The following is a 55,529-nucleotide window of genomic DNA, read 5'->3' on the forward strand; positions in this document are numbered from 1 at the left end:
TTGCGCTGGTTGATGCTATCAACTACATGCTGGACAAAGGGCTGATCAAGAAAAGCCCGCTCAAAGGCATGGTGGCGGCTGTGTCTGTCGGGATCTACAACGGCGAGCCGATTTGCGATCTGGAGTACCTCGAGGACTCGGCGGCAGAAACCGATATGAATGTGGTGATGACCGAGGATGGCAAGATGATTGAAATCCAAGGTACGGCAGAAGGCGAGGCCTTCAGCCACGAAGAGCTGTTGGCGATGCTGGCATTGGCCAAGAGCGGCATTGACGACATCATCGGCGTTCAGAAGCGAGCGTTGGAAAATTGATTTTTGAAAGCGGTTCCTGTTGGAGCCGCTTTTTTTTGGCCTGCACCCGGGCCTATCCGCGGTGTAGGCAGCGTCACCGTTAATTACGTAACACTATGCAATCGAATAAGGAGAAACCATGAAAGCATATCAGCGTCAGTTCATCGAATTTGCCTTGGAAAAGGGCGTACTGAAGTTTGGTGAGTTTACCCTGAAATCTGGCCGCAAGAGCCCGTACTTCTTCAATGCGGGGCTGTTTAATACGGGGCGTGATCTGGCACGTCTGGGCCGTTTTTACGCTGAGGCTTTGGTGGATGCCAAGATAGAGTTCGATGTGCTGTTCGGCCCTGCCTACAAGGGGATTCCGATCGCGACCACCACGGCAGTGGCGTTGGCGGACCAGCACGATGTCGATACGCCTTATTGTTTCAACCGCAAGGAAGCCAAGGATCATGGCGAGGGCGGCAACTTGGTCGGCAGCCCGCTGGAAGGCCGTATCATGCTGGTGGATGACGTGATCACTGCCGGCACGGCGATTCGCGAGTCGATGGAGATTATCCAGGCCAACGGCGCGGATCTGGCCGGTGTGCTGGTGGCGATTGACCGTCAGGAAAAGGGCAAGGGCGAGCTCTCTGCGATTCAGGAAGTGGAGCGAGACTTCGGCTGCGCGGTGATTTCCATTGTTTGCTTGGGGGATGTGGTGAGCTACCTCGAGGAGCAGGAGGGCATGGCCGAGCACCTAGAGGCGGTGAAAGCCTACCGCGCCCAGTACGGGGTGTAAGACCGTTCGTACGTAATCGGGCGAAGGGAAGTCCAAGGGCTTAGACAACAAAGCGGGAGTCGTTGACTTCCGCTTTTGTTTTTGGCGCTGCTTGGCGTACGGGGCGATTACCCCAGTTCGGCACTGAGCAGGCGCCAGTAGTCGTCGAAGCTGGCCGTTGGCTTGTATTTGAAGTTGGAGCGGACGAAGCGGTTGAGGCTGCCTTCTACCTGGCCTAGGAGCTGGGCGGCGAGGATAGACTCGTCGACCGGGAACCCCTTGCCTTCACGCAGCTTGCGCTCGCGCAGGATTTGGCGCAGTTGGGTTTCGATACGCTCGAACAGCTGGTTGATCCGGGCCTGGAGGCGGTCTTGTTCAAACATCAGGGCGTGGCCGGTCATGATACGGCTCAGGCCCGGGTTGCGCTCGGCAAAGCCCAGTATGAGCTGCATCACCATCCGCAGGCGGTTTAGGGTATCTTTCTCGTCGTCCAGAATGCGGTTGATCCGCGTGGTAATCGTATCTTCGATGAACTCGATGAGCCCCTCAAACATTCTTGCCTTGCTCGGGAAGTGGCGATAGAGGGCGGCTTCGGAGACACCGACCTGAGCAGCCAGCTTGGCAGTGGTAATACGCTGGCTGCCTTGGGCTGATTCCAGCATGTGTGCCAGTGCTTGCAATATTTCTTCGCGGCGGTTGTTTTTCTTGTTGCCAGCCATGAATAACCGTTCCTTTTCAAAATGAGACTGTCAGCGGACAGCGTAAAGCCCGCATATCTTAGCGGCGGAGCCGGACGGAGAAAAGCACCTCAGACCGATACTGATCGCTTTATCGGCAAAAAGATGCCCAGCTTTACACTGGGCATGGGAATTGTTCTGAGGTTGGTGGGAATGCCGGTACGCTAGCCGCGGTAACGGGCGACCACTTCGGCCATCAGCTGTTGGCCAAGCTCGGCCTTGCTGCACAGCGGCAGTGCCTTGTCGCCATCGGCCCAGTAAAGGTGAAGGGCATTGCTGTCACTGTTGAAGCCGATATCTTGCTGCGACACATCATTGGCGCAGATCAGATCAAGCCCCTTGCGGTCCAGCTTGTCGCGGGCATAGTGCTCGACGTTCTGGGTTTCGGCTGCGAACCCCACGGTAAACGGGCGTTGTTTGGTAAGACCTGCGACGGCGGCGATAATATCGGGGTTCTTCACCAGGCGCAGTACCATCTCGTCCTCGCCATCTTGCTTCTTGAGCTTGTGGGCGGCGATATCGGCCGGGCGGAAATCAGCCACGGCGGCGCAGCCGATGAAAATATCGCTCTGGACGGCATGCGCAAGGGCGGCATCGTGCATCTGGCTGGCGCTGTCGATATCGACGCGCGTGACCCCTACTGGTGTCGGCAAGTTGGTCGGGCCGCTGATCAAGGTGACGTCGGCACCGCGCTTGGCTGCAGCCTCGGCAATGGCATAGCCCATTTTTCCGGAGCTCTGGTTGGTCAGGTAACGAACCGGGTCGATGGCCTCGCGGGTGGGGCCTGCTGTCACCGTGACGCGCAGGCCGTCCCAATCGGCTGGGCGGAAGTGCTCTTCTACCAACCCGACAAGTTGCATCGGCTCAAGCATGCGGCCAGGGCCGACATCGCCACAGGCCTGTTCGCCGCTGGCCGGTCCCCAGATCTGGCAGCCACGGCGGGCGAGGGTGGCAATGTTTTCTTGGGTGGCGACATGGCGGTACATCTGCTGGTTCATCGCCGGGGCGACCGCGATCGGCGAGTCGGTAGCCAGACACAGGGTCGATAGCAGATCGTTGCCCATGCCCGCCGCCATCCGGGCGATAAGGTCGGCGGTAGCCGGGGCCAATAAGACAAGATCGGCCCACTTGGCCAGTTCGATATGGCCCATCGATGCCTCGGCGCCAGGATCCAGCAGGCTGTCGGAGACTGGTCGGCCCGATACGGCCTGCATGGTCAGCGGGGTGATGAACTCCTTGGCGGCCTTGGTCATGACGATCTGGACCTGCGCGCCCCGCTCGATAAGACGGCGGGTGAGCTCGGCACATTTATAGGCGGCAATGCCGCCGCTGATCCCGAGAAGTATTTTTTTTCCAGCCAAGGTTTGCATGTTGTTGCCTGTAATATCTGGTTGCCTAAACAATGCGCACACATTACCACCAAATTTTGCCCGCCCGCAAAAAAAGCATATTTTTTTGCGGATGATCAAATTCCCTCGAGGGCAGGCTCTGTAGCACAGGTAACGGGCAGTTTTTTGTTGGCGTTTCATTGGCGGGTTGGCAAAAACACTACCTGCGTCGAGAAAAACGCTTCTATTCCTTGCCGGTATGCAAGTGGCGGGCTCTGCTGGGGAGAGGAGGAGAGTATGTCATTAAAACAACTACCAGCGCAGTCACGACCTCGCGAGAAGTTACTGGCAAGGGGGCCGTCGGCACTGAGTGATGCTGAATTGCTGGCGATTTTCCTGCGTACCGGGATCAGCGGCTGTAATGCCATCGAGCTGGCCGACGATCTGCTGGGGCGGTTTGGCTCACTGCGGGCGTTGTTGTCGGCCGACCAGAAGGCGTTCTGCCAGCACAAGGGGCTGGGGCCCGCCAAGTATGCCCAGTTGCAGGCGGTACTGGAGATGAACCAGCGCCACCTGGAGGAGACGCTCAAGCAGGGGGATGCGCTGACCAGCCCTGATCATACCCGTCGTTACCTAAGCCATATATTGCGTGATCGCCAGCGTGAGGCATTCTATGTTTTGTTCCTCGACAACCAGCATCGGGTGCTTTCCGGGGAGGTATTATTTGAGGGAACTATCGACGCTGCGAGCGTTTATCCGAGAGAAGTGGTAAAAAGATCGCTAGAACTTAATGCAGCAGCGTTGATTTTAGCGCATAATCACCCATCGGGCGTAGCAGAGCCAAGTCAGGCAGATCGTCGGTTAACCCGCCGCTTATGCGATGCATTAGCGTTGGTGGATATCCGTATTCTGGATCACTTTGTTGTTGGAGACGGCGAAATTACTTCTTTTGCGGAACGAGGTTGGCTATAAAATAGGCAATATTTGTTCAAAATGATGCGAAAGGATCTGCTCGGGACTTGAGCAACTGGTTTTGACTTAGTATAATGCGCGACCTTTGATAGCTGTGGTTAATGAAAGAGAAGATTTTCATTAAACGAGACCACGGTTGATATCGAGCTGAAACGATTTGGAGAAGACAGTAATGTCCCGTGTATGCCAAGTAACTGGTAAGCGTCCTGTAACGGGTAACAACCGTTCACACGCACGTAATGCCACCAAGCGTCGTTTTCTGCCTAACCTGCAAACTCATCGTTTCTGGGTAGAAAGCGAAAAACGCTTCGTTAAACTGCGCCTTACTGCGAAAGGTATGCGTATCATTGATAAGAAAGGTATTGATGCCGTTCTTGCTGATATGCGTGCTCGCGGCGAAAACGTTTAAGAGGATTGAACAATGGCTAAAGGCATTCGTGAGAAGATCCGTCTAGTATCATCAGCTGGTACAGGCCACTTCTACACTACCGACAAAAACAAGCGTAACATGCCAGGCAAATTCGAGATCAAGAAATTTGATCCAGTAGTTCGCCAGCACGTTATGTACAAAGAAGCTAAAATCAAGTAATTGATTGCTGCTTTTTTGAAAAAGCCCAGTTTTTAACTGGGTTTTTTTATGCCTGAAATTTGCCTTTCCCTGCTCTACAGCTCATCGCCATTGCCATCTGGCCGGCAATCGGCAGCCATTCCCCTCGAACCCGCCTCCTGTATTCCGCCGCCGTTCGCGGTTATAGTTTACTTTTAGTTATCTTAGCGTTGGCTACCAAGGAGCCGTTATGCGACTGTCCCGCCGGGGCTGGAACAATGTCCTGATTTTTGCCGTTATTATTTTTATTGCCGTGCTGCAGCTGCCGACGTGGTTCAAGCATTATTTCCAGCCGGTGATGGCCCCTGAGGAGCAAACCCTTCAGCATCTGCTGCCGGCTGATGCGGTGTTAGAGCGGTTGAACCTGCCTGACGTTGCGTTGGTGCGTGATACGGCAGGGGGCTGGGCGGCGGATGCTTCGCTGCCTGTTCCGGCCGCTGAGCTGGCAGCCCGGTGGCTGCGACTGGCGGGTACCGCTGTCGACGAGGAGATGATCGCGGCCTTGAAGCCGGGGCTGGGTGCGCCGCGCAGTGTCGAAGTGTGGCTGGTGGGCCAGATTGAGCCGTTGCGGCTGACGGTCTACCAACTGCCCCAATTCTGGCTGATAAACAACGGGCAGGGCAGCTGGCTGGCTCTCAGCGTCGAAGAGGGGTATCTTTTCCCTGCGGCCACGCCGTTGTCCTAAGTTGGCCGATAACAGAGGAATACCATGCCTGAATTGCCGGAAGTAGAAGTTAGCCGGATGGGGATTTCCCCCCATGTGACTGGCCAGACCGTTACCGATATCGTGGTGCGCAACCCGAAATTGCGCTGGCCGATCCCGGAGGAAATTGATCAAATCAAGGGGCAGGTCATCCGGCGGGTGAGCCGACGGGCGAAGTACCTGATGCTGGAGACGGATGCCGGTTATGCCATCGTCCACCTCGGAATGTCCGGGAGCTTGCGGATTTTGCCTGCTGATACGCCACCGGAGAAGCATGATCATGTGGATCTCTGTCTGTCGAGCGGAGAAATGTTGCGCTACAACGATCCGCGCCGGTTCGGGGCTTGGTTGTGGCAGTCTGGGGAGGGGGAGCATCCTGTTTTGGGCAAACTCGGCCCTGAGCCGCTGGGTGACGGCTTTACGGTGGATTATCTACAGGGACGGGCCAAGGGACGCCGGACAGCGATTAAGCAGTTCATCATGGACAATCAGGTGGTGGTCGGGGTTGGCAATATTTACGCCAATGAATCCTTGTTTGCCGCGGGGATCCACCCCAAGCGCGAGGCTGGCAAAGTTTCCTATCAGCGATTAGCTTTGCTGGTCGATGAAATTAAAACGGTATTGGCCTTTGCCATCGAGCAAGGGGGCACGACCCTCAAGGACTTCAAGAACGCCGACGGCAAGCCGGGCTATTTTGCCCAAGAGCTGCAAGTGTACGGTAAGGCCGGTCAGCCCTGCCCGCGTTGCGACACTGCGCTCAGCGAAGCCAAGATCGGCCAGCGCACGACGGTATTTTGCAGTCACTGCCAGCGGTGATGGCATCGATGTGTTTGTCGGCGGGTATCGCGGCTCCTATTTCTATCGCTGCTAGTCACGCTGTACGGCGAATAGGCGGCCCAAGGTGACAATGTGCCACCTTGGGCGCGACATGGCGCTAGCGCTGGCCTAGCTTGGCTTTCAGGGCCTCTGAGATAATCGGATCGACAAACTGGCTGACATCGCCCTTGTGCAGGGCGACTTCCTTGACGATGGTCGACGAGATGAACGAGTTCTCCTCGGCCGGGGTCAGGAATACCGTTTCCAGTTCGGGCATCAGGCGGCGGTTCATGTTGGCCAGCTGGAACTCGTATTCGAAGTCCGATACTGCGCGCAGCCCGCGAACCAGGACATTGGCCTGGTACTCCTTGGCGAAATCCACCAATAGGCCCGAGAAGCCGACTATCTCGACATTGTCGAGGTGGCGGGTGATCTGGGTCGCCAGCTCGACCCGCTCCTGAAGGTCGAACAGGGGCTTTTTGCTTGGGTTGAAGGCGATCCCCACCACAACATGGTCGAACATGGCCGCGGCGCGCTCAATCAGATCCAGGTGCCCGTTGGTGATCGGGTCGAAGGTACCGGGGTAGATGACGCGGGTATTTTTATTCTGGCTCACAGGGCGATCCTCTAAAACGTGATGGCGATATGCTATCAAAAAAGCCGTCGCAGTCTCTATTCTTTCCCCCCAATCACTATGGGGATGGCTGGTTATCTTGTATGATCCCGCCGAGTAAATTTTAGTTGGAACAAGTTGCTATGAAAAAGATCCTTGTCGTTCGCAACGATAAAATTGGCGATTTTATGCTGGCGTGGCCGAGTTTTGCCATGCTCAAACAGTCGTTGCCGGCGGCTAGGGTGACAGCACTGGTTCCCGGCTATACCGCCCCGATTGCCCGGCTGTGCCCGTGGATTGACGAGGTGATGGTCGATCCGACCGCCAAGGCCGGCAAGGAAGAAGCGGCTGCGTTCCGCGCCGCGCTGCGTGCCGAGCAGTTCGATGCCGCAATTTGCCTGTTCTCCAATGGCTATAATGCCAAGCTACTGTGGCGGGCGAAGATCCCATACCGCCTGGCGCCGGCGACCAAGCTCGCCCAGCTGTTGTTCAACCGCCGCCTCAAGCAGCGTCGGTCGCAGTCGGCCAAGCCAGAGTTTGAATACAACTTGGATTTGATCCGCTTTTTCCTGACGGACAATGGGATCGCGATTCAGGAGCCGCACGGGCCATACCTGAGCTTCGATGCCGCCGAGCTTGATGCACAGCGCGCGAAGCTGGTTGCGGAGACGGGGTTGGATACCGAGCGGCGCTGGTGCTTTGTCCATGCCGGTACCGGCGGCTCGGCCAATAACCTGTCGCTGGACCAGTACGCGTCGCTTATCAAGGGGCTCGGCCGGTCACAGCCGTGCCAGTTCGTGCTGACAGCCGGGCCTGGCGAGGAGGCGATGGCCGCATCGCTGTATCAGAAGGTAGCCGGTGAGGTCAGTGCGGTTGTTTACGACAAGAACGACGGGCTGCAGGATTTTACCCGCTCGCTGGCCTGTGCCGACCTGTTCATGGCCGGCTCGACCGGGCCGCTGCATATTGCCGCTGCCTTGGATGTGCCGACGGTCGGTTTCTTCCCGAGCAAGCGCTCGGCCACCCCGCTGCGCTGGAAGACCCTCAATACAGAGGGCCGCCATTTGGCATTCTGCCCGCCTCGCGGCAAGGACAGCGAGACGGACATGGGGCTTATCGATATCGACGAGGTGATTGCCGAGGCTACGGCGTTCGCGGGTCGGTATTGGTCCTGATCCACAGGTCCGCATACTTCACGAAGGTCGAGTGGGCAGAGAGGATCGATAGCAGCAAGCCCTGCTTGCCATCAAGGAAGCCCGCCTTCAAGACGTACATTTTCAGGAAGCAGCCGACGGCATGGAGCAATCCTTGGCCTAGGCTGCTTTTTTTGCCTCGCTTTTCCCGCTGGTCGGCCCATGCCTTGGCATAGCCTGCCGACTTGACCAGATAATGGTTGAGATCGTTGTAGGTGAAATGGAGCAGGTCACCTTCCAGCGGGCTGACCGTGATCCCGTCGCCGAGCTCGACCTTTTCGTGTACCAAATCTTCGTTGTACTGGGTCAGCTTGGTCGGGTAGAGGCGGTTGACGCGGTCCGGGTACCAGCCGCAATGGCGGATATAGCGGCCGAATACCCAGCTCAGGCGGGCAATGCTGTAGACGGTATTGGCTTGCGGGGCTGCCAGTACCTGCTCGATGCTGGCGCGTAGCTCGGGGGTCACGCGCTCGTCGGCATCGAGCCACAGGATATAGTCAGACTCCACATAGCTTTGTGCCAGGCGGCGCTGGGGGCCGAAGCCGGGCCAGTCGGCGTTGACGAAGAACTTGTCGGTATATTGGCGGGCTACCGCCTCGGTGTTGTCGGTACTGCCGGAATCCAGCACCACGATTTCATCGACCCAGCCGGCCACCGATGCCAGGCATTGCTGGAGGTTGTCGGCTTCATTTTTGACGATCAGGGCGACGGCCAGCGTTGGCTTCTCGGTGCTCATTGGATCTCCTCGAAAATAGTAAAATCAATCAGGGCCTTGTCTAGCATGGCACAGACAGCGGCCGGTTGGATCCGGGTCATGGCGTCTTCGGCCTTGACCCGGCTGCGCCAGGATAGTGCTTCCAGCGGCTTGCCGGTCTCGGCTTCGATGGCCTCACGGTAGGCGCTGACCACATAGTCCAAGTAACGGTATGGGCCGGTTCGCTGCGGGTTGTGGTGGGCGTAGAGGCCAATCACCGGTGTGCCGACGGCTACTGCCATGTGGGCTGGGCCTGTGTCTGGCGCGATCACCAGATCCGCATGGCTGAGCAACGCCTGCATTTGTTTGAGGCTGCTCTTGCCGACCAGGTTGTTTAGCGGGGCTTGGCATTGGGCTATAACCTGTGCGGCCAAATCGGTTTCGACCTTTGCCGGGCTGCCTGCCAGAATGATCTGCATGCCGCGCAGGTGGGCGTGCTCTGCCACCCGGGCATACCCTTCCGCCGTCCAGTTCTTGAAGGCCTTGCTGGCGGCCGGAACAATAACCAGTACGGGTTTGTCCGGTGCGACATGCTGCTCGGCCCACTTAAAGTCCGCGTCGGTCAAGGTGATCTCCCAGCGTGGCGTCATTTCCGTGATGCCGAGCTCCTTGGCAAAGGCCATGAAACCGTCTAGGACATGAGGGGACGATGGTGACGGGACGGGGTGGTTGATGAACAAATGTTGCAGGTCGCTGCTGCGGGCCGCATCGAAACCGAGGCGGTGGCGGGCTTTGATCCCGATACTGGCAATGCTGGCACGAAGCGCCGTCTGCATGTGCAGCAGGGCGTCGAAGCGCTCGCCTTTGAGCTGGCGCCAGAGCTGGGTATAGCCTTTCCAGCCGAGTTTCTTGTCGAACGGGATCACTCTGATCCCCGGCAGGTCGCCCAACAGCTGGGCCTCGGCCTTGCCCATGATCCAGGTTATTTTGGTCTCAGGCCATTGCCTCTGGATAGCTTGTACCATGGCGCTGGCATTGCTTGCATCGCCGATGGCAGAGAGGCGCAGGACACAGAGGGAGGCGGGGGGAGACGAAAATAGGGCCATACTTAATTGCTCTAGAACTGGGAAGACTGCATTATGCAGTTGGGATAAAAAATTGTAAAACCACATATTTTAAAGCATATGCAAGTTATAACATCAACAAATAGCCGTATTTGGTTTGATCCTGAATTGCTCGGCGATGATCCGGAAGCCAGCTTCGACCCGGCGTATTGGCGCGGGAAATCGGCCATTACCGGGCAGGCTAGCGGGCGGGGGACGACCTATTTCATTGATACGCCTCTCCTTCCTTTGGCCCTGCGCCATTACTGGCGTGGTGGCTTGCTGGGTCGGGTGGTCAAAGACCAGTACTGGTTTACCGGCTGGGACAAGACGCGCTGCGCGCTGGAGATGGGGTTGCTGAAGACCCTTGCCGAGGGTGGGGTTCGGGTACCGCGGCCGGTGGCTGCGCGGGCGGTTCGCTGCGGTTTGTTTTACCGGGCGGATATCCTGACGGAAAAAGTGCCGGGGGCCCGGGATCTGGTCGCGGTGCTGCAGCAGCGCAGCTTGTCGGGGGATGAGTGGCAGGCTATCGGCCGGATGATTCGCCAGATGCACGATCTCGGTGTGTGCCATACCGACCTGAATATTCACAATATCCTGCTCGATGGCGAAGGGCTGTGCTGGTTGATAGACTTTGACAAGTGCTACCGGCAGGCGGGCGACAGCTGGAAGCAGGGCAACCTTGATCGGCTCCTGCGTTCGCTGCGCAAGGAAGTGGGCCGTTACGGCATCCAATGGCAGGAAGTCGAGTGGACGTTGCTGCTGGCGGGTTATCAGGGCTAGCAAACCATTAAAAACAAGGCCGCATGACGCGGCCTTGTTGTTTTTAGCGGTTGGTCCCAATGCTGTGCAGCAGTTGCTGGAGGCGAGGGTCAATAAGGTCCCTTGCCTGCATGGTCTTGAAGATCTCGCGCGCGCCGGCGTCATTGAGGTGGTTGTTATCGCTATATAGCGGCACCCCGTTCAGCATACTCTGGCACTCCTTGCTGTCACACAGCGCGCCAACAACCGGAAGCAGGATGACTTGGGGATACTTGGCTGCAATATCACGGACTAACTGGTTCGCATAGCCCTGTCTGGTGGTCATCGCCCCAGAATCAATATTGCAATTTGTCCCGGTGAATGCCGTGAAGGTGGCTTTTTTAACCCAGCAATTGCTCGGCATGAAAGGGTAGTCCGGTGCCTGCTCGAAGATCACCGGGGTGATGCCTCGGGCAATGAGGTACTGCACCGTGCGCTCTAGCCCTTCGCGTAGCACCCGGCGGTTGTTGGCTTTGCTCTCGCTGTGACTGATCTCGTCACCGAGATAGACATTGTCTCCTTTCTCACCCGGTGAGCGGGTGGTCTCTGTATACATCGCCCAGCGCCCGGCGAGGAAAACGACCTTTGCCTTGGTGTTTTGCAGGGCTTCGGCGAGTTGGGTATTTGTATCCTCGCATTCCCCTTCTGGCTCACCGTGCTTGATGATATCCATTCCAAGGGCCGGCGGGCAGCCGCCGGCACCGCCATAGAGGGCTGAAAAGCCATAAATTTTGCCCAGTTCATCGACAAAACCGCGGAAGTGACCGCCATGCGAGTCACCCCAGACCAAGGCTCGCAGCTGTTCTGGGTGGTTGAGGCTATCGTCGCCGATAATATTGTTTTCGAAAGGTTTGAGCTCTTCGCCATCAAGCTGAGGGTGCTGCAATTCGAAAAAGTCTAGGCTTGATGCTTGGAAGAGCTTTTGGACTTGCTCGGAGAAGCGATGCGGGTAGCCCTCGTTCTTGGCAATCAGCTTGGCAGTGGTTACCGCGATAGCGATCGGCAATACCAGGTAGAACAGGTAGACCCAGCGATGATGCAGTCGCAGGTAGCGCAACGGGTTCTCGTATAGCCGCCATGAGAAAACCGACAGGGCGAAAGTGATTACCGCGCAGATAAGGGCATCGACGGGGCCGAGCTGGTTGAAGGTGTAGCGGTAGAAAGCGAGAACCGGCCAGTGCCACAGGTAGAGCGAATAGGAGAGGCGGCCGAGTAACAGGAAGGGCGAGCGCCCGAGGAAGCGGGAAACCCACGAATGCTGCGACTCACCGGCCAAAATCAGCATACAGGTGGCAAGAGTCACCCAGAGCGCGTTGATACCGGGGAACACATGGTTTTTGTTAAGCACGACACTCAGCAGGGCAATACCCAGTGCCCCGGCTACGCCGAGCAGCTGGTAGGCCTGCGTGGGCAGCGATAACCCCCGCGCCCGTTTCTCGTACAGGGCAATAGCCAGCAGCGCGCCGATCAGGAGCTCGAACCCCCGGCTTTGGATCAGGTAGTAGCCAGCACTCGGGTCATTGAGGGCCATATACTGGGATAGGCCGGTGAGTGCGACTAGCGTCAGGCCCATGACGATGGCGAACAAGCGGCGGGAGAGGTATTTGCTGGCCAGGATCAGCAGTACCGGCCAGATAAAATAGAACTGCTCCTCGACAGAAAGCGACCAGGTATGCAGAAGGGGCATGGTCTCTGCCGCCGGGGCGAAATAGCCCGACTGTTTTTCAAAATAGATATTTGAGATGAACACACTGGCGTAGCGCAGGCTATTGGCAAAACCGACAAAGTCATTGGGGGTGTAGATCAGGTAGGCCAAGGCCAGCGATGACGTCGCCACCAGATAGAACAGCGGCAGGATCCGCTTGATTCGCTTGATATAGAAGATATCAAACGAGAATCTCCCGGCGTTGATCTGCGGGTAAATCACCGAGGTGATGATGAAACCGGAAATGACAAAAAAGATATCGACGCCAATGAACCCGCCCGGGAGCCATTGGGCATTCATGTGGAAAATTATGACGGCGATGACGGCGATCGCCCGCAAACCGTCAATATCAGGACGGTATTTAATATGACTCATTGCTTTCTCTAAGATTCTTGTTTTATTGGTGTGGAAATATGTAATCGCTAGGCGAAATGATGTACATCCGCCTGATGTTGGTGCTGATTTGAGCGTGCGATATGGGGAGGTGGCCGCCGGTTAGGCGGCCGAGAAATATTGGAATATATCGGATTTAGTAGCGCTGGCTGCCGTCGGGTTTGGAACGCAGTAGATTCAGAATCCACATGTATTGGCCAGGATGGCGGCGGATGAACTCCTCGATGCGGATGTTCATGTTACGGGCATCAAGGGTCTCGTCGCCGCTCGGGAAGTCCTGCAGCTCCTGCTGGACTTCGATGGTGTAGATCCCGGTGTTGCGGTCGTAGTAAGGGATCACCGGTACGATTTTGGCCTTGCTCAAACGTGACAGCTTGCCCAGCCCCGCCAATGTCGCTTTCTGGGTGCCGAGGAAGTCGGTGAACACACTGTGTTCCGGGCCGTGATCCTCATCGGGCAGGTAGTAGCCGAGGTAGCCGTCGCGGATTGACTTGATGAAGGGCTTGATCCCCGCATCGCGCTCGTGGGTCCGGCCGCCGTACTTGAGGCGCTGGACGTTGATCAGCCAGTCGATGACGTCGTTGCGCTGTTTTTTCATCATCGCCGCCACATGCTGCCCGCGCGAGGCCAGCAGTACGCCCGGGTAGTCAATCGCCCAAGTGTGCGGCACGAGCAGGATAATATTGTGGCCCTGCTCGAGCAGGCTGAACAGGTGCTCTTCGCCGGTAAACGTGGATCGCTTCTCGACGTATTCCTTGCTGCGCACCAGCAGTACGGCAAAGCTGAGCAGGGTGCAGCCGGCATTGATGTAGGTTTCCAGTAAGATCTCGTCCCGTGCTTGCTGGTCAAGCTCTGGGAAGCATTCTTGCAGGTTGATGACGGCGCGTTTCTTGGCGCTCGAGTTGATTTTGATCGCCTGCTTGGCGATAGCAACGGCCAGCCTGTCACGCAGGCGGTAAGGTACGAATGCCAAAAGGATAGTCAAGCCAATGGCAAACCAGGTCCCCCAGTGCTTCGGATGCAAGAAATCCTTGCGGAACTGAGGGTTGTAAGTCTGGGCCGTTGAATTGTTGTGTTTTTCTGTCATAGGCCTTGATTAGTCTGAACCGAAGAGGTCGCGAGTATAAACTTTCTCGGCTACATCTTCTAATAATTCCGACCTGCGGTTGGAGACAATCAAATCGGACATCGCCTTGAAGCTGTCGAGGTCCCGGATCACTTTGGAGTGGAAGAAATGCGACTCTTTCAGCACCGGCTCGTAGACCACCACTTCAATCCCCTTGGCCTTGAGCCGTTTCATTATTCCCTGAATCGACGATGAGCGGAAGTTGTCCGAGCCTGCCTTCATGATCAGGCGGTAGATGCCGACCACTTTGGGCTGCTGCCGGATGATACTGTCGGCGATGAAGTCCTTGCGGGTATGGTTGGCATCGACAATGGCGTTGATGAGGTTGTTCGGGACCGTCTGGTAATTGGCCCGGAGCTGCTTGGTGTCCTTGGGCAGGCAATAGCCGCCGTAGCCGAATGACGGGTTGTTGTAGTGGGTGCCGATCCGTGGGTCGAGGCCAACCCCTTCGATGATTTGGCGGCTGCTCAAGCCGTGGGTCTCGGCGTAGGAGTCGAGTTCGTTGAAATAGGCGATCCTCATCGCGAGGTAGGTGTTGGAGAACAGCTTGACCGCCTCGGCCTCGGTGGCGTTGGTGAACAGGACGGGGATGTCATCCTTGGCCGCTCCCTCGACCAGCAGGTCGGCAAAGCGGCGTGCGGCCTCGCCGTGGTCGCCGACGATGATGCGCGACGGGTAGAGGTTGTCGTGCAGGGCCTTGCCTTCTCGGAGAAACTCTGGCGAGAAGATGATTCGATCGGTGTGATGGGTCGCCCTGAGTTTTTCGGTATAGCCGACCGGCACTGTGGACTTGATGATGATGGTGGTGTCGGCGTTGATGGCAAGGATGTCGTTGATCACGGCCTCGACCGAGCTGGTGTCGAAATAGTTGGTCTGGGGATCGTAATCGGTCGGGGTAGCGATGATCACATAGTCCGCATCCCGGTAGGCTTTTTTCTTGTCGAGGGTGGCATGGAAGGAGAGGGCTGGGTTGGCAAGAAAATGCTCGATATCACGATCAGAGACCGGGGATAGCCTGTCGTTGAGCATGGCTATTTTGTCAGGGAGGATGTCGACGGCGATAACGTCATGGTGCTGGGCAAGTAAGAGTGCATTGGAGAGCCCGACATAACCTGTACCGGCAACTGCAATTTTCATTCGACTACTCCTGTTTTTGCTGTCGTGATCACACTTCACTTACAAGAGTAGTAGCCATCCCCTGAAAAGGGATGGCTAGAATAAGTTTGTGGCAATTAATTAATAATGGCCATGTACTCGGCAACACCTTCTGCGACGGTCTTGAACGGTTCTTGGTAGCCCGCAGCACGAACCTTGGTCAGGTCGGCCTGGGTGAATTTCTGGTAGCGGCCCTTCAGGTGCTCAGGGAACGGGATCTCCTCGACCTCGCCTTTGCCGTGGAAGGCGATAACCGCTTTGGCTACTTCGCTAAACGGTTCGGCTTGGCCGGTACCGCAGTTGAAGATGCCAGAAACGCTGTTTTGCCAGAACCACAGGTTCATCTTGCACACATCGCCGACATAGACGAAGTCGCGCTTGAGCGCATCGGAGCCTTCGAACAGTTTCGGGTTGTCGCCGTTGTTGATCTGGGTATTGAGGTGGAAAGCAACCGAGGCCATGCTGCCTTTGTGCTGTTCGCGCGGGCCGTAGACGTTGAAGTAGCGGAAGCCGGTGATTTGAGACAGGGTCTCGCCGTGGGCCTCGGCGTCTTGCCATAGGCGGCGGACGTAGTTGTCGAACTGCTGCTTGGAGTAGCCGTAGACGTTCAGCGCGCCTTCGTACGGTTTCTCTTCGATGAAATCACGATCACGGCCACCGTAGGTTGCCGCCGACGAGGCGTACAGGAATGGGATTTCACGCTCAAGGCAGTAGTGAAGCAGCTCTTTGGAGTACTCGTAGTTGTTGAGCATCATGTACTTGCCGTCCCACTCGGTGGTCGCCGAACAAGCGCCTTCGTGGAAAATCGCCTCGATTGGACCGAACTCGTCACCGGCCATGATCTGGGTGATGAAGTCTTCCTTATCCATGTAGTCGGCGATGTCCAGATCCACTAGGTTGGCAAACTTGGTGCCGTCTTTGAGGTTGTCAACGACCAGGATGTCGTTGCGGCCGATTTCGTTGAGGGCTTTGACGATGTTGCTGCCGATCATGCCGGCGCCACCAGTTACAATAATCATAGCTTTTCCAGTTTTAAATGGGTCGCGCAGCCGTATAACGGCCGACGTAATGAATAACCTTTATGGTAGTATTAGCAGATCACCAACAGGATGGGCGAGAAGTGAGACGCAAATGAAGACCCGTGACAGAATTATCCTGGCTGCACTTGAGCTGTTCAATGAAAGCGGTGAGCCGAATGTGACCACGAACCATATCGCTGCCCATCTGGGGATCAGTCCCGGCAATCTGTATTACCATTTCCGTAACAAGGAAGAGATTATACACAGTATTTTTGATCAATACGCGCATGATCTCAGCATTCATTTCCAGCCCCATAGCCACACCCCTGTCACCGCTGCCCACCTGCTAGACTACCTTGACTCGGTCTTCATGCTAATGTGGCGCTATCGTTTCTTTTATGCCAACTTGCCCGATATTCTTCGCCGCGATGCCCAGCTGCAGCATAAGTACCTGGCCGCGCAGGAAGGGCTGCAGCAAAACATCATGGCAATGATGAACAGCTTCAAGAGCAGCGGCCTGCTCGATCTGGATGGCGGCGAGCTGGAAGGGTTGGCCAGTACCCTCAAGCTGGTGGCATCAAGCTGGATTTTCTACCAGAGCGCGCAGACCCCGGGTGCCACGATCACCAAGGCGGTGATCTACCAAGGGGTGTTGCAGATGCTGGCGATTGTCCGCCCTTTGACCACGCCCGAGGGACGCGAGCGGGTCCGCCAGCTCGAGGCGCACTACTGCTCGCAGGTGGAAAAGGATATTTAGTCGTCAGTTTTGGCTGGGGGCGCAGGGTATAGGCTGGACAGCCTGACCAGCGTGATGCCGTACTTGTCGGCTATGGCTGGAAGCTGTCGCTCGAGCGCGCTCAGCGTCACCGGGTAAGGATGGCCGATGGCCACCGCGTAGCCCTGGCTCTGTGCCTTGCGGGCCGCCAGCCTGAGCTGGTGGCTGATGAAGTCAGTCGTTCGCTGGTGGTCAAGGAATACGTGGCGGCGCAGGGCCGGTACATGGTATTGCACGGCAATGGCCTCTGCCACTGACTGTGCTGAGGTCCGGCTGTCGAGGAAGGCCAGCTGCTGCTCTGCCAGCGTTTCCATTACCCAGATCATCGCCTGCCTGTCTTGGGTCAGGGCACTGCCCATGTGGTTGTTGATGGCAAAGGCCCCGGGCAGCTGTGCCAGGGCTCGCTTGAGAGCCAGCTGGAGTTCGCCTTTGCCCATTGTTTTGGTGAGGGTGGTCTGTTCCAGCGGGGCTTTTCGGCTGGGTTCCATTGGCATATGCAGCAATATGTCCCGGTGTTGTTGCCGGGCCTGTTGGTGGATGGCATGGGCGTAGGGGGTGTCGGGCAGAATCGAAACCCCTATTTCAGGGGGCAGTGCGGCGAGCTGTGGCGGGAGTGGCTGGTAGCCGAGATCGTCGATGATAATGGCGAGTTGTGCCGCGAAGGCCGGGAGTGCCGCTATTATTGCCAGCACCCCTCCGATTCCCCATCCTAGGGCTTTGTTTCGTAGTGCTTTCATCCGTGTTGGGCTTAGTCCTTGTTGAGCGGCTAGCGGATCAGCCACTGGCGCGGGTTGGACGGGTTGCCCTTGCGGCGTATTTCGAAGTAGAGTGCCGTCTGCTCCTGGCCACCACTGTCGCCAACCAGGGCGATGGCTTCACTGCCCTGGACGGTATCCCCGACCTTCTTGAGCAGAGTCTGGTTGTAACCGTAGAAGCTCATGTCTCCCTTGCCGTGGTCGATGACCAGCAGCAGGCCGTAGCCGCGCAGCCAGTCGGCGAAGACCACTTTGCCCGGATAGATAGCCTTGACCTGGCTACCCTGGGTCTGGCCGATCACCATCCCTTTCCAGTGCAATTCGCCTTGCAGGCTAGAGCCGTAATTATGGATAACCCGGCCTTTCACCGGCCACGGCAGCTTGCCTTTGTGGCGGGCGAGGCCGTCCATCGGGACTCGGCGCGCCGCTTCGGCGGCGGCTTTGGCTCGGGCTATTTCTTTGACCAGCCGTTGTTCGTTGGATTTCAGCTCACCGAGGTAGCGGTTGTCGCTACGTACTTGTTGCTTGAGGGTGCGAACGGTCTTCTGGCGCTGCTTGCGCTCTGCCTCTAAGCTCTTTTGGTGCTGCTTGAGGCTGGCGAGTAGGGTGGTCTGTTCGGCTTGCTGCTCGCGGAGCTGGTGTTGCTTGAGCTGGAGCTCGGTGGCGGTGGCCGTCAGTTCGTCCAGTGCCCGGCTACGGGCTTGGCTGAGGCGCTCGGCATAAACGGTAAAACGGTCAAGGCGGTTTTGGTCTTGGCCGCTTAGGATCAGAGCCAGCTGGCTGTGCCGCCCCTGTCGATACTGGGTATTGAGCAATTCGCCGAGCAGTTCGCGTTGGCCTAGCTGTTGCTGCTCCAAGGTGGCGAGTTGTTGCTTGAGTGTTCGGATCGAGTTTGTCAGCTCTTGCTGGCGTTGTTCGGCCCGGTGGATCTTGCGCGCGGTGTCTGCAATGCCGGTCTCCTGTTTCTTCAGGGTTTTCTGGAGACTGTCTATTTTCTTCTGGGTGGCATTGAGTTGGCTTTGCTGGCGGGTGATTTCCTGTTTGACGCCGTCAAGCTGGCCCTGATCGGCCCAGCTGGTAGGGGCGGCAAATGCCAGGCATAGCAAAGCGCCAGTGCACAGGGCACTGGCGCGGAGCTTATTGTATAGGTGTGTGATCTTCTCCCGCATGGGGATGATTATTTCAGATCAAACAGCACCTGACCAGTCATCTCTGCAGGGATTTCCAGATCAGAGAGAGCCAGCATAGTCGGAGCAAGGTCAGACAGCTTGCCGCCTTCTTTCAGGGTCAGCGACTTGTTGCCAACGTAAACCAGTGGAACCGGTAGGTTGGTGTGGGCAGTGTGGATGCCGCCTGTCTCTGGGTTCACCATCATCTCGGCGTTGCCGTGGTCAGCGGTGATCAGAAGCTGGCCGTCCATCTCGCGGATTGCCTCAACAACGCGGCCGATGCAGCCGTCAACGGCTTCACAGGCTTTCACTGCAGCATCGTAGACGCCGGTGTGGCCAACCATATCGCCGTTCGGGTAGTTACAGATAATGGTATCGAACTCACCGCTCTTGATTGCCGCGACCAGCTTGTCGGTCAGTTCAGGGGCGCTCATTTCTGGCTGCAGGTCGTACGTAGCCACTTTAGGAGAGGCAACTAGCTGGCGAGATTCGCCGTCGAACTCGTCTTCAACACCGCCGTTGAAGAAGAAGGTCACGTGGGCGTATTTCTCAGTTTCGGAGATGCGAAGCTGCTTCTTGCCTTTCTTAGATAGCCACTCGCCTAGCGTGTTCACCAAATCCGCTGGTGGGTAGGCAACAGGCATGTTGATATCGGCAGCGTACTGGGTCAGCATCACTACGTCAGCAAGCGCTGGGAACTGAGCACGCTCGAAACCTGCGAAGTCCACCTCGAAGGCACGGGTGATCTGGCGGGCACGGTCGGCACGGTAGTTCATGAAGATCACGCTGTCGCCATCTTCCATTGCTGCGCTTAGCTGGCCTTCGGCACGGATCTCAGTTGCCTTGACGAACTCGTCGTTCTCGTCACGGGCGTAGGCGGCCTCAAGGCCTTCCACAGCAGATGCCGCGCAGAATTCTGCCTTGGCTGCTGTCAGTAGGTTGTAGGCAACTTCAACGCGGTCCCAGTTGTTGTCACGGTCCATCGCGTAGTAGCGGCCAACCAGTGATGCGATGCGGCCAGTGCCTAGTTTGGCGAATAGGGCATCGAAGCGCTCAAGAGAGGCTTTCGCGCTGCGTGGTGGTGTGTCACGGCCGTCAAGGAAGCAGTGCAGGTACACTTTCTTCGCGCCGCGCTGAACAGCCATTTCTACCGCTGCAGCAATGTGGTCTTCGTGGCTGTGCACGCCGCCTGGCGACATCAGGCCCATCAGGTGAACGGCTTTGCCAGCGTTCACGGCTTTGTCGATTGCGCCTGTCAGAGCTGGGTTTTCGAAGAAGTCGCCGTCAGAAATTGACTTGGTGATACGGGTTAGGTCTTGGTAAACGATACGGCCTGCACCAATGTTAGTGTGGCCAACCTCAGAGTTACCCATCTGTCCTTCTGGCAGGCCAACATCCATACCTGATGCAGAAATCAGGGTATGTGCTTCGTTTGCCATCAAACCGTCAATAACGGGTGTGTTGGCATTTGCAATAGCGTTGTTGGCGTTGTCTTGGCGGTAACCCCAGCCATCAAGGATAACCAAAGCCAGTGGCTTCTTAGCAGACATATGCTGTCCCTCGTAAAGTTAAAAACCTGAGTGTAATTTAGAACAATTACCTCAATCTCGACACCGATTGACTCAGGTAATTGATCGTTTACTGCGTAATTTTACTACACTTATCGGCACAAACCGCAGGTCAAGATCAAACAATGCTGTAAATGGATTGTTATCTTCCTACGGAAATATATTCCTTTCTGCCGTCGAGTGTAAGATCCGGAGCACAGTTTTTTTCACTTTTTCGTGTTGGAGGCAATGGGAGCCCGGTTGTTTATTCCTTGCTCGGAATGCTTGCCGTTCGAGTGAGCCGCCGCTCGGAATTCCAGTCGCCTGCTGTACAAGACGGCCAGTGAGGGTATACTCATGAGCCTCAATTTTGTGGAGTTAGGCCTCGGCAACAGTGGGCTGATCATTAGGAAGACAGAGCGAAAATCATGCAGCAATACATCGATTTTGTAACAAGTAACCCAATTCTATCCCTGATTTGGGTCGGCCTGGTTGTGGCCATCATCTCTTCAATCGTGAAACAGAAAACCGCGGGCTACAAGATTGTCGGCCCGAACGAGGCAACTGCCATGGTCAACCGCGAGGACGGCGTGTTCGTTGACATCCGCAGCCGCGACGAATACCGCAATGGCCATATTGCCGGAGCACTTCACATTTTGCCTAGCCAAATCAAAGAACAGAACTACGGCGAACTTGAAAAGCACAAAGATGCCCCAATCATCGTAGTATGCAAGACAGGTCAGACTGCGCAAGAAAGTGCCGACCTGCTGCACAAGGCGGGTTTCAGCAATGTGAACCTGCTTAAAGATGGCCTGATTTCCTGGAATGAAGCGAACCTACCATTGGTGCGCAGCCAGTCGGGCAAAGGCAAGAAGTAAACAACGAGGGCGGGGCGACGGTCGCCTCTCCCTGCGTATTGATTTTGTGCAGTTGTGATCAAACGTATCATGGTTGCGGTATTGATAGACCCACGCTGTGGGTAGAGAGAAAAGGACTCAAAGATGGCTGAAGCAGCAAACAACGAAGCACAACAGAACTTCCAAATCCAGCGTATTTTCCTAAAAGACGTCTCTTTCGAAGCGCCAAACTCACCTCAGATGTTCCAGCAGGAATGGAACCCAGATGTGAACCTTGACCTTGACACTCAGAGCCGTGAGCTTGGTGAAGGCGTATACGAAGTGGTACTTCGTCTGACTGTGACTGTGAAGAACGCAGAAGACACTGCATTCCTTTGTGAAGTACAGCAGGGCGGTATTTTCTCTGCGACAGGTATGGAAGCGCCTCAGCTAGCCCATTGCCTAGGTGCATTCTGCCCTAACATCCTGTTCCCGTATGCGCGCGAAACAATCTCTAGCCTAGTGGTTAAAGGTACATTCCCGCAATTGAACCTGGCACCAGTTAACTTTGATGCCCTGTTCATGAACTACCTGCAGAACCAAGCGCAGGCAAACGAAGAAAACACTGAAGCTTAATTGGTGATAGCTATGACCCCAGGCAACGAACAAGCCGTATCTATGACCGTGCTAGGCGCGGGTTCCTACGGCACCTCTCTGGCCATTTCTCTTGCTCGCAACGGGGCCAATGTGGTTCTGTGGGGGCATGAGCCTGAGCACATCGCTCAGCTGGAAATCGATCGTGCCAACGAGGCGTTCTTGCCAGGGGTTTCGTTCCCTGAGTCGTTGATCGTCACGGCGGATCTCGAAGCGGCGGTAACGGCCAGCCGAGATCTGTTGGTGGTGGTGCCAAGCCATGTTTTTGGTGCGGTACTGGCCAATGTGAAGCCCTTCCTGCGTGATGATTCGCGCGTGTGCTGGGCGACCAAAGGGCTGGAGCCGGAAACCGGCCGCCTGCTCAAGGACGTAGCCGTTGAGGTGTTGGGCGATAGCGTGCCGCTGGCGGTTCTGTCAGGCCCGACATTTGCCAAAGAGTTGGCGGCGGGTATGCCGACCGCAATTGCGGTGGCGTCTCCCGACCCGTCCTTTGTCAGCGACCTGCAGGAGAAAATCCACTGCAGCAAGACGTTCCGCGTCTACAGCAACAGTGATTTTATCGGGATGCAGCTTGGCGGTGCGGTCAAGAACGTGATCGCCATCGGCGCCGGTATGTCTGACGGGATCGGCTTCGGGGCCAATGCGCGCACCGCGCTGATCACCCGTGGCCTTGCCGAGATGTGCCGCCTTGGTGCCGCGCTAGGCGCCCAGCCGGAAACCTTCATGGGGATGGCTGGCCTGGGGGATCTTGTCCTGACTTGTACCGACAACCAGTCGCGCAACCGCCGTTTTGGCTTGGCCTTGGGCCAAGGCAAGGACGTCGATACCGCGCAGCATGAAATCGGTCAGGTGGTCGAGGGCTACCGCAATACCCGTGAAGTGTGGGTACTGGCCCAGCGGGTCGGGGTCGAAATGCCAATTACCGAGCAGATCTATCAGGTGCTTTATCAGGGCAAAGACGCCCGTGAAGCCGCCAAGGATCTGCTGGCCCGAGAGAAGAAAGACGAGTAATCGCCGTTTTTTGAACGAGCCAGTCCAAGCGTAAGTTGACAACGCAGGCTAATAGCCTGCGTTGTTTTTTTTTGAGGTCGAGTTAAAGTTATAGCAGGCCCGAAAACAAGTACAAGATCGAGGATGTCGTGAGGGAATGTCAACAATATGCCGTTTGGCAGGCGATTAAGCAGGAAGCGCGCGAGCAATCAGAGCAGGAGCCGATGCTGGCGAGCTTTTACCATGCCACCATCATCAAGCACGATAACCTTGCTGCGGCGCTGAGTTATATCTTGGCCAACAAGCTGGCAACGCCGTCGATGCCGGCGATGGCGGTGCGCGAGGTGATCGAAGAAGCTTTTGCGGCAGATTGCTGTATTACCGAGTCGGCAGCCTGTGATATCCGTGCCGTGGTAGAACGTGACCCGGCGGTGGAGATGTTTTCAATCCCGCTGCTGTACCTGAAGGGGTTCCATGCCCTGCAGGGCTACCGGGTAGCCAACTGGCTGTGGAAGCAGAAGCGGGTGGCGTTGGCGGTATACCTGCAGAACCAGATTTCGGTTGCCTGTCAGGTTGATGTGCACCCGGCGGCGAAGATTGGTCAGGGGATCATGTTCGACCATGCTACCGGTATCGTGATTGGCGAGACGGCCGTTATCGAAAACGATGTTTCTATTTTGCAGGACGTGACCCTGGGCGGTACCGGTAAGGAAGGGGGCGATCGTCACCCTAAGATCCGCGAGGGCGTGATGATTGGGGCCGGCGCTAAGATCCTCGGCAATATCGAGGTCGGCGAAGGGGCCAAGATCGGCTCGTGCTCGGTGGTGCTGAATCCGGTTCCGCCGCACACCACCGTCGCTGGCGTGCCCGCCAAAATTGTCGGTCGCCCGAGCAGCGAAAAGCCATCGATGGATATGGATCAGCAGTTCAATGGCACCAGCCAGACGTTCACGGCCGGTGACGGTATCTGACGGTATTTCCCTGATGTCGGGGTGCAGACAAAAAAGCGAGAGCCTGCTGCTCTCGCTTTTTTATTGGCCGCTATTTATACCGCGCCCTTGAAGCCGAGCTGTCGCCACGCCTCGTAGCCGATGATGGCGGCGGCATTGGACAGGTTCAGGCTGCGGCTGTCCGGGTGCATCGGGATCCGCAGACGCTGCTCCAACGGCAGGCTCGCGATGAAGTCGGCAGGCAGGCCGCGGGTCTCCGGGCCGAACAGCAGGATATCGCCCTCGCGGAATTCGGCGTTGGTGTGGAAGTTGGTGGTCTTGGTGGTGCAGGCAAACAGGCGGCGGTCGCCTACATGCTCGAGGAAGGCGGAAAAATTGGCATGGCGGTAGACGTGGGCGAGATCATGGTAGTCCAGGCCGGCACGGCGTAGCTTTTTCTCTTCCAGATCAAAACCCAGCGGTTCAATCAGGTGCAGGTTGGCGCCGCAATTGGCACACAGGCGGATAATGTTGCCGGTGTTGGGGGCGATCTCCGGCTCGTAAAGGGCAATATCAAACATGAGGGGGCTTTCCGTTATATCGATGGGCTCATTGTATACCCAAGCTACCTCAATATGCTCGTTTCAGCGTAAATGTATTGGCCGCTCATCACGGCGCTTGTCCGAAACTCGCTGGAACGGGTAACGGGCGGGCAGCCCGTTACCTGCTGTTTAAGGCGATCAGATCAGTGGCAGCGTCATGGTAATTCTGAGGCCCCCGAGCGGGCTGCGGCTGGCGTTGATCGTCCCGCTGTGCTGGCGGACGGCACTTTCGGTAATGGCCAGCCCGAGCCCGGTTCCGCCGCTGCTGCGGTCTCGGGCGGTCGACACCCGGTAGAAGGGGCGGAAAATGGCCTCCAGCTCGGAATCCGGTACTCCGTCGCCGTTGTCATCGATGGTGATGCAAAGCTGCTTGCCGGTGTTGTCAAATGCCACTTCGACCCGGTCGTGGCCATATTTGATCGCGTTGCGGACGACGTTCTCCAACGCGCTGATCAGCAAGTTGGGGTTGCCGTGGATCGGCCAGGCTGCCAGCGGGGTGTAGGAGAGTTTCTTGCCGCACTGCTCCGCTTCGAACTTGGCATCCTCGAGCATATCGAACCACAGGGTTTGGGCGTCGCTGCTCTCGCGGTGCTCATGGCTGTTGACCTGCATCCGCGAGAGTTCCAGCAGCTCGCTGATCATCTGCTCCAGTCGCTCGGCCTCGGTGTCTATCCTGCTCAGCTCCTTGCTTTGCCCCTGCTTGCGCTGGGCCAGTGCGGTGGCCATCCTCAGCCGGGTCAGTGGCGAGCGTAGCTCGTGGGAGATATCAGACAACAGTCGCTGTTGGCCGCCGATCATCTGGTTGATGGCCTCTACCATCTGGTTGAAGCTGGCCCCGGCCTGACGGAATTCGCTCGGCCCCGATTCTAGTTTTGGGTCTACCTCGAACTCACCGCGGGCGACGCGCTCAGCCGCTGCCTGCAAGCGCCGGGCGGGCAGGGTAACGACCCAGGCCAGCCACAAAAGCAGGGGGGTGCTGACCAGCATGGTTACCAGCAGCAACTGGAACGGCTTGTCGAGGATCTGGATAAAGAACGGTGGAGGCTCGCGCCAGAACCGCGCCACATACATCAGCAGCTGCTGGTCTTGGAGTTGGACCGCGAATGGGCCGGCCATCATCCAGCGGCCGTAGAGTTTCTGCTTGGGCGAAGCTGGCGAGTCGGCCATGGTGATGAAGTTGCGCAGCGCCTTGTTACGTCCCTGCGGGGAGAGCACCTCGCCATCGGTCGTGGTGAAGTAGAGCTGGTGGCCGCGGTGGCGGTCGTGCTCGGTAAAGCGCTTCAGCCGCGTTCTTAGGCTGCCGTCAGCATGATCGATCTTCTCGGCGATCTCCTGGGCCGATTCGGTGAGGCGCTTGAGCTGCGGTTCGGGGATGGTGTGCTGGGTGCGCGGGTCGAGAACCGGCAGCACGAGCAGGGTCACCACCACAATCAGCAGGGTCAGCCAGAAAATGGCAAAGATCCGGCCATAGAGGCTCGAGACGCGGGGCAGTTTCATCAGGCGTCCTCGACCAGCAGGTAGCCCTTGCCGCGCAGCGTCTTGATCCACGCCTTGCCGTCATCGCGTACCGGGAGTTTTTTGCGAAGGTTGGAAACATGCATGTCGATCGCTCGGTCGAATGGGGCCAGCCGCTTGCCGAGCACCTCGAGGCTAAGGTCTTGCTTGGAGATGATTTTCCCGGGGTGCTGGATGAAATAGCTCAGCAGTGCCAGCTCGGTGCCGGTCATGTCGACCTGGGTGCCGTTGCAGAGCACCTCCTGACGGCCGGGAAAGATTTCTATCGCTTGGTAGCGAAGGCAGTCAGGGCCGCTCTTGGGCTGGCTGGCCTGTTGGGTCCGGCGCAGGATCGCCCGCATCCGGGCAAGCAACTCGCGATCGCTAAAGGGTTTCGGCAGGTAGTCGTCGGCACCGAGCTCAAGGCCGAGTACCCGGTCGATCTCCTCGCCCTTGGCGGTCAGCATCAGGACCGGGGTCGCGTGGGCTTCGCGCAGGCGGCGCAGCATCTCGGTCCCGTTCATGACTGGCATCATGACGTCGAGCAGCACCAGATCGATGGTGTCGTCGAGTCTTTCTAGCCCCTGCTCGCCGTTATTGGCTTCGATGACGTCGAAACCTTCCATTTCAAGAATGTCAGTCAGTAGCGATGTCAGCTCGGTGTCGTCGTCGACCAGTAGGATTTTGGCCATGATCATTTCCCTTATATATCTGCTATACCGTTAGTATCCTCAATCTTGGTCGGGCAAGCCAAGCAAAACCCGATGGGCTTTACGCAGCTTTACGTTTGGCAGACAGCCCTTTACTTTGCATCGGGTAAGCTTGTTTCCATAGACATAGCGCCGCAAGGCAAACTGGAGATGAATATTATGGCAACACTGAAGAAGACATTGGCATTGGTTATCGCCCTTCCTTTGGCTCTGGGCTCGGCATCGGCACTGGCTTACGGTGGTGGCAAGCATCACGGTGGTCATGGCGGCAAGGGTGCATGCGGTATGCACGACGGCAAGCAGATGTTCCGCCAGCTTGATTTGAGCGATGAGCAGAAGAGCCAGCTTCAGGAGATGCGCAAGGCCAACCGCGAGGCGATGAAGAGCGAGTGGGCCAAGCATCACGGCGAGATGAGGGCGAATCACCAGCAGATGCAGAAGCTGGTTCTGGCCGACAACTTTGACGAGGCGGCGGTCCGCTCGCTCGCTGAGAAGATGACTGAGCAGCAGGTCGAGCGTCGTGTCGAGATGCTCAAGCATCGCCATGACATGCTTAATGTGCTGACTGCGGACCAGAAAGCCAAGTACCAGCAACTACAGGCTGAGCGGATGGAAAAGTGTGAAGCGCGTATTGCTGATAAGGAAAAATAACCGTAACGGGATAATAGATATGTAAAAAGCTGCCTCGGGCAGCTTTTTACATTTGCGTGCTAGATAACATTTTTTTCCGACTAAGGCCGAGAAAAACGCCGGAATGGTCATTATTTTGTTATTAATTTTCATCGCAAAACAGCTATACTGCGGCATATTGTTTAGTTCAGTGCCGAATTAACAGTGTGATTATCAAGGATGAGCTTCATATCACCCGAGCTTCTCACCCTCATCGGCAGCACTGGTGGCTACGGGCGCAGGATATATACTGGTTAGAGAGACTCGACCGATGGCGCTGCCCGGTAATCAGTCGTGAATGATCTTTCCACGATGGCAGGGCGTGCCGAAATCAGGCATTTTGCCCAAGTTGCAACCTATCGTGATGTGAATCAACAAATTTTTTTATCAAAATTGTAATACTCCTACATTAGTAGGAAAATTACAGTTTACACGAGTGCAGCGATTTGGCTGCAGTGCCGAGCGGGGAACCTTGGCGCCTCGTGCCGGATTTGAATTTTCAATTCCCAAAGTCAGAGGGTAACCATGATTAAGAAGATTGGTGTATTGACCAGTGGTGGTGACGCACCGGGTATGAACGCGGCTGTTCGCGGTGTAGTTCGCGCTGCGCTATCAGAAGGCGTGGAAGTGTATGGTGTATACGACGGCTATCAGGGCCTGCACCAGAACCGTATCGAAAAACTGAATCGCCAGAGCGTGTCTGATGTGATCAACAAGGGCGGTACGTTCTTGGGTTCTGCTCGTTTCCCTGAATTCCGGGACGAGAAGGTTCGCCAGCAGGCGATCGAAAACCTGAAGATCCACGGTATCGACGCCTTGGTTGTGATCGGCGGTGACGGCTCATACATGGGTGCGAAGAAGCTGACCGAGATGGGCTACCCATGTATCGGCCTGCCTGGCACTATCGACAACGACGTAGCGGGCACCGATTACACTATCGGTTACCTGACGGCACTGAACACGGTTATCGATGCGATTGACCGCCTGCGTGATACTTCGTCGTCTCACCAGCGTATCTCTATCGTAGAGGTAATGGGCCGCCACTGTGGCGACCTTACCCTGATGTCTGCGATTGCAGGCGGCTGTGAGTACATCATCACTCCGGAAACTGGCCTGAACAAAGAGAACCTGTTGGCGAAAGTCAAAGAAGGTATCTACAAGGGCAAGAAGCACGCAATCATCGCCATCACTGAGCTGATGACGGATGTTAACGAGTTGGCTAAGTACATCGAAGACGAAACTGGCCGCGAGACTCGTGCAACGGTACTGGGTCACATCCAGCGTGGCGGTCAGCCAACTGCGTTTGACCGTATCCTGGCATCTCGCATGGGTGCTTACGCGGTTGACCTTCTGCTAGAAGGCCACGGTGGCCGTTGTGTTGGTATCCAGAATGAGAAGCTGGTTCACCACGACATCATTGACGCTATCGAGAACATGAAGCGCCCAGTTCGTACAGACCTGTACAAACTGGCTGACAAGCTGTTCTAATTTCGGTTTTCCGAGATGCAAAAACCGGCCTTCGGGGCCGGTTTTTTTATGGTTGCGGTTTGCCGCCGCTGGCTGCTCGGATCAAAAAAGCCACCCGGAGGTGGCTTTTTTCACGGCAAGGGAGGAAGAATTACTTCTTCGCTTCCGCTGCTGCTTTAGCAATCGCTGCAAAGCTTGCTGCGTCTAGTGCTGCACCGCCAACTAGCGCGCCGTCGATGTCAGGCTGTGCGAAGTAAGCGGCTGCGTTTTCAGGCTTCACTGAACCGCCGTACTGGATAACAACGTTCTTCGCCACTTCTTCGCTCTTCTGTGCGATGTGCGCGCGGATTTCTGCGTGGATACGCTGTGCGTCGTCAGCTGTCGCTGCCTTGCCAGTACCGATCGCCCAGATTGGTTCGTAAGCGATGATTGCACCGTTAAGCGCTTCAACACCCTGGGTGTTGATCACTGCGTCGATTTGGCGTGCACATACTGCAACAGTTTCGCCAGCTTCGTTCTGAGCTTCAGACTCACCGATACATAGTACAGGAGTTAGGCCGTGCTCTTTTAGGAATGCGAATTTCTTAGCAACGAACTCGTCTGATTCGTTGTGGTATTCGCGGCGCTCAGAGTGGCCGATGATGATGTGGCTTGCACCGAAGTCTTTTAGCATCTCAGGAGAGATATCGCCGGTGAATGCGCCGCTGGCGTTGATGTCAACGTTCTGTGCACCAAGGATGATTTTGCTTTCCGCTTTACCGATTAGCTGCTCAGCCAGGTCAAGGTACATTGCTGGTGGTGCAATAGCGACGTCTACACCTTCTACACCTTTCAGTTCAGCATCCAGGCCCTTAATTAGGTTAGATACCATTTCCTTGCTGCCGTTTAGCTTCCAGTTACCCATAACCACAGGATGGCGCATAGCTTTTCTCCAAATCAATTTGATGTAAATAAACTAATACTGATTAGCGTAGTGAACCACTGCCGGCATATGGCCGCAGCTGGCACTAGGCTAATGAGTATCGGTCAACTACCGCTTGCCGTGCAATAAAAACTAACCCCGAACCCGCCGTTGCAGTGTTCGAACACTATAGCAGTTCGGCGATTTATTTTACTGTCCGAAATCATTTCTGTGCTTGGTTGTACCTTTTTCCCTGTCAAAAGTGAACCGCTGCGCGGAATTTTTTTTCGGTTTGGTGTAATTGCTGTCTCGGTACGGGGGCAAAGACAGTGATCAATGATGGAAATATCGCCACCCGGCTTGGTGTCCGGCCGCCGGTTTGGTTATGGTGGACAGAAAGGCAGCGACATAGGGTGTTGCTGGCAATACACAAGGAAGAACAAGGAATGCCTAACCTCGTAATGGAATATGCCGAACCCGTGGTCGAGCGGGTTAATATCCCCGGTTTGCTCGATGATCTTCATACCCTGCTGCTGGAGTGCGGGATCTTCGAGCCGGGAACGGTCAAGTCGCGTAGCTACTGCTGTCAAAACTGGTTGGTGGGCAAGCAGCGCGATCTCGATACCTTCATCCATATCGAACTTAGCATGCTCTCCGGCCGCAGCGGCGAAGTGAAGCGCGAACTGTCACGTGCCCTGATGACGGTGCTCGAAGGCCATGCTGCCAGCATCAGCAGCCTGACCATCAATATCCGGGATATGGATCAGGACTGCTTTCTCAAAGTGTTGAATTAGCTATCCGGCTCGGGGCGTCGGAAAGGACGGATCTCTGCCGTTTGATCGGACAGGGTTTCCGGCGCGTTCAGGGCTTGAGCTAGCCGGCGGAGTTGCTGTTGGAGCTCTGCCATTAGCAGGATGTTGGTATGGTTCGGGTTTTTGCCATAGCCAATGACATGGTTGATATGGCTGAGCTGGGCCCGCAGTCGGGGCTGCATTTCCTTGCTGGCCTGACTGATGATCTCCTCGCTCATCGAGAGGCGCAATGCCTCCAGCTGATCGGGGTCGTTTTCGGCCATCGCCTTGAGCTCATCGAACGGGGGTAGCGTCTGCATATGCTGTTCTCCCTGCATAGTGCCAGCCTTGGCGGTTGGCGTATTGTTCCTGCCTGATTTTTCTTCGAGCTATCCAATAACATTAGCAGCCGGCGGGAAAGAGTGGTGGGCGGGGTTTGAGATTGGGGCGAAAAAAAGCCCGCCGGATTTTCTCGGGCGGGCAGGATGGCTGCGAGGCAGTTCGCGGTGCGATCACCAGTAGTGCTCGGTGGTGATCTGGCCGGGTTTGCGGCGGAGGTTCTTGCTGAAACCGCGTGCCTCGAGGGCGGCCTTGGTATCTCTGACCATGGCCGGGTTACCGCACAGCATGACTTGGCTGTGGGCCGGGTCGAGCGTGATGCCGACATGGCGCTCGAGCATCCCGTCGGCAATGGCTTGGGGGATGCGTCCCGGCAGCGTCAACGGCGCAGGCTCACGGCTGACGAATGGCTGGACGATGAGTTGGTCCGGATGGCGCTGTTGCAGTTCGGTGATTTCGGCCTGGTAGCTGAGATCGGCGGCAAAGCGAACGGCATGGGTCAGGACGACCTTGCGGAAACGGCGCCAGACTTCTGGCTCGCGCAGCATCGACAGGTACGGGCCGATGGCGGTACCGGTGGCCAGCAGCCACAGGTGCTCACCTTCGGGAACCTCATCGAGGGTGAAGAAGCCGTTGGCCCGCGCCGAGATAAAGACGCTATCGCCTTCCTCCAGCCGATGCAGGCGGGGCGAGAGCAGGCCGTCGGCAACGCGGGTGGCATAGATTTCGATTTGCGATGACGAGGGAGGATTGACAAACGAATAGGCCCGCTGGACCAGCTTGCCGTCAATCTCAAGCCCCAGTTTGGTAAACTGGCCGGCCTTGAATGGTTCGATGTTGGCTTCAAGAACCAAGCTGAATAGATCTTGGTTCCAGTGGCGGTTGGTGATCACCCGTGCGGGAATCCAGTCAGCCATAATCATCTCCTCGTTATCGTTTTATTATTCGATACGCACAGCGCCTCTCTCCGGCAATGATGTGTTCGTCGCGATCGATCTGGTAGCCATCACCGAGCAGGCGGCGGAAAACCGCCAGCTCTGATTGGCACAGGGAAGGGCAGCGCGTCGCTGCATGGCAGATAGGGCAGTGGTTCTCGACCAGCAGGAACTGCTCGCCGTCTTGGTGGAGCTCGGCCATATAGCCTTCTTGTTCCCTGAGTGTAGCTAGGATTTGCAGCTTTTCGTGTATCGTATCTGCGCCAGCCAGTTGGGTTTGGTAGTGGCCGAATGCCTGCTGCTCGCGCCGGTCGATGACCTGCCCGAGCCCTTCCTTGCCGAACAGGGTCTCGACAGAGTCTAGCATCTGGACGATGAGATCGCCGTGGCGGTCGGCAAAGCGGCGGTGGCCGAGATCGGTCAGGTGCCAGTGGCGGGTGGGGCGGCCGACCTTGACCTTGACGTCTTCGAAGCGGACTAGCCCCTCTTCTTCCAGCCCTTGCAGGTGCAGGCGGACGCCCATGGTAGTGAGCTTGAACTCCTTGGCCAGCTGTTTGGCGGTGGCCGGGCCTTCGCGCTTCATGCGGTATAGTATTCGGTCGACTGTCTTCATGGCTGCCTACATCTATTGCGTTAGTTAATTATGTAGCCAGCCTGCTAAATAAAGCAACTACTTTACAAAGTGGCGGGAGTTGCCTGGCAAAAAAAACGCACCCGGCAGGGTGCGTTTGTCTATCCCAAGAGCCGATTATGGCTGTTACAGGATATGGCACTTGATGGCGTCATCCTTGCGGTCGAGGTAGTGGGTCGACTTGATGCGGCGGATAGTGCGGCACTTGCCGCGGATCAACAAGGTTTCGGTGGTGGCGATGTTGCCCTGACGGTGGATGCCGTCGAGCAGGTCGCCCTTGGTGATGCCGGTACCGGCGAAGATCACGTTGTCGCTCTTGGCCATGTCTTCCATGCGCAGCACGGTGTTGGGCTCGATGCCCATTTCGCGGCAGCGGTCAATTTCCAGCTGGCCGTGGGCGCGGTTGGCCTCGGTATCCCCTTTGACCTCGTGGCGCGGCAGCAGGCGGCCGTGCATATCGCCACCCAGTGCGCGGATGGCGGCGGCAGAGACTACGCCTTCCGGCGCGCCGCCGATGCAGTACATGATGTCCACTTCGCTGTCTGGCATGCAGGTCAGGATCGAAGCCGCGACATCGCCGTCCGGCACCGCGTAGACCCGGATGCCCATGCCTTGCATCTCGGCGATGATGGCATCATGGCGTGGTTTTGCCAAAGTGATGACGACCAGCTCGCAGAGCGGTTTGCCGAGGGCCTCGGCGATGGCGTGAAGGTTGTCGGCCAGCGGTTTGTTGAGGTCGATAACGTCTTTGGCGGCTGGGCCTACGACCAGTTTCTCCATGTACATATCAGGTGCTTTCAGGAACGAGCCTTTCTCGCCGGCAGCCAAGACGGCCAGGGCGTTGTTCTGGCCCATAGCGGTCATTCGGGTTCCTTCGATTGGATCGACAGCGATGTCCACGGCATCACCGCCAGTACCGACTTTCTCACCGATATAGAGCATCGGTGCTTCGTCGATTTCGCCTTCGCCAATGACGATTTCGCCCTCGATTTCCGTTTGGTTCAGCAGGGTACGCATAACTTCCACGGCTGCGCCGTCAGCTGCGTTCTTGTCGCCACGGCCGAGCCACTTGTAGCCTGCCAGTGCTGCGCCTTCCGTGACACGGGAAAATGCCATTGCCAAATCGCGTTTCATGGTTACTCCAGAAATAGAAATCAGTGAGCTGAAAAAATCTGGCGCGATTCTACCACAGCTTGAGTGGAAACGTTTGCGTTAGCGCAAAAATCCTTATTTCCCGGCAGTTCTTAGCGATTTGTGCGTGCACAAATAAAAAAAGGCCTGCGAATGCAGGCCTTGTCACCGTTAGGGGCGAGATCAGATGTCGTCTTCGATAGCCCAGCCCTTGGCGCATTCAACCGCGCGCTTCCAGCCGTTATAGCGGCGGTTGCGCTTCTGGTCATCGGCACATGGGATGAACTTGCGATCCAGCTCGGCCTTGTTCTTGAGGTCGTCAATGCTGTCCCAGAACCCGACAGCCAAGCCCGCGAGGTAGGCGGCACCCAGTGCCGTTACCTCGGTTACCACTGGGCGGTGGACCTCGGTATCCAGAACATCAGACTGGAACTGCATCAGGAAGTTATTAGCTACTGCACCGCCGTCGACGCGCAGGGTATCCAGCTTGATCTGGGAGTCAGCCTGCATAGCATCAAGTACGTCGCGGGTCTGGTAGGCCACGCTCTCCAGTGTCGCACGGATGATATGGTTGGAGTTGACGCCGCGGGTCAGGCCGACGATGGCACCACGCGCATACGGGTCCCAGTACGGTGCGCCCAGGCCGGTAAAGGCTGGCACCACGTAGACGCCGTTGGCACTGCCGACCTTCTCAGCGAAGTACTCGGAGTCTTTGGCATCGTCAAGCAGCTTGACTTCGTCGCGTAGCCACTGGATGGATGCGCCACCCATAAATACCGCACCTTCCAGCGCGTAGGCGACATCGCCTTTAGGGCCGCAAGCCAGCGTGGTCAGTAGGCCATTGTGCGAGGTCACTTTCTCCTTGCCGGTGTTCATCAGCAAGAAGCAGCCTGTACCATAGGTATTCTTGGCCTGGCCTGCTTCGACACACATCTGGCCGAACAGGGCGGCCTGCTGGTCACCGGCAATACCAGAGATTGGAATACGGGTACCGCCTTTACCACCGATGTTGGTCTGGCCGTAGACTTCGGAAGACGCCTTGACTTCCGGCATCATAGATAGCGGGATATCCAAGGCTTTAAGTAGCTTCTCGTCCCATTGCAGGGTATTGATATTGAATACCATAGTGCGCGAGGCGTTGGTGTAGTCGGTAACGTGGACGCGGCCCTGGGTCATCTTCCAAATCAGCCAGGTATCGACAGTACCGAACAGCAGGTCGCCGGCCTCGGCTTCCTCGCGGGCGCCTTCGACGTTGTCGAGGATCCATTTGATTTTGGTTCCCGAGAAGTAAGGGTCGACCACCAAGCCAGTATTGTCGCGGATGTATTCTTCCAGCCCTTCGTTTTTAAGGCCTTCGCAGATATCCGCAGTACGGCGGCACTGCCAGACAATAGCGTTGTAAACCGGCTTGCCGGTCTTCTTGTTCCAGACGATGGTGGTTTCGCGCTGGTTGGTGATACCGATACCGGCAACTTGATCCGAGCGGATCCCTGCTTTGGCCAGCGCCTCAACCAATGTTGAGCTCTGGGTAGCATAAATTTCTAGAGGGTCGTGTTCAACCCACCCGGCTTTCGGGTAGATCTGGGTAAACTCACGCTGTGCCGAGCACACAATGTTGGCATTGTGATCAAGAATGACGGCGCGAGAACTGGTCGTGCCCTGATCGAGTGCAACAATGTATTTCTGCTCTGTAGTCATGGTGGTTTCCTCTCATTATCTTCTTATAAGGGTAGTAGAGTGTTCGTTGTTTCTTGCTGGCCGGGTCAGGCCCGGCCAGCTGTAGGGAATTGGTGTTGTTTATGCCTTGGCGGTATCGCTGTCGGCCGTGTTCTCACATTTGTTCGGCAGGGTGCAGCGGTTGCCCGGCAGGTAGACGCCGATCACTTTCGGGTAGAGCCAGCCACCGAACGCGGCACCGAAGATTGGGGCCAGGATAGGCACAATCATGTACGGGATGTCTTTGCCGCCAGTCAGGGCAATGTCACCCCAGCCAGCAAGGAAGGCAAAGAATTTCGGGCCGAAGTCACGGGCAGGGTTCATCGCAAAGCCGGTTAGTGGGCCAAGCGCACCACCGATGACGGCAATCAGGATACCGATAAGCAGCGGGCCCATCGCACCACGCGGCGCACCGTTCTTGTCATCGCCGATAGCGAGGATGGCAAACATCAGTACGGCGGTGATCACGAACTCCACCGCGAACGCGCCGGCAAAAGACAGGGCGGCATTCGGGTAGGTCGAGAAGATCCCTGCGGTTGCCAGGCTGGCTTCGCTGCCGCGGATGATGCTGTTGGCGGCTTCGTAATCGCTGAAAAGGTTACCGTAAAGGGTATAGATCAGGGCAGCGGTACAGAAGGCGCCAAGTACCTGAGCGGCAATGTATGGCAGGACCTTGCGTTTGTCGAAGCCGTGGAACAAGGCCAGGGCGATGGTCACGGCAGGGTTGATATGGGCACCTGAGACACCGGCGGTACAGTAGATGGCAATCGCAACGCCAAGGCCCCACATGATACTGATTTCCCATTGGCCGAAATCAGCTCCTGTCAGTACCAGCGCGGCCACGCAACCTACGCCGAAGAAAATCAGTAATCCAGTGCCAATGAACTCGGCGAGACACTCGCCAAGCAAGGAATGTTGCTGTTGGGTAGTCATTGTTCAGTCCTTTTGTTTTATGTAGTAGGGGTATTGCTGTTATGGTTTTTATGCGGCTAATTTACTCGATATCACGCATAAGAAAATTGGATTGAATTGGAAATGTGCGTTCGAGCATAAAAATTTTTCTTATTTTGAGCGTTCGCGCAAACGGTTGCTGGCGGGCGGGAGAAATACCCTCTTGGGCAAAGAGGCGGGGACTAGAGATGGGGATTTATTGTGCTTGATTGTATATTTCTGTTTATAAAAGAAAAATCCGACCATGGGGGCCGGATGTGCCAGAAAGGCAAAATCTTGGAAAGATCCAAGAGAGATACGATCACAATAGAAATTAGCACGGTTGAAATGCATTAAAATTGAGTTTGATCGCGATTCTACTCATTTTTGAATCTATTTGGTTTGTTTTTATGCACATTGGGCGCGTGCTAGACGTATAGGGCGAGCAACTTCTTGCAAGGGGCCCGATAGCCAGAGGTTGAGGATGCAAGATTTTTATCAAAATTGTTCATTTTTTCTCCATTTGCGACAAACCGTGGTATTTGTAGATGTCACGGCGTTGCCACCTCGCTAGAATAGGTAACAAATCAAAGTTGAATGTGCCTGTGCAAGGTTGCCTTAACGGTTAGGGCAAGCAGATAGGCTGAAGACAGGTGGACAATATGTCATTAGAAATCTTGGAAAAGCTGGAAGCCAAAGTACAAATGGCTGTTGATACAATTTCCCTGCTACAAATGGAAATTGAAGAACTAAAAGAAAACAACGATGCCTTGGCGGGTGAAGCTCAGGAACTGCGTACTGGCCGTGAAGCGCTAGAGCAGGAGAACAACAAGCTGCGCGAAGATCACCAAGCATGGCAAGAGCGCGTACGTATGCTGCTAGGTAAAATGGATCACGTCGAGTAATCCATCCCGCCTTGCGGATGAACAAAAAAACAGAGCCCGCCGGCTCTGTTTTTTTATGTCGCTTTAGTCGATGTCCAGCGGCTCGGGCGACAGGATCACCCCGGTGCTGTCGGCATAGAGATGGTCTTCCGGCAAGAAGGTCACCCCGCCGAAATTGACCGCGACGTCAATCTCACCGATACCCTGCTCGTCGGCCCCGACCGGGATCGACGCCATCGCCTGAATGCCGATATCAAGCTCGTCGAGTTCGTCGACATGGCGAACACAGCCATAGATGACCAGGCCTTCCCATTCATTGCTCGCGGCCAGTTGAGCCAGATCGGCATCCACCAGAGCGCGTCGCAGCGAGCCGCCGCCATCAATAAGCAGAACCCGGCCTGCGCCGTTTTCCTCGAGCACGGTGCGGATCAGGCCGCAGTCCTCGAAACACTTGATGGTGGTGATCTGGCCGCCGAACGAGTTACGGCCGCCATAAGAACTGAACATTGGCTCGACGACGTCGACTTGGTCGAGGTAGATGTCGCAGAGTTCTGACGTATTGTATTCCATAGGCGTGCTTCTTCTTCGCAGATGAATGGGCAACGGCCGCCGCGGTGGCGGCCATGCTTAACTTGTTGAAAGTATAATCAGTTCATTGGCCAAGATTCAAGGCTAACTCACGATGATAACCGTGTTGCTATTAGGGTTATGCGGCAGCAAGCACCATGCCGGCTGCAAATAACAGGTTGGTCAGCAGGGCACACTTGACCATTGTGCCCATCATTGGCCGTAGCGCCGCGCCATCGGCGGACTGGAAGACCTGCTTGCCATGCTTGAACAGCAGCGGTGCGCTGAGGATAAACAGCCAGCCAAACGGCGAGTGGATTTCCAGTGCGGCAAACAGGGCGAGGCAGGCTACGCTGGTTACCAGCAAGAACAAATGGTACTTGCGTCCCCAGCTCGGGCCCATGCGCACGGCCAGAGTGAGTTTGCCACAGGCGCGATCATTGTCGATATCGCGTAGGTTGTTGATGTTCAACACCCCTACGGCGAGCAGGCCACAGGCTGTTGCCGGCAGCATGATAATCGAGTCGATTTGACCCGCTTGCAGGTAGTAGGTCCCCGCCACGCCCAGCCAGCCGAAGAAAACCAGAACCGAGAAGTCACCCAGCCCTCGGTAGCCATAGGGTTTGTTGCCGACGGTATAGGCAATCGAGGCTGCAATGGCCATCAGGCCGAGCAGCATGAAGCCGAACATGTCATGCAGGTTGTCGGTGGCAAGCAGGATCAGGGCGAGGCCGCTGATCAGGGTCAGGCCGATGTTGAGGATCATTGCCTTGCGCATGGCTTCAGGCGTGACCAGCCCTGACTGGATCGCACGTTGCGGGCCGAGTCGTTGATCGTTGTCGGTGCCCTTGACGGCGTCCCCGTAGTCATTGGCCAAATTGGACAATATCTGTAGCAGGAGTGCAGTCAGCAGTGCCAGACCTGCAATAACGGCAGAAAAACTGCCTTGCCATCCTGCTACTGCACTGCCGCAAACGATCGAGGCGATGGCGAGCGGCAGGGTCTTCGGACGTGCTGCATCAAGCCAAATGGCGAGAGAAGATGATTTCATCATAAGGGGCTTTTCATCAAAAATGTGACAGGTGGCTATTATGGACGAACTGGCGCAATGGGCAAATTTATCGCCACTTTGTTTGCGTAAAAACAAAGTTTGCACAAAATAAAAACGGCACCCAGAGGGTGCCGTTTGTCTCTTTGGCTGTGCCGATTACAGGATGAAGCGGCTGAGATCTTCGTCCTCTACCAGCTCGCCAAGACGCGAGGTCACGTAGTTTTCGTCGATCACAATTTTGTCGCCAGCCTTCTCGGTCGCATCGAAAGAGAGCTCTTCCATCAGGCGTTCCATCACGGTGTGCAGGCGGCGGGCACCGATGTTCTCGGTACGCTCGTTAACCTGCCAAGCGGCATCGGCCAGCTTGTTGATACCGCTCTCGTCGAACTCGATGTTCACTGACTCGGTGGCCATCAATGCCTTGTATTGCTCGGTCAGCGAGGCATTCGGCTCGGTCAGGATACGTTTGAAGTCCGCACTGGTCAGCGCTTCTAGCTCGACACGGATCGGCAGTCGGCCCTGTAGCTCAGGGATCAGATCCGAAGGCTTGGCGACCTGGAAGGCGCCCGATGCGATGAACAGGATATGGTCGGTGCGGACCATGCCGTGCTTGGTGGTGACCGTCGAACCCTCGACCAGCGGTAGCAAGTCGCGCTGGACGCCTTCGCGTGATACGTCAGGGCCCGAGCTGTCGCCGCGTTTGCAGATCTTGTCGATTTCGTCGAGGAACACGATACCGTGGTTCTCGACAGCGAAGATCGCTTTCTCTTTGAGATCTTCTTGGTTGACCAGCTTGGCGGCTTCCTCTTCGGTAACGGCCTTGAGTGCGTCTTTGATTTTCATCTTGCGCTTCTTGCTGGTGTTGCCGGCCAAATTCTGGAACATGCCTTGCAGCTGGTTGGTCATCTCTTCCATACCAGGAGGCGCCATGATTTCAACGCCCATCTGCTGTGCCGCGACGTTGATTTCGATTTCCTTGTCGTCCAGCTGGCCTTCGCGCAGTTTCTTGCGGAATGACTGGCGTGCCGCCGAATTGTTGTCACCGCTTTCGTTCTGGCCCCAGGCATCGCGTGCCGGTGGCAGCAGGACATCGAGGATCCGCTCTTCGGCTAGCTCCTCGGCACGGAAACGGACTTTTTCCATTTCCTGCTGGTGAGTCATCTTGACGGCGGCATCGGTCAGGTCGCGGATGATACTGTCCACTTCCTTGCCCACGTAGCCGACTTCGGTGAACTTGGTTGCCTCGATCTTGATGAACGGCGCATTGGCCAGTTTGGCCAGGCGGCGGGCAATTTCTGTCTTGCCGACACCGGTCGGGCCGATCATCAGGATATTTTTCGGGGTGACCTCGACACGCAGCTCTTCAGGCAGCTGCATGCGGCGCCAGCGGTTGCGCAGGGCAATGGCAACGGCACGCTTGGCTTTGTCTTGGCCGATAATATGGCGGTCCAGCTCATGGACGATTTCGCGAGGGGTCATTTCAGACATGGCCGGTTCCTTATTTGGTTTCCAGTTCTTCGATGGTGTGGTGGTGGTTGGTGAAGACACAAATATCACCCGCGATGTTGAGCGATTTCTCGGCGATTTCGCGGGCATCGAGGTCGGTATTTTCCAGTAGGGCGATTGCTGCCGCCTGAGCAAAATTACCGCCTGAGCCGATGGCGATCAGGTCATTCTCCGGTTGGACCACATCCCCGTTACCGGTAATGATCAGCGAGGCTGTCTCGTCGGCTACGGCCAACAGGGCCTCAAGACGGCGCAGCATACGGTCGGTGCGCCAGTCTTTTGCCAGTTCCACCGCTGCCTTGAGCAGATGGCCCTGGTGCATTTCCAGCTTGCGCTCGAAACGTTCGAATAGGGTGAAGGCATCAGCCGTGCCACCTGCAAAGCCGGCAAGCACTTTGTTGTTGTACAGGCGGCGTACTTTGCGTGCATTACCTTTCATGACGGTGTTGCCAAGGGAAACCTGGCCATCACCGGCGATAACGACTTTACCGTTACGACGAACAGATACAATAGTTGTCACGGTCTTACCTCTTAGGTCTGTTTCCGGCCCTTGCCGGTTACTGTATGTCTGAAGATCTTGGGGTATAGGCGGGGACTTTCAAGGGAAAAAGGCAAAGAAAAAGGATGCCGGGGCATCCTTTTTCTGTCTGGAAGGCGGTGCTGGTTACTCCCAGAACCAGATCGCACACGGCTCGATGCCGGCACGGCGGAGCTTGTTGCGGTCCGATTCCGCTTTGCGTTTCTGTTGGTAGGGGCCCAATATCACCCGGTACCAATTGCCTTTCTCGCCCTGACTGACCTTGATTTGGCTGGTCAGCCCCTGAAACGCAATCATCGCCTTGCGCTCGTCGGCCTGGGTTTCGCTGCGGTAGGCGCCACACTGCATCAGGTAAGGGCGCGACGGGGCCTGCTCTTTTTTCGCCTCGACTTTGATTTCTTTATTTTCGAGCTCTTCGATATAGCTCCATTTTTCGGCCGGCTTAGGTGGAAGCGGCTTGGTTTCGGGCTGTGCTTCGCGTTTGCTCGGCTGGCTCTCTACCGGTGTCGGTAGCGGCTTGGTTTCCGCCGGCTGGGTCACGGCAGGCTCTGGCGACGGCGTCGCAGAAAGGAAATATAGCCCGTAGCTCATCGTCCCAACCAATGCTGCGGCAATAATCGCCCACAGTAGCGGGAAGCGCTTGCCGGATGGTGTTGCGGTGCGGTTGTTTCGAGCCGGTTTTTTCTTCTGCGTCTTTGGCGCCTTTTGTGCTCGGCCGCGTTTTACATAATCTTTGGTAGCCACGGTGATGATGGGATTAGGGAACAATGCCCTTATGGTACAAAGTTGAGCGAATACTGACTAGTCCCCAGCACGATGTCTGGGGAACTGTCAGGTCGCCGTGGAAGGCAAAAATGTGACATGCTGGGCAAAAACTGCCTTTGGTGTCTAGTTTGCTGGTGGCGCAGCACTTTCCCGGATCACCAACTTGGCATCAAGTAGGCGAGACCCCGAGGCGATTTCCTTGCCTTTGAGAATATTGAGCAGCATCAGCATCGACTGGCGGCCTATTTCATAGCGCGGCTGGGAGACCGTGGTCAGCGGTGGATCGCAGTATTCAGCGAACTGAATATCGTCAAAGCCGACAATGGAGATATCTTGCGGTACCCGGAAGCCGAGGCGCTTGGCTTGCTGCATGGCACCGATGGCCATGACATCGTTGTGGCAGAGCAGGGCGGTCGGCGGTTCGGGCATCGACAGCAGTGCGGTAACCGCACGGGCACCGCCGGCGAAAGTGAAGTCGCTCTGAATGGTGTAGGCCGGGTTGAGCTCGATACCGGCGCGGCGCAGGGCCTGCTGGTAGCCTTGGCTGCGGAAATGGCACAGGGTGGCATGGGGCGGCCCTGCAACTTGGGCGATACGCTTATGACCCATTTGGGTCAGGTAGTTGACGGCTTCGAAGGCGGCGGTCAGGTTGTCGATATGGACCGTCGGCAACTCGAGTTCTGGGGCGAATTCGCATGCCATGACCATCGGCGGCAGGTTTTTCTGCTCGGGTTTGCTGACGTCGAATGGCAGGTCGGTGCCAAGCAAAAGCATGCCGTCGGCCTGTTTGGTGAAGACCAAATTGACGAAAGAGTTTTCGCGGGTTTTCTGTTGGCCGCTGTCGCCGAGCAAGACCAGGTAGCCGTGCTCCATCGCTGCTTCCTCGATCCCCCGGATGATTTCGGTAAAGTAGGGATCGCAGATATCGGGGACGATCGTGACGATTGTCTTTGATTCGTTGCGACGGAGATTTCTAGCCAGTGAGTTGGGTGAATAGCCAGCATCCATGACGGCCTGTTCAACTTTTTTACGGGTTGAGGCCGACACCTTTTCCGGATTCATCAGCGCACGGGACACCGTGGCCGTAGAAACGCCGGCGAGCTGGGCAACATCCTTCATTGTCGCCATAGTTATGATTCCTCTCTATTATTTTTCTCTCCAATCCGCCGGCGGATCATAGCCAAGTTGAGCAGATACCAATGCCAGCGAGAGTGCTATTGTAGGCTGTCTAGCAAGGTTTAAACATGCTTAGAACAGCATAAATTACATCCGTCACGTGATCTGTGTCGCATTGTTTATTTTAAGTTAAATCCTGCGGTTCGACATCGATCGACCAGCGTATTTTCTTGGCTAGCGGCAGCAGGGCAATGGCCGGCTTGGCGATGCTCAGCAGCTGGTGGAGCACTTTTCGACTGGGGGCTTGCAGTAGCAACTGCCAGCGATAGCGGCCGGCCCGACGAGCCAGTGGTGCCGGATTCGGCCCCATTACCAAGGTGTCCTGATCAAAGACCGGGCTGGCACTGAAGATGCCCCGGATTTGCTGGAGGAATTGTTCGACCTGAGCGCTATCGTTGGCCTCGGCCCGGATCAGGGCGAGGTAGGTGTATGGTGGCAGCCAGGCCTGCTTGCGCTCGCGCAGGGCGTCGGTGGCGAAATGGTCATAGCCTTTGTAGAGCAGTGCCTGAAGCAGGCTGTGCTCGGGATGGTGGGTTTGCAGTAGCACCTCCCCCGGCTTGCTGGCCCGTCCTGCCCGTCCTGCCACCTGAATAAACAGCTGGGCCAACCGCTCGCTGGCTCGGAAATCGTTGCTGAACAGGGCGCTGTCGACGTCGATCAGGCTGACCAGGGTTACGTCAGGGAAATGGTGGCCTTTGGCCAGCATCTGGGTGCCGATCAGGATCTGGTATTCGCCGCGACGGATGGCTTCGAGGTAGTTCTCGAGGCTGCCTTTGCGGCGGGTGCTGTCACGGTCTATCCGGACGGTCTTGTAGTCGGGGAACAGGGTCGCCAGCTGCTGTTCGAGCTGTTCGGTGCCGACCCCGACAGCATGGAGCTGGGTCGAGCCGCAATTGCCGCATTGGCGCGGCATTGGGCGTTGTGTTGCGCAGTGGTGGCAGCGTAGTTCGCCGCTCTGCTGGTGGAATGTGTAGTAGGCATCGCAGCGCTTGCATTCAGCCAGCCAGCCGCACTCGTGACATATCACGGCTGGGGAGTAGCCGCGCCGGTTGAGGAACAGCATAACTTGGTTGCCCTCGGCGAGGTGCTGGCGCATCCGGGCGATCAGCGGGGCCGAGAGGCCGGCCTCAAGGTACAGCCCCTTGACATCGAGTACCCCGTGGCGGGCGTTCTGGGCGACACCGGCCCGGCGTGTTAGGCGCAGGTAGTGGTACTTTCCGCTGGTGGCGTTGTGCAGGGTCTCAAGGGCCGGGGTGGCGGAACCAAGAATGATTGGCACGTTTTCCTCGCGGGCGCGCATGACGGCCAGATCGCGGGCGTGGTAGCGCAGGCTGTCCTGCTGCTTGTAGGAGCCGTCGTGCTCCTCGTCGACGATGATGATCCCGAGGTTGGCTAGCGGGGTAAACAGGGCCGAGCGGGTGCCGATAATGATCCCTGCCTGGTTGTCACGTCCAGCCAGCCAGGCCGCCAGCCGTTCGCTGTCGTTGAGCCCGGAGTGGATGGTGACCAGCGGGACATTGAAGCGACGGCGGAAGCGGTTGATGGTTTGTGGGGTGAGGCCGATTTCCGGCACCAGGATCAGGGCCTGCCTGCCGCTGGCGAGCACAGGCTCGAGCAGGTTGAGGTAGACCTCGGTCTTGCCCGAGCCGGTGACCCCCTCAAGCAGGTAGCAGGCAAAATCCGGATTGGCATTGACCGAGGCGATGGCCAGTGCCTGCTCGTCGTTGAGCCGTGGCTTTTCCTCACCCAAGGCATAGTTTTTTCCCCAGTCAACGCCCACCGGCTGCTGTTCCAGTTCGCTTATCCAGCCTTTACCCTGAAGGGTCTTGAGGGTTGCAGCGCTGATATCGTCGGCCAGCAGGGCCTCGTGGCTGAGCGAGCCCGCCCGCAGGGCGTTGAGAGCCTGTGCCTGGCGCGGGGCGCGCTTGAGTGCTGCCAGCGGTTGGTCATGCCCGGTTTCGGTAAGCTGCCACATTTTCAGGGCTGCCGGGGAGGCCTCGCGTCCTTTGCGGAGCAGGGCCGGCATCGCATTGGCGAGGGTGTCCCCGAGCGGGTACTGGTAATAGCTGCTGGCCCACCCCAGTAACTTGAACAGGGCTGGCGACCACAACGGGGCGGTGTCGAGGACCTTGCCGAGCGGTTTGAGCTGTGCGACGGGGAAATCCGAATGCTGTGTGATGGCCATGACAATCCCGACCAGTTGCTGGCGGCCGAACGGAACCTGGACCCGTCCGCCGACGGCCGGGAATTGGTCTGGTTTGATCAGGTAATCAAACTGTTTGTCCAGAGGGACGGGAAGGGCTACGCGGGCGATGTTGGGTGTCATAGTCACTGCAAATTGGGCATATACTGAAGTTATAAAGTGTACCCTGCCGGGGCGGGGGCGGCAAAGCGGTGAAAAAGGGAGCGTATTTGTTGATCTGGTGGACATGATTGATTACTATACGCCGCCTGAATTTAGCATATCGGCAGTCGCCAATATGCTTACTTTTATTAACGACGTGTGGTGCCCGGCTTTGGATCGGGAGAGCGACACGGCCTTACTTTTGAGGTTATCCCATGAAACAAGGTATTCACCCAGAGTACACTGCAGTAAACGCACGTTGTTCTTGCGGCAACACTTTCGTATTTAACTCAACTATGGGTAAAGACATCAACCTTGATGTGTGCGACAAGTGTCACCCTTTTTACACTGGTAAGCAGCGTCAAGTGAGCACTGGTGGCCGTATCGACAAATTCAACAAGCGTTTCGGCGCTCTATCTAGCAAGTAATTGCCAGAGTGAATTTGCGAAGAGGGGATGCATTGCATCCCCTTTTTCATATCTAAATTTTACTTCTCTACCGCTGCTCCGCCCTCATATCCCACCCCCGCGTCTTTTTTGCCTATTCTTTGACCGCATGCTTGGATCGACCAGATAGTCGGTGCTAGGATTTTTGATCGCGATCAATTATGATCTGGCTCCCATTCTCGAACTGAACCTCATTCTCATTTCAGGATCCTGAACACTATGTCTGAAGATTTTCGCCAGCAAGCTCTCCATTACCATGCTTACCCTGTTCCGGGAAAGATTGCGATCGCGCTTACCAAGCCCGCCGATACGGTCAACGATTTGGCTCTGGCCTACAGTCCGGGTGTAGCCGAACCCGTGCGTGAAATTGCGCAAAATGCTGATAATGTTTATAAATATACCGGCAAGGGCAACATGGTTGCGGTGATCACCAACGGTACGGCGATCCTCGGCCTAGGCAACCTCGGCCCGCTGGCGTCCAAGCCGGTAATGGAAGGTAAGGCCTTGCTGTTCAAGCGTTTTGCCGGACTCGACTCGATTGATATCGAGGTTAAGCACCGCACTATCGATGAATTCGTCGATACGGTGGCCAACATTGCTGATACCTTTGGTGGTATCAATCTCGAGGATATCAAGGCACCTGACTGCTTCGAAATCGAAAAGCGCCTGATTGAGCGCTGCAATGTGCCAGTGTTCCATGATGACCAGCACGGTACGGCGATTGTCACTGCGGCCGGTATGCTCAATGCTCTCGAGCTGCAAGGCAAGCAGATTGAGGAGTCGGTGATTGTCTGCCTCGGGGCTGGGGCGGCTGCCGTTGCCTGCATGGAGCTGCTAATTAAATGCGGAGCCCAGCGCGAGAAGATCTATATGCTCGATCGCAAGGGGGTGATCCATACCCGCCGTGACGATATCAACGAGTACAAGCAGCTGTTTGCCAACAATACCGATAAGCGCACCTTGGAAGATGTCATTGAGGGTGCGGATATTTTCGTCGGTGTCTCTGGGCCTGATTTGCTGCCAGCCGATGCCCTCAAGCTGATGGCCGACAAACCCGTTGTGTTCGCTTGTTCAAACCCGGATCCTGAAATCAAACCAGCACTGGCCCATGCGGTGCGCGATGATCTGATTATGGGTACGGGTCGTTCCGACTACCCGAACCAGGTCAACAATGTTATCTGTTTCCCGTTTATCTTCCGTGGGGCGCTGGACGTCAGGGCGAGCGAAATCAATGACGAGATGAAACTGGCTGCGGTCGAGGCGATCCGCCAGTTGGCGAAGGAGCCGGTACCGGCCGAGGTCGTGGCAGCCGCCGGTGCAACGTCTTTGGCATTCGGTCCGGAATATATTTTGCCAAAACCGATGGATCCTCGTTTGCTACCTCGTGTGGCACGTGCTGTTGCCGAGGCCGCGGTTGCCTCCGGTGTGGCGCAAATCGAGTTGCCTGTAGGTTATATGCAGGGCTAATCCGGTTTCGGTTGCCGTTCTAAAACAAAAAAACCAGCCATGCGGCTGGTTTTTTTACGGGTGATAGGATCAGCGAGTTATTCGTTGATGTCCTCGATTTTTATTCCCATCTCTTCCATGATGCTCTTTGCCTCGGCCGGCAGATCGTCAGGACGGTCCTTGCGGATATCGTCATCGGTCGGTAGCGGCTGGCCGGTATAGGCGTGCAGAAATGCTTCGCACAGCAACTCGCTGTTGGTGGCATGGCGCAGGTTATTGACTTGGCGGCGAGTACGCTCGTCTGTCAGGATTTTCAGGACCTTCAATGGAATCGAAACAGTAATTTTCTTTACCTGTTCGTTTTTCTTACCGTGTTCCGCATATGGACTGATGTATTCGCCATTCCACTCTGCCATTGTTAACCTTCTCAGCGATGTAAATTGATAGATAGTTAGGATGCCTGAATTTTAGCGGGATTTACTGCCATAAGCAAAGACATGTAGACGTCTAGAGGTATTGACGGCTCATCTTGTTATCGTTATGTTGGTGGTTAAACGTTGTTCAGCTGCAGGCATCACCTTACAAGGATAGTAATTATGAGTGACAAGCAACTTGCCACCGTCGCGGTTCGTAAAGGCATCGAGTCCGACTCTCAGTTCAACGCTGTTGTCCCGCCGCTCTATTTGACCACGACTTACGGTTTTTCCCAACTTGGAGACGTTCCCACCTTCGATTATTCGCGTTCGGGCAATCCGACCCGCAATATGCTTGGCGAGGCATTGGCCGAGATGGAGGGCGGCGCTGCGGGGGTGGTAACGAATTGCGGCACGTCGGCAATCAACCTGTTAGCAACGGCACTGCTGGGGCCCGATGATCTGCTCATTGCCCCGCATGATTGCTATGGGGGCACGTACCGTTTGTTCAACTCACGAGCCGAGAAAGGGGATTTCAAGGTATGTTTTGTTGATCAGACTGATCCACTGGCTCTGGCTGAGGCGCTGGCGTTGCGGCCTAAGCTGGTGTGGGTCGAAACGCCTTCCAATCCGTTGCTGCGAATCATCGATATTGCCGCGCTGTGCCGGCAGTCTGCTGAGGCCGGTGCCCTCGTCGCGGTCGATAATACCTTCCTCTCGCCAATTCTGCAGCAGCCCTTGGCATTGGGGGCGGATTTTGTTGTCCACTCTACCACCAAGTATATCAACGGCCATTCCGATGTCCTTGGCGGGGTGTTGGTAAGTAAGGATCCCGAGCAGGGTGAGCAGATAGCCTGGTGGGCGAACTGCATCGGGGCCACGGGCGCGCCGTTTGATGCCTATCTCACCCTGAGAGGCCTGCGCACGCTGGCACACCGGATGCGGGGGCATGAAGAGAACAGCCTGGCCATTCTTGCCTTCCTTCAGCAGCAGCCGCTGGTGGGGCATATCTATCACCCGAGCCAGCCGTCCCACCCCGGCCATGACATTGCCCTGCGCCAGCAGAAAGGGTTCGGGGCGATGCTGAGCTTCGAGCTGGCAGGAAGCATGGAGCAGCTTGAAACGTTCGTCCGCGAGCTGAGGTGTTTTTCATTAGCCGAATCCCTCGGGGGCACCGAAAGCCTTATCTGCCATCCGGCCAGTATGACCCATCGGGCGATGTCCGATGAGGCACAGCAAGAGGCGGGGCTAAAACCGACGTTGCTGCGCCTGTCGGTCGGGCTTGAAGACCCGCAGGATCTGATTGCGGATCTGGCACAGGCCTTCGCCAAGTCGGCGGAGGTGGCGGTATGAGTGGACGAGTAGAGCGCCAGTTACACAAATTTGGCGGTAGCAGCCTGGCTGATGCCGAGTGTTATCGCCGGGTTGTCGCCATCGTCGGCGAGTATGCCGGAGAGCAGGATCTGGTGGTGGTGTCAGCGGCGGGAAAGACCACCAATAACCTGATCGAGTGGATGGCCCAGCTTGAGCAGGACGGTCGCCGGGCCCACGAAACCTTTCAGGAGCTGCGGGCTTTTCAGCAGCAGCTAATCGAAGAATTGCTCAGTGGCGAACCGGCAGATGCATTGCTGACCCAACTCCACCTCGAGCTTTCTGAGCTGGTGCAGCTCGGCGACAGGCCGTTGAGCACCGCTGAGCGGGCATGGGTGCTTGGGCATGGCGAGCAGTGGTCGGCACGCTTGCTGGCGGCCTTGCTGAGTCAAAGCGGGCTGGTGGCATCCTGTCTGGATTCGCGGACTTTCCTGAGGGCGGAGCGGGCGGCACAGCCCGAGGTCGACAGGGCCTTGTCATGGCCGCTGCTGCAGACCCAGCTGGCCCAGCAGCAACACCGGGTGGTGATCACCGGTTTTGTGGCGGGTAACCAAGCGGGGGAAACGGTGTTGCTCGGACGCAACGGCTCGGATTATTCCGCAACAGTGATCGGGGCGCTTGCTGGCGTTGGCCGAGTGACGATCTGGAGCGATGTGGCCGGCGTTTATAGTGCTGACCCGCACAAAGTCGGCGATGCCTGCCTATTGCCGCTGTTGCGACTTGATGAGGCCGATGAGCTGGCCCGACTGGCCGCTCCGGTGCTTCATAGTCGTACCTTGCAGCCGGTGGCGAACAGTGCCATTGATTTGACCTTGCGTTGCAGTCACCAGCCGGAGTCAGGCTCAACCCGGATTGAGCGGGTATTGGCATCTGGCCGGGGCGCAAAAATCGTGACGTCGTTGGAAGAGGTATGCCTGCTGGAGGTTCAGTGCCCCCGAGCCCATTTGCTGGAACCGATGGTGGCCGAGTTGGAGCGACTATTATTGCGTGCCCAGTTGGCGCCGCTGGCGAGGGATATTCAGACTGACAAGGGCCTGATCAGGCTGGCGTATACCTCGGAGATAGCGGGCGGGGTGCTGGCACTGTTGCAAGATAGCGGGATCGGGGTTGATCTTAAACTGCGCGAAGGCTTCTCGCTGGTTGCCGCCGTGGGGGCCGGGGTGGTGGCCAATGCGGTACACTGCCACGGTTTTTACCAGCAGCTCAAGCGCGAGCCGGTTGAGTTCATGACCGAGTCCGAATCGGGGCTCAGTTTGGTTGCTGTGTTGCGCCAGACCCGGCTTGATGATCTGATTGGGCGTCTTCACCAGCAACTGTTCCAGGCCCAGAAGCGGCTCGGTTTGGTCTTATGCGGGAAAGGCAATATCGGCAGCCGTTGGCTGGCACTGTTTGAGCGCGAGAAAGCCAGCATTGAAAAGCGCCACGGCATGAGCTTTACCCTGATTGGCGTTGTCGACAGCCGCCAGTACTGGATTGATACAGAGGGTATTGAGCCGCAACGGGTTCTGGATGCGTTTGGTGATGAATCGGTCGAGTATCCCCCCGGTGATTGGCTGACTGAGTTATCCGGGCATGGCTATGACGATGTCATCGTGCTCGATGTGACGGCGAGCGAGGAACTGGCAGGGCGCTATCCGGCGATTGCCGAAGCGGGGCTCCACCTGATCTCGGCCAACAAGGTGGCGGGATCTGCCGCAGGGGATGATTACCATGCGGTGATTGATGCCTTTGCCAAGAGCAGCCGTTACTGGTTGTACAATGCCACGGTCGGGGCCGGGCTGCCGATCAACCATACCGTTCGTGATCTCAGCGAAAGCGGCGATACCATTATTGCCCTGTCGGGAATATTTTCGGGCACCCTGTCATGGCTGTTTCAGCAGTATGACGGCAGTATTCCGTTCTCGGTGCTGGTAGAGCAGGCGTGGCAGCAGGGCCTTACCGAGCCCGACCCGCGCCACGACTTGGATGGTAGTGACGTGATGCGCAAGCTGGTAATACTTGCCCGGGAGTCTGGGCTTGAGCTTGAGCCCGAGCAGGTCAAGGTCGAGGATTTGGTGCCGGAGGCAATGCGGAACCTGACCTTGGATGGATTCTTCGAGCAGGCCGAATTGTTGGACGCCGCACTTTCTGAGCGGCTGCGCAAGGCGCAGAGAGAGGACAAGGTACTGCGCTATGTCGCCCGCCTAGACCGTCACGGCAAGGCTGTGGTTGGAGTTGAGGCGCTTTCGGCAGAGCATGCGTTGGCCAACTTGCTGCCGTGCGATAATATTTTTGCCATCGAGAGCCATTGGTATCGCGACAATCCGTTGGTGATCCGCGGTCCGGGGGCGGGACGAGATGTCACGGCCGGCGCCTTGCTCTCGGATATCAACCGAATGGCGACCATGTTGAAATAGTGGTCGTTGCCGGGCAAGGGCAGAGCATGATCCTGCGGTTCGGACATCACTGAGAATGCTACAGCCGTGGATAGCAAAAATGACAGGACAACCCGCTGCAAGGCGGGTTTTCTGTATGCGGGCAGTTGAAAAAAACACAACATCAACATGAATAATCTTCAAGTTCGCTGTGTTGACTTTGAATGGGTTACCACGCATGATTTGGACATATAGACGTCTAAACGTTCAAATTGAATACGATTGGCAGCGGAGTCTGCCGCAGGATAGGAAGGGACTATGGGTTATTCACACGCGAGCCATCTCGATTCACTGAACCAGACCATTGCCGACTTGGATGGCAAGATCAATGTGTCATTTGAGTTTTTCCCCCCGAGTTCGGCGCAGATGGAACAGACGCTGTGGCAGTCAATCCATCGGCTCAAGGCGCTCAAGCCGAAGTTCGTCTCGGTGACCTATGGCGCCAATTCTGGCGAGCGTGATCGAACCCATTCGATTATCAAAGACATCAAGGATCAGACCGGGTTGGTTGCGGCACCGCATTTGACCTGTATCGATGCCAGCCGTGATGAGTTGCGTGCTATCGCCCGAGATTACTGGCAGAACGGGATCCGCCAGATTGTCGCCCTGCGCGGTGACTTGCCTCCCGGAGGCGGCAAGCCGGATATGTATGCCTCTGATCTGGTTGAGTTATTGCGTAGCGAGGCGGATTTTGATATTTCGGTGGCGGCCTATCCTGAAGTCCATCCAGAGGCGAGAAGCGCCCAGGCTGATTTGATTAATCTAAAGCGAAAGGTCGATGCCGGGGCGAACCGCGCAATTACTCAGTTCTTCTTCGATGTCGAGAGTTACCTGCGTTTTCGCGACCGTTGCGTGGCCGCGGGGATAGAGGTTGAGATTGTGCCGGGGATCCTGCCGGTCTCGAACATGACGCTGGCCAAGCGCTTTGCCCTGACGAATAACGTCAAGATCCCGGGGTGGTTGGAAAAGCAGTACGAGGGGCTTGAGGATGATTTGCTCAGCCGGCAGATGGTAGGGGCGAGCAATGCCATTGACATGGTTCGGGTATTAAGCCGCGAAGGGGTGAAAGACTTCCATTTTTATACCCTCAATCGCGCCGAGCTGACGTATGCGATCTGCCATACACTGGGGATCCGGGCTAATAATGTTGTGCCTGCCTAGCAGGGCTCAGACAAAAGAAAAGCCGCTTTGGAAGAAAGCGGCTTTTGTGCATTTTGGTTTATTGTTTTTATAGCGCGACAGGGCTGTTTGGTGCGTCCATGTCTTTAAGCTCGGCCAATACTTCCTCTGCCCAGTCAATCCACGCTTGGCGGTTGTGGGCAGCACGGCGCAAGGTCAGGCGGTCAAGGCGAGACTGGCGATCCATGTTTTGGTAGTTGGCAAAGTGGATATTTTCCATTTCGTTATAGTGGTTGAGCAGGGAATGTGATTCCTCGATCAACGCTTCTAGCTGCTGTTGCATTGGCAGCGAGTTGTGGACGCCGCATACGGCCAGTTTCGCCGAAAACTCATCGCGGATTGTTGGGTTGCGAGCCGGCTCTTGGAACCATTCGAACAGTGCCTGGCGGCCGAGATCTGTTATCGAATAGACTTTGCGGTCAGGCTTGCCTTCCTGTGGTTCCAGCTTGCAGGTAACCTGATCGTTGCTGGCCATCTTGTTAAGTTCACGGTAAACCTGCTGGTGGCTGGCTTTCCAGAAATAACCGATGCTGTGGGAAAACTCTTTGGTGATATCGTAACCGGTTGCGTCGCGGTTGCTCAGCACGGTCAGAATAACGTGTGGTAGTGACATCTCTTCTATCCGTTAAATTACAACAAAAAAGAAATCAATCGGACTAACATTACCCATCGCTCTTTGGCGTTTTTATAATCATGTTGTTGCAGTGCCCGATCGAGATCACGTAGCATACACATCATTGAGTTATTTATCGACAACAGAATGTGATATCGGGAATTTCTGGTTAAACCAATTGCCCGTGTTGTGATGCTTGTCTTGTTCCTTGTGGTATAAGCACTAATAAGCAATGAGTGTTGTTTAAGTTCAAGTGCGTTCACAGCCTTAACAATAGACAAGCCTTGTTGCTTATTCTGTCTCAAAAATGAGTCAAAAGTTCGAAAGGTTAAATGCCAATAAAAAAGCCACCCGAAGGTGGCTTTTTGCGTTGGGTTGCAATGTCGGATCAGCCGGTGTTGCGCATACCGGTTGCGATACCGGCGATGGTCACCATGAGGGCCTCTTCCAGCATTGGCGTTAGCTCTTCCTGCTGACGGGTACGGTACAGCAATTCGGCCTGGAGCATGTTGAGTGGTTCGACATAGATATTACGCAGGCGGATAGACTCAGCTCCCCAAGGGTTCTGCTCCATCAGGTGGTCGTTGTTTTCGACGTTCAGTACCGCCTTGATATCGCGCTGGAGCTGGTCGCGCAGTTGCTGGCCTAGTGGCCATAGCTCAGGGGCCGTCAGCCGCTGGTCGTAGTATTGGGCGATCCCGATATTGGTCTTGGTAAAGACCATTTCCAGCATTCCTAAGCGGGTTGAGAAGAATGGCCATTCGCGGCACATTTCCTCGAGCTGGTCGCGGTGGCCCTTGTCGATCGAGAACTGGATCGCTTCGCCGGCACCGAGCCATGCAGGTAGCAGCAGGCGGTTCTGGCTCCATGCAAAGATCCAAGGAATCGCACGTAGGCTTTCGACGCCACCTTGCGGGTTACGCTTGGCCGGGCGCGAGCCGAGCGGCAGTTTGCCGAGTTCTAGCTCAGGGGTGGCAGCGCGGAAGTAAGGGACAAATTCCGGATTGCCGCGCACTACATCGCGGTAGGCCTCGCAGGAGACTTCGGACAGGACATCCATCAGCTCGCCCCATTCCTTCTTCGGCTCAGGCGGCGGCAGCAGGTTAGCTTCGAGAATGGCACTGGCATAGAGGCTAAGGCTGTTGACGGCGACTTCCGGCAAGCCCAGCTTGAAGCGGATCATCTCACCTTGTTCGGTAACTCGCAGGCCGCCCTTCAGGCTGCGCGGTGGCTGTGACAGCAGCGCGGCATGGGCTGGGGCTCCGCCACGGCCGATGGACCCACCGCGGCCGTGGAACAAGGTCAGGTTGACCTCGGCTTCCTCGCAGACGCCGACCAGGGCTTCCATCGCACGGTATTGGGCCCAGCCAGCCGCCATGACACCGGCGTCTTTGGCCGAGTCGGAATAGCCGATCATGACCATTTGGTGGTTTTGGATAAAGCCGCGGTACCAGTCGATGCCCATTAGCTGTTTGATCACCGCCTCGGCATTGTTGAGGTCGTCAAGGGTTTCGAACAGCGGGCACACGTCCATACGGAAGCGGCAACCGGCCTCTTGCAGTAACAGGTGTACGGCAAGCACATCGGAGGCAGTGCGGGCCATTGAAATGACATAGGCACCGAGAGCCTCGCGTGGCTGGGTCGCAATGGCTCGGCAGGTGGCGATGACTTCGCGGACCTCGTCAGAAGGTTCCCACTCGCGTGGGAGCAGCGGACGTTTTGAGGCCAGTTCACGAACCAAGAACGCGACTTTGTCTTGCTCGTTCCATTGGTCGTAGTCGCCTAGGCCGAGGTAGCGGGTTAGCTCGGAAATCACATCGCTGTGGCGGGTGCTTTCCTGACGGATGTCGAGGCGTACCAGATGAACACCGAAGCACTTGATTCGGCGCAGAACGTCAAGCAGCAAGCCGTCGGCAATAATCCCCATGCCGCACTCGTGCAGTGACTGGTAGCAGGCGTGGAGAGGAACCCACAACTGGTCGACGTGGTCGATAATACCGAAGCTCGGGACGTCCATCCCCTTGATCTGGGCATCCAGCACATCGCGGGTGTTGGTCAGCTTGGTGCGAAGATCCTTGAGAATGGCACGGTAAGGCTCGTGTTCATTGCCAGCCCGCTCGCGGACAGTGTCGTTGCATTTGACCATCGACAGTTCGCTGACTAGCTCTTTGACATCCTTGAGGTAGAGATCGGCAGCCTTCCAGCGGGAAAGCAGCAGGACCTCGCGGGTTACCTCGGAGGTGACGAATGGGTTGCCGTCGCGGTCACCGCCCATCCAAGAGGAGAAGGTAACCGGAGCCGCATCAATAGGCAGGCGCTCGCCAAGATGGGCGGTTAGCTTCTCGTCGAACTGGCGGAGGAATTCAGGTACCGCCTGCCACAGGGAGTTTTCTACCACCGCAAAGCCCCATTTGGCTTCGTCGAGCGGGGTTGGGCGCTGCTGGCGAATCACATCGGAATGCCAGGCTTGGGCAAGCAACTGCTCGAGGCGGCGCTCGACTTTGTGGCGTTCGGAGTTCGACAGTTCGCTCAGTTCCAGCTTGGACAGGCATTTGTTGATCTGTACCAGCTTGTGGATCATGGTGCGGCGGGCGATTTCTGTCGGGTGGGCCGTCAGAACCAGATCAATCTTCAGATCGCGGACGGCCTGAACCGAGTCGTATTGGCTGATGTCCTGGCTGTTGAGTTTGGCAAACAGGGCATCAATGGCATCGGGACTGCAAATGTGCTCTTCGCTATGGCGCGAAACAGTGTGGTACTGCTCTGCGATGTTGGTTAGGTTGAGGAATTGGCTGAAGGCACGGGCTACCGGCAGGAGCTCGTCATC

Annotated in this window: 55 protein-coding genes (2 of these 55 cut by a window edge); 23 read left to right on the forward strand and 32 right to left on the reverse strand. The window is 56.5% G+C overall.

Annotated elements, in window-relative coordinates; all coding sequences use genetic code 11:
• On the forward strand, positions 1-314 hold the end of the coding sequence (gene rph, locus ABT56_RS05030; protein ID WP_047877774.1) for a ribonuclease PH. It extends 403 nt beyond the left edge of the window; the window shows 314 of its 717 coding nt (coding positions 404-717); its start codon lies off the left edge, out of view; it ends in the stop codon at positions 312-314.
• Positions 315-432: 118 nt separating this feature from the next.
• The gene (gene pyrE, locus ABT56_RS05035; RefSeq protein WP_047877775.1) at positions 433-1,074 is read left to right on the forward strand and encodes an orotate phosphoribosyltransferase; all 642 of its coding nucleotides are present in this window, start codon (positions 433-435) and stop codon (positions 1,072-1,074) included.
• A gap of 107 nt (positions 1,075-1,181) precedes the next feature.
• On the opposite strand, the gene slmA is transcribed toward pyrE, so the two are convergent.
• Both slmA and coaBC read right to left on the reverse strand, forming a co-directional pair.
• On the reverse strand, positions 1,182-1,772 hold the full coding sequence (slmA, locus tag ABT56_RS05040) for a nucleoid occlusion factor SlmA (RefSeq protein ID WP_047877776.1): 591 nt from the start codon (positions 1,770-1,772) through the stop codon (positions 1,182-1,184).
• Between the two features lie 182 nt (positions 1,773-1,954).
• On the reverse strand, positions 1,955-3,160 hold the full coding sequence (gene coaBC, locus ABT56_RS05045) for a bifunctional phosphopantothenoylcysteine decarboxylase/phosphopantothenate--cysteine ligase CoaBC (RefSeq protein WP_047877777.1): 1,206 nt from the start codon (positions 3,158-3,160) through the stop codon (positions 1,955-1,957).
• Positions 3,161-3,415: 255 nt separating this feature from the next.
• On the opposite strand from coaBC, the gene radC reads away from it, so the two are divergent.
• From radC to mutM, 5 genes are all read left to right on the forward strand, one after another.
• Positions 3,416-4,090 carry a RadC family protein gene (gene radC, locus ABT56_RS05050; RefSeq protein WP_047877778.1) on the forward strand — a complete coding sequence of 225 codons (675 nt, stop codon included), beginning with the start codon at positions 3,416-3,418 and terminating at the stop codon, positions 4,088-4,090.
• A 172-nt stretch (positions 4,091-4,262) separates the two neighbouring features.
• Complete coding sequence (gene rpmB, locus ABT56_RS05055; RefSeq protein WP_047877779.1) at positions 4,263-4,499, forward strand: 50S ribosomal protein L28; 237 nt, start codon at positions 4,263-4,265, stop codon at positions 4,497-4,499.
• A gap of 12 nt (positions 4,500-4,511) precedes the next feature.
• Positions 4,512-4,679 (forward strand): 50S ribosomal protein L33, encoded by a 168-nt coding sequence (gene rpmG, locus ABT56_RS05060; protein ID WP_002535344.1) that lies wholly within the window; start codon positions 4,512-4,514, stop codon positions 4,677-4,679.
• 208 nt (positions 4,680-4,887) lie between these two features.
• Positions 4,888-5,382, forward strand: coding sequence for a hypothetical protein (locus ABT56_RS05065; protein ID WP_047877780.1), 495 nt, complete (start codon positions 4,888-4,890; stop codon positions 5,380-5,382).
• 24 nt (positions 5,383-5,406) lie between these two features.
• Positions 5,407-6,216, forward strand: a complete 810-nt coding sequence (gene mutM, locus ABT56_RS05070; RefSeq protein WP_047877781.1) for a bifunctional DNA-formamidopyrimidine glycosylase/DNA-(apurinic or apyrimidinic site) lyase — start codon at positions 5,407-5,409, stop codon at positions 6,214-6,216.
• Between the two features lie 118 nt (positions 6,217-6,334).
• Here the strand turns inward: mutM and coaD are convergent, their stop codons facing one another.
• Positions 6,335-6,832 carry a pantetheine-phosphate adenylyltransferase gene (coaD, locus tag ABT56_RS05075; RefSeq protein WP_047877782.1) on the reverse strand — a complete coding sequence of 166 codons (498 nt, stop codon included), beginning with the start codon at positions 6,830-6,832 and terminating at the stop codon, positions 6,335-6,337.
• A gap of 140 nt (positions 6,833-6,972) precedes the next feature.
• Here coaD and ABT56_RS05080 point away from each other — a divergent pair, with 140 nt between their 5' ends.
• Positions 6,973-8,004: a glycosyltransferase family 9 protein gene (locus ABT56_RS05080; protein ID WP_047877783.1), complete on the forward strand. Its 1,032-nt coding sequence runs from the start codon at positions 6,973-6,975 to the stop codon at positions 8,002-8,004.
• On the opposite strand, the gene ABT56_RS05085 is transcribed toward ABT56_RS05080, so the two are convergent.
• Together ABT56_RS05085 and ABT56_RS05090 are read right to left on the reverse strand one after the other, a co-directional pair.
• Complete coding sequence (locus tag ABT56_RS05085; protein WP_047877784.1) at positions 7,973-8,758, reverse strand: glycosyltransferase family 2 protein; 786 nt, start codon at positions 8,756-8,758, stop codon at positions 7,973-7,975. The genes ABT56_RS05080 and ABT56_RS05085 overlap by 32 nt on opposite strands.
• Entirely contained in the window at positions 8,755-9,822 is a 1,068-nt protein-coding gene (locus tag ABT56_RS05090; RefSeq protein WP_047877785.1) for a glycosyltransferase family 9 protein, read from the reverse strand. Before ABT56_RS05090 ends, ABT56_RS05085 begins: the two co-directional genes overlap by 4 nt.
• A 78-nt stretch (positions 9,823-9,900) precedes the next feature.
• On the opposite strand from ABT56_RS05090, the gene ABT56_RS05095 reads away from it, so the two are divergent.
• Positions 9,901-10,602: a 3-deoxy-D-manno-octulosonic acid kinase gene (locus ABT56_RS05095; protein WP_047877786.1), complete on the forward strand. Its 702-nt coding sequence runs from the start codon at positions 9,901-9,903 to the stop codon at positions 10,600-10,602.
• Between the two features lie 43 nt (positions 10,603-10,645).
• On the opposite strand, the gene ABT56_RS05100 is transcribed toward ABT56_RS05095, so the two are convergent.
• The 4 genes from ABT56_RS05100 to rfaD form a co-directional block, all read right to left on the reverse strand.
• Positions 10,646-12,700 (reverse strand): acyltransferase family protein, encoded by a 2,055-nt coding sequence (locus ABT56_RS05100; RefSeq protein WP_047877787.1) that lies wholly within the window; start codon positions 12,698-12,700, stop codon positions 10,646-10,648.
• 154 nt (positions 12,701-12,854) lie between these two features.
• On the reverse strand, positions 12,855-13,805 hold the full coding sequence (gene lpxM / locus ABT56_RS05105; protein ID WP_047877788.1) for a lauroyl-Kdo(2)-lipid IV(A) myristoyltransferase: 951 nt from the start codon (positions 13,803-13,805) through the stop codon (positions 12,855-12,857).
• Positions 13,806-13,814: 9 nt separating this feature from the next.
• Positions 13,815-14,981, reverse strand: coding sequence for a nucleotide sugar dehydrogenase (locus ABT56_RS05110; protein ID WP_047877789.1), 1,167 nt, complete (start codon positions 14,979-14,981; stop codon positions 13,815-13,817).
• A gap of 95 nt (positions 14,982-15,076) precedes the next feature.
• Positions 15,077-16,018 (reverse strand): ADP-glyceromanno-heptose 6-epimerase, encoded by a 942-nt coding sequence (rfaD, locus tag ABT56_RS05115; protein WP_047877790.1) that lies wholly within the window; start codon positions 16,016-16,018, stop codon positions 15,077-15,079.
• 112 nt (positions 16,019-16,130) lie between these two features.
• On the opposite strand from rfaD, the gene ABT56_RS05120 reads away from it, so the two are divergent.
• Positions 16,131-16,775: a TetR/AcrR family transcriptional regulator gene (locus tag ABT56_RS05120; RefSeq protein WP_047877791.1), complete on the forward strand. Its 645-nt coding sequence runs from the start codon at positions 16,131-16,133 to the stop codon at positions 16,773-16,775.
• Here the strand turns inward: ABT56_RS05120 and ABT56_RS05125 are convergent.
• Genes ABT56_RS05125 through gpmM form a run of 3 tightly spaced genes read right to left on the reverse strand, consistent with a single transcriptional unit; the run spans position 16,772 to position 20,267 of the window.
• The gene (locus tag ABT56_RS05125; RefSeq protein ID WP_047877792.1) at positions 16,772-17,530 is read right to left on the reverse strand and encodes a divergent polysaccharide deacetylase family protein; all 759 of its coding nucleotides are present in this window, start codon (positions 17,528-17,530) and stop codon (positions 16,772-16,774) included. The two genes, ABT56_RS05120 and ABT56_RS05125, sit on opposite strands and share 4 nt — an antisense overlap.
• Before the next feature lie 29 nt (positions 17,531-17,559).
• Positions 17,560-18,717, reverse strand: a complete 1,158-nt coding sequence (locus ABT56_RS05130; RefSeq protein ID WP_047877793.1) for a peptidoglycan DD-metalloendopeptidase family protein — start codon at positions 18,715-18,717, stop codon at positions 17,560-17,562.
• A gap of 8 nt (positions 18,718-18,725) precedes the next feature.
• Positions 18,726-20,267 carry a 2,3-bisphosphoglycerate-independent phosphoglycerate mutase gene (gpmM, locus tag ABT56_RS05135; RefSeq protein WP_047877794.1) on the reverse strand — a complete coding sequence of 514 codons (1,542 nt, stop codon included), beginning with the start codon at positions 20,265-20,267 and terminating at the stop codon, positions 18,726-18,728.
• Positions 20,268-20,692: 425 nt separating this feature from the next.
• On the opposite strand from gpmM, the gene ABT56_RS05140 reads away from it, so the two are divergent.
• The 4 genes from ABT56_RS05140 to cysE all read left to right on the forward strand — a co-directional run bounded on the left by ABT56_RS05140 (position 20,693) and on the right by cysE (position 23,715).
• Positions 20,693-21,142 (forward strand): rhodanese-like domain-containing protein, encoded by a 450-nt coding sequence (locus ABT56_RS05140; protein ID WP_047877795.1) that lies wholly within the window; start codon positions 20,693-20,695, stop codon positions 21,140-21,142.
• A 123-nt stretch (positions 21,143-21,265) separates the two neighbouring features.
• Complete coding sequence (gene secB, locus ABT56_RS05145; protein ID WP_047877796.1) at positions 21,266-21,736, forward strand: protein-export chaperone SecB; 471 nt, start codon at positions 21,266-21,268, stop codon at positions 21,734-21,736.
• Positions 21,737-21,748: 12 nt separating this feature from the next.
• Positions 21,749-22,765 carry an NAD(P)H-dependent glycerol-3-phosphate dehydrogenase gene (gpsA, locus tag ABT56_RS05150; RefSeq protein WP_047877797.1) on the forward strand — a complete coding sequence of 339 codons (1,017 nt, stop codon included), beginning with the start codon at positions 21,749-21,751 and terminating at the stop codon, positions 22,763-22,765.
• Positions 22,766-22,893: 128 nt separating this feature from the next.
• Complete coding sequence (gene cysE, locus ABT56_RS05155; protein ID WP_047877798.1) at positions 22,894-23,715, forward strand: serine O-acetyltransferase; 822 nt, start codon at positions 22,894-22,896, stop codon at positions 23,713-23,715.
• A 74-nt stretch (positions 23,716-23,789) separates the two neighbouring features.
• On the opposite strand, the gene ABT56_RS05160 is transcribed toward cysE, so the two are convergent.
• The 3 genes from ABT56_RS05160 to ABT56_RS05170 all read right to left on the reverse strand — a co-directional run bounded on the left by ABT56_RS05160 (position 23,790) and on the right by ABT56_RS05170 (position 26,461).
• Positions 23,790-24,254, reverse strand: coding sequence for a tRNA (cytidine(34)-2'-O)-methyltransferase (locus ABT56_RS05160; protein WP_047877799.1), 465 nt, complete (start codon positions 24,252-24,254; stop codon positions 23,790-23,792).
• A 159-nt stretch (positions 24,255-24,413) separates the two neighbouring features.
• Positions 24,414-25,772 carry an envelope stress sensor histidine kinase CpxA gene (gene cpxA / locus ABT56_RS05165; protein WP_047877800.1) on the reverse strand — a complete coding sequence of 453 codons (1,359 nt, stop codon included), beginning with the start codon at positions 25,770-25,772 and terminating at the stop codon, positions 24,414-24,416.
• On the reverse strand, positions 25,772-26,461 hold the full coding sequence (locus ABT56_RS05170) for a response regulator (protein WP_047877801.1): 690 nt from the start codon (positions 26,459-26,461) through the stop codon (positions 25,772-25,774). The genes cpxA and ABT56_RS05170 overlap by 1 nt, the downstream gene beginning before the upstream one ends.
• Before the next feature lie 177 nt (positions 26,462-26,638).
• Between ABT56_RS05170 and ABT56_RS05175 the strand changes: the two genes are divergently transcribed.
• On the forward strand, positions 26,639-27,130 hold the full coding sequence (locus ABT56_RS05175; protein ID WP_047877878.1) for a CpxP family protein: 492 nt from the start codon (positions 26,639-26,641) through the stop codon (positions 27,128-27,130).
• A 543-nt stretch (positions 27,131-27,673) separates the two neighbouring features.
• Positions 27,674-28,636, forward strand: coding sequence for a 6-phosphofructokinase (pfkA, locus tag ABT56_RS05180; RefSeq protein WP_047877802.1), 963 nt, complete (start codon positions 27,674-27,676; stop codon positions 28,634-28,636).
• Positions 28,637-28,766: 130 nt separating this feature from the next.
• Here pfkA and tpiA read toward each other — a convergent pair whose 3' ends face one another.
• The gene (gene tpiA, locus ABT56_RS05185) at positions 28,767-29,537 is read right to left on the reverse strand and encodes a triose-phosphate isomerase (protein WP_047877803.1); all 771 of its coding nucleotides are present in this window, start codon (positions 29,535-29,537) and stop codon (positions 28,767-28,769) included.
• Positions 29,538-29,962: 425 nt separating this feature from the next.
• On the opposite strand from tpiA, the gene ABT56_RS05190 reads away from it, so the two are divergent.
• Positions 29,963-30,310, forward strand: coding sequence for a 5-carboxymethyl-2-hydroxymuconate Delta-isomerase (locus ABT56_RS05190; protein WP_047877804.1), 348 nt, complete (start codon positions 29,963-29,965; stop codon positions 30,308-30,310).
• Here the strand turns inward: ABT56_RS05190 and ABT56_RS05195 are convergent.
• From ABT56_RS05195 to ABT56_RS05220, 6 genes are all read right to left on the reverse strand, one after another.
• Positions 30,307-30,627, reverse strand: coding sequence for a DUF3135 domain-containing protein (locus ABT56_RS05195; protein WP_047877879.1), 321 nt, complete (start codon positions 30,625-30,627; stop codon positions 30,307-30,309). The genes ABT56_RS05190 and ABT56_RS05195 overlap by 4 nt on opposite strands.
• Positions 30,628-30,819: 192 nt before the next feature.
• Entirely contained in the window at positions 30,820-31,563 is a 744-nt protein-coding gene (locus tag ABT56_RS05200; protein ID WP_047877805.1) for a ferredoxin--NADP reductase, read from the reverse strand.
• A gap of 13 nt (positions 31,564-31,576) precedes the next feature.
• Complete coding sequence (locus ABT56_RS05205; RefSeq protein WP_047877806.1) at positions 31,577-32,194, reverse strand: helix-turn-helix transcriptional regulator; 618 nt, start codon at positions 32,192-32,194, stop codon at positions 31,577-31,579.
• A gap of 144 nt (positions 32,195-32,338) precedes the next feature.
• On the reverse strand, positions 32,339-33,346 hold the full coding sequence (glpX, locus tag ABT56_RS05210) for a class II fructose-bisphosphatase (RefSeq protein ID WP_047877807.1): 1,008 nt from the start codon (positions 33,344-33,346) through the stop codon (positions 32,339-32,341).
• Positions 33,347-33,526: 180 nt separating this feature from the next.
• Positions 33,527-35,041 carry a glycerol kinase GlpK gene (glpK, locus tag ABT56_RS05215; protein WP_047877808.1) on the reverse strand — a complete coding sequence of 505 codons (1,515 nt, stop codon included), beginning with the start codon at positions 35,039-35,041 and terminating at the stop codon, positions 33,527-33,529.
• A 99-nt stretch (positions 35,042-35,140) separates the two neighbouring features.
• Complete coding sequence (locus tag ABT56_RS05220; protein WP_047877809.1) at positions 35,141-35,992, reverse strand: MIP/aquaporin family protein; 852 nt, start codon at positions 35,990-35,992, stop codon at positions 35,141-35,143.
• Between the two features lie 659 nt (positions 35,993-36,651).
• Between ABT56_RS05220 and zapB the strand changes: the two genes are divergently transcribed.
• Entirely contained in the window at positions 36,652-36,894 is a 243-nt protein-coding gene (gene zapB, locus ABT56_RS05225) for a cell division protein ZapB (protein ID WP_047877810.1), read from the forward strand.
• Positions 36,895-36,957: 63 nt separating this feature from the next.
• Here the strand turns inward: zapB and rraA are convergent, their stop codons facing one another.
• From rraA to priA, 7 genes are all read right to left on the reverse strand, one after another.
• Positions 36,958-37,443, reverse strand: a complete 486-nt coding sequence (rraA, locus tag ABT56_RS05230; RefSeq protein WP_047877811.1) for a ribonuclease E activity regulator RraA — start codon at positions 37,441-37,443, stop codon at positions 36,958-36,960.
• 136 nt (positions 37,444-37,579) lie between these two features.
• On the reverse strand, positions 37,580-38,491 hold the full coding sequence (locus ABT56_RS05235) for a 1,4-dihydroxy-2-naphthoate polyprenyltransferase (RefSeq protein WP_047877880.1): 912 nt from the start codon (positions 38,489-38,491) through the stop codon (positions 37,580-37,582).
• Between the two features lie 156 nt (positions 38,492-38,647).
• Positions 38,648-39,979: an HslU--HslV peptidase ATPase subunit gene (gene hslU / locus ABT56_RS05240; protein WP_047877812.1), complete on the reverse strand. Its 1,332-nt coding sequence runs from the start codon at positions 39,977-39,979 to the stop codon at positions 38,648-38,650.
• A 10-nt stretch (positions 39,980-39,989) separates the two neighbouring features.
• A complete protein-coding gene (hslV, locus tag ABT56_RS05245) occupies positions 39,990-40,517 on the reverse strand; it encodes an ATP-dependent protease subunit HslV (protein WP_047877813.1) in 528 nt (175 codons plus the stop codon).
• Between the two features lie 144 nt (positions 40,518-40,661).
• Entirely contained in the window at positions 40,662-41,279 is a 618-nt protein-coding gene (locus ABT56_RS05250; protein ID WP_047877814.1) for an SPOR domain-containing protein, read from the reverse strand.
• 144 nt (positions 41,280-41,423) lie between these two features.
• Positions 41,424-42,428, reverse strand: coding sequence for a DNA-binding transcriptional regulator CytR (gene cytR / locus ABT56_RS05255; RefSeq protein WP_047877815.1), 1,005 nt, complete (start codon positions 42,426-42,428; stop codon positions 41,424-41,426).
• Positions 42,429-42,600: 172 nt separating this feature from the next.
• A complete protein-coding gene (gene priA, locus ABT56_RS05260; RefSeq protein WP_047877816.1) occupies positions 42,601-44,802 on the reverse strand; it encodes a primosomal protein N' in 2,202 nt (733 codons plus the stop codon).
• 233 nt (positions 44,803-45,035) lie between these two features.
• Between priA and rpmE the strand changes: the two genes are divergently transcribed.
• Positions 45,036-45,248, forward strand: coding sequence for a 50S ribosomal protein L31 (gene rpmE, locus ABT56_RS05265; RefSeq protein ID WP_047877817.1), 213 nt, complete (start codon positions 45,036-45,038; stop codon positions 45,246-45,248).
• Positions 45,249-45,485: 237 nt separating this feature from the next.
• Positions 45,486-46,733, forward strand: a complete 1,248-nt coding sequence (locus ABT56_RS05270) for a malic enzyme-like NAD(P)-binding protein (RefSeq protein ID WP_047877818.1) — start codon at positions 45,486-45,488, stop codon at positions 46,731-46,733.
• Between the two features lie 77 nt (positions 46,734-46,810).
• Here the strand turns inward: ABT56_RS05270 and metJ are convergent, their stop codons facing one another.
• Positions 46,811-47,128: a met regulon transcriptional regulator MetJ gene (gene metJ / locus ABT56_RS05275; protein ID WP_047877819.1), complete on the reverse strand. Its 318-nt coding sequence runs from the start codon at positions 47,126-47,128 to the stop codon at positions 46,811-46,813.
• Positions 47,129-47,308: 180 nt separating this feature from the next.
• Between metJ and ABT56_RS05280 the strand changes: the two genes are divergently transcribed.
• The 3 genes from ABT56_RS05280 to metF all read left to right on the forward strand — a co-directional run bounded on the left by ABT56_RS05280 (position 47,309) and on the right by metF (position 52,071).
• Positions 47,309-48,478, forward strand: a complete 1,170-nt coding sequence (locus ABT56_RS05280; protein WP_047877820.1) for an O-succinylhomoserine (thiol)-lyase — start codon at positions 47,309-47,311, stop codon at positions 48,476-48,478.
• The gene (locus tag ABT56_RS05285; RefSeq protein ID WP_047877821.1) at positions 48,475-50,892 is read left to right on the forward strand and encodes a bifunctional aspartate kinase/homoserine dehydrogenase II; all 2,418 of its coding nucleotides are present in this window, start codon (positions 48,475-48,477) and stop codon (positions 50,890-50,892) included. Before ABT56_RS05280 ends, ABT56_RS05285 begins: the two co-directional genes overlap by 4 nt.
• 276 nt (positions 50,893-51,168) lie before the next feature.
• Positions 51,169-52,071, forward strand: coding sequence for a methylenetetrahydrofolate reductase (metF, locus tag ABT56_RS05290; protein WP_047877822.1), 903 nt, complete (start codon positions 51,169-51,171; stop codon positions 52,069-52,071).
• A gap of 67 nt (positions 52,072-52,138) precedes the next feature.
• Here the strand turns inward: metF and ABT56_RS05295 are convergent, their stop codons facing one another.
• Together ABT56_RS05295 and ppc are read right to left on the reverse strand one after the other, a co-directional pair.
• A complete protein-coding gene (locus tag ABT56_RS05295; protein ID WP_047877823.1) occupies positions 52,139-52,702 on the reverse strand; it encodes a PadR family transcriptional regulator in 564 nt (187 codons plus the stop codon).
• A 388-nt stretch (positions 52,703-53,090) separates the two neighbouring features.
• A protein-coding gene (gene ppc, locus ABT56_RS05300; RefSeq protein WP_047877824.1) for a phosphoenolpyruvate carboxylase crosses the window boundary here: on the reverse strand, positions 53,091-55,529 show its 3' portion. It continues 192 nt past the right edge of the window; 2,439 of the gene's 2,631 nt are visible here — the last part of the coding sequence; its start codon lies beyond the right edge, outside the window; its stop codon occupies positions 53,091-53,093.

Source organism: Photobacterium aquae (assembly GCF_001029445.1).
Classification (GTDB): Bacteria; Pseudomonadota; Gammaproteobacteria; order Enterobacterales; family Vibrionaceae; genus Photobacterium; species Photobacterium aquae.

Excerpts from the sequence above, each read along its gene's own strand:
- pyrE (WP_047877775.1), top strand. The coding sequence starts at position 433 with ATGAAAGCATATCAGCGTCAGTTCATCGAATTTGCCTTGGAAAAGGGC.
- slmA (WP_047877776.1), bottom strand. The coding sequence starts at position 1,772 with ATGGCTGGCAACAAGAAAAACAACCGCCGCGAAGAAATATTGCAAGCA.
- coaBC (WP_047877777.1), bottom strand. The coding sequence starts at position 3,160 with ATGCAAACCTTGGCTGGAAAAAAAATACTTCTCGGGATCAGCGGCGGC.
- radC (WP_047877778.1), top strand. The coding sequence starts at position 3,416 with ATGTCATTAAAACAACTACCAGCGCAGTCACGACCTCGCGAGAAGTTA.
- rpmB (WP_047877779.1), top strand. The coding sequence starts at position 4,263 with ATGTCCCGTGTATGCCAAGTAACTGGTAAGCGTCCTGTAACGGGTAAC.
- rpmG (WP_002535344.1), top strand. The coding sequence starts at position 4,512 with ATGGCTAAAGGCATTCGTGAGAAGATCCGTCTAGTATCATCAGCTGGT.
- ABT56_RS05065 (WP_047877780.1), top strand. The coding sequence starts at position 4,888 with ATGCGACTGTCCCGCCGGGGCTGGAACAATGTCCTGATTTTTGCCGTT.
- mutM (WP_047877781.1), top strand. The coding sequence starts at position 5,407 with ATGCCTGAATTGCCGGAAGTAGAAGTTAGCCGGATGGGGATTTCCCCC.
- ABT56_RS05080 (WP_047877783.1), top strand. The coding sequence starts at position 6,973 with ATGAAAAAGATCCTTGTCGTTCGCAACGATAAAATTGGCGATTTTATG.
- ABT56_RS05085 (WP_047877784.1), bottom strand. The coding sequence starts at position 8,758 with ATGAGCACCGAGAAGCCAACGCTGGCCGTCGCCCTGATCGTCAAAAAT.
- ABT56_RS05090 (WP_047877785.1), bottom strand. The coding sequence starts at position 9,822 with ATGGCCCTATTTTCGTCTCCCCCCGCCTCCCTCTGTGTCCTGCGCCTC.
- ABT56_RS05095 (WP_047877786.1), top strand. The coding sequence starts at position 9,901 with ATGCAAGTTATAACATCAACAAATAGCCGTATTTGGTTTGATCCTGAA.
- ABT56_RS05100 (WP_047877787.1), bottom strand. The coding sequence starts at position 12,700 with ATGAGTCATATTAAATACCGTCCTGATATTGACGGTTTGCGGGCGATC.
- lpxM (WP_047877788.1), bottom strand. The coding sequence starts at position 13,805 with ATGACAGAAAAACACAACAATTCAACGGCCCAGACTTACAACCCTCAG.
- ABT56_RS05110 (WP_047877789.1), bottom strand. The coding sequence starts at position 14,981 with ATGAAAATTGCAGTTGCCGGTACAGGTTATGTCGGGCTCTCCAATGCA.
- rfaD (WP_047877790.1), bottom strand. The coding sequence starts at position 16,018 with ATGATTATTGTAACTGGTGGCGCCGGCATGATCGGCAGCAACATCGTC.
- ABT56_RS05120 (WP_047877791.1), top strand. The coding sequence starts at position 16,131 with ATGAAGACCCGTGACAGAATTATCCTGGCTGCACTTGAGCTGTTCAAT.
- ABT56_RS05125 (WP_047877792.1), bottom strand. The coding sequence starts at position 17,530 with ATGAAAGCACTACGAAACAAAGCCCTAGGATGGGGAATCGGAGGGGTG.
- ABT56_RS05130 (WP_047877793.1), bottom strand. The coding sequence starts at position 18,717 with ATGCGGGAGAAGATCACACACCTATACAATAAGCTCCGCGCCAGTGCC.
- gpmM (WP_047877794.1), bottom strand. The coding sequence starts at position 20,267 with ATGTCTGCTAAGAAGCCACTGGCTTTGGTTATCCTTGATGGCTGGGGT.
- ABT56_RS05140 (WP_047877795.1), top strand. The coding sequence starts at position 20,693 with ATGCAGCAATACATCGATTTTGTAACAAGTAACCCAATTCTATCCCTG.
- secB (WP_047877796.1), top strand. The coding sequence starts at position 21,266 with ATGGCTGAAGCAGCAAACAACGAAGCACAACAGAACTTCCAAATCCAG.
- gpsA (WP_047877797.1), top strand. The coding sequence starts at position 21,749 with ATGACCCCAGGCAACGAACAAGCCGTATCTATGACCGTGCTAGGCGCG.
- ABT56_RS05160 (WP_047877799.1), bottom strand. The coding sequence starts at position 24,254 with ATGTTTGATATTGCCCTTTACGAGCCGGAGATCGCCCCCAACACCGGC.
- cpxA (WP_047877800.1), bottom strand. The coding sequence starts at position 25,772 with ATGAAACTGCCCCGCGTCTCGAGCCTCTATGGCCGGATCTTTGCCATT.
- ABT56_RS05170 (WP_047877801.1), bottom strand. The coding sequence starts at position 26,461 with ATGGCCAAAATCCTACTGGTCGACGACGACACCGAGCTGACATCGCTA.
- ABT56_RS05175 (WP_047877878.1), top strand. The coding sequence starts at position 26,639 with ATGGCAACACTGAAGAAGACATTGGCATTGGTTATCGCCCTTCCTTTG.
- pfkA (WP_047877802.1), top strand. The coding sequence starts at position 27,674 with ATGATTAAGAAGATTGGTGTATTGACCAGTGGTGGTGACGCACCGGGT.
- tpiA (WP_047877803.1), bottom strand. The coding sequence starts at position 29,537 with ATGCGCCATCCTGTGGTTATGGGTAACTGGAAGCTAAACGGCAGCAAG.
- ABT56_RS05190 (WP_047877804.1), top strand. The coding sequence starts at position 29,963 with ATGCCTAACCTCGTAATGGAATATGCCGAACCCGTGGTCGAGCGGGTT.
- ABT56_RS05195 (WP_047877879.1), bottom strand. The coding sequence starts at position 30,627 with ATGCAGACGCTACCCCCGTTCGATGAGCTCAAGGCGATGGCCGAAAAC.
- ABT56_RS05200 (WP_047877805.1), bottom strand. The coding sequence starts at position 31,563 with ATGGCTGACTGGATTCCCGCACGGGTGATCACCAACCGCCACTGGAAC.
- ABT56_RS05205 (WP_047877806.1), bottom strand. The coding sequence starts at position 32,194 with ATGAAGACAGTCGACCGAATACTATACCGCATGAAGCGCGAAGGCCCG.
- glpX (WP_047877807.1), bottom strand. The coding sequence starts at position 33,346 with ATGAAACGCGATTTGGCAATGGCATTTTCCCGTGTCACGGAAGGCGCA.
- glpK (WP_047877808.1), bottom strand. The coding sequence starts at position 35,041 with ATGACTACAGAGCAGAAATACATTGTTGCACTCGATCAGGGCACGACC.
- ABT56_RS05220 (WP_047877809.1), bottom strand. The coding sequence starts at position 35,992 with ATGACTACCCAACAGCAACATTCCTTGCTTGGCGAGTGTCTCGCCGAG.
- zapB (WP_047877810.1), top strand. The coding sequence starts at position 36,652 with ATGTCATTAGAAATCTTGGAAAAGCTGGAAGCCAAAGTACAAATGGCT.
- rraA (WP_047877811.1), bottom strand. The coding sequence starts at position 37,443 with ATGGAATACAATACGTCAGAACTCTGCGACATCTACCTCGACCAAGTC.
- ABT56_RS05235 (WP_047877880.1), bottom strand. The coding sequence starts at position 38,491 with ATGAAATCATCTTCTCTCGCCATTTGGCTTGATGCAGCACGTCCGAAG.
- hslU (WP_047877812.1), bottom strand. The coding sequence starts at position 39,979 with ATGTCTGAAATGACCCCTCGCGAAATCGTCCATGAGCTGGACCGCCAT.
- cytR (WP_047877815.1), bottom strand. The coding sequence starts at position 42,428 with ATGGCGACAATGAAGGATGTTGCCCAGCTCGCCGGCGTTTCTACGGCC.
- priA (WP_047877816.1), bottom strand. The coding sequence starts at position 44,802 with ATGACACCCAACATCGCCCGCGTAGCCCTTCCCGTCCCTCTGGACAAA.
- rpmE (WP_047877817.1), top strand. The coding sequence starts at position 45,036 with ATGAAACAAGGTATTCACCCAGAGTACACTGCAGTAAACGCACGTTGT.
- ABT56_RS05270 (WP_047877818.1), top strand. The coding sequence starts at position 45,486 with ATGTCTGAAGATTTTCGCCAGCAAGCTCTCCATTACCATGCTTACCCT.
- metJ (WP_047877819.1), bottom strand. The coding sequence starts at position 47,128 with ATGGCAGAGTGGAATGGCGAATACATCAGTCCATATGCGGAACACGGT.
- ABT56_RS05280 (WP_047877820.1), top strand. The coding sequence starts at position 47,309 with ATGAGTGACAAGCAACTTGCCACCGTCGCGGTTCGTAAAGGCATCGAG.
- ABT56_RS05285 (WP_047877821.1), top strand. The coding sequence starts at position 48,475 with ATGAGTGGACGAGTAGAGCGCCAGTTACACAAATTTGGCGGTAGCAGC.
- metF (WP_047877822.1), top strand. The coding sequence starts at position 51,169 with ATGGGTTATTCACACGCGAGCCATCTCGATTCACTGAACCAGACCATT.
- ABT56_RS05295 (WP_047877823.1), bottom strand. The coding sequence starts at position 52,702 with ATGTCACTACCACACGTTATTCTGACCGTGCTGAGCAACCGCGACGCA.